Annotated in this window: 51 protein-coding genes, 1 riboswitch and 1 other annotated feature (1 of these 53 running past the window's edge); of the genes, 19 read left to right on the forward strand and 32 right to left on the reverse strand. The window is 46.7% G+C overall.

Annotated elements, in window-relative coordinates; translation table 11 throughout:
• Window positions 1–768 precede the first annotated feature (768 nt).
• Window positions 769–2,145, reverse strand: a complete 1,377-nt coding sequence (locus C170_RS21855; protein WP_036614057.1) for an NCS2 family permease — start codon at window positions 2,143–2,145, stop codon at window positions 769–771.
• A 171-nt stretch (window positions 2,146–2,316) separates the two neighbouring features.
• Window positions 2,317–2,416: riboswitch (purine riboswitch) on the reverse strand.
• A 303-nt stretch (window positions 2,417–2,719) separates the two neighbouring features.
• Between C170_RS21855 and C170_RS21860 the strand changes: the two genes are divergently transcribed.
• From C170_RS21860 to C170_RS21870, 3 genes are read left to right on the forward strand one after another with little or no spacing between them, the layout of a single operon-like run.
• Entirely contained in the window at window positions 2,720–3,574 is an 855-nt protein-coding gene (locus C170_RS21860) for a ParA family protein (RefSeq protein WP_036614058.1), read from the forward strand.
• Window positions 3,549–3,998, forward strand: coding sequence for a hypothetical protein (locus C170_RS21865; RefSeq protein ID WP_036614060.1), 450 nt, complete (start codon window positions 3,549–3,551; stop codon window positions 3,996–3,998). The genes C170_RS21860 and C170_RS21865 overlap by 26 nt, the downstream gene beginning before the upstream one ends.
• Before the next feature lie 8 nt (window positions 3,999–4,006).
• Complete coding sequence (locus C170_RS21870) at window positions 4,007–4,696, forward strand: hypothetical protein (protein ID WP_036614062.1); 690 nt, start codon at window positions 4,007–4,009, stop codon at window positions 4,694–4,696.
• Window positions 4,697–5,230: 534 nt separating this feature from the next.
• Here the strand turns inward: C170_RS21870 and guaA are convergent.
• Window positions 5,231–6,769: a glutamine-hydrolyzing GMP synthase gene (gene guaA, locus C170_RS21875; protein ID WP_036614064.1), complete on the reverse strand. Its 1,539-nt coding sequence runs from the start codon at window positions 6,767–6,769 to the stop codon at window positions 5,231–5,233.
• A gap of 221 nt (window positions 6,770–6,990) precedes the next feature.
• On the opposite strand from guaA, the gene C170_RS30880 reads away from it, so the two are divergent.
• Complete coding sequence (locus C170_RS30880; RefSeq protein WP_155985119.1) at window positions 6,991–7,137, forward strand: hypothetical protein; 147 nt, start codon at window positions 6,991–6,993, stop codon at window positions 7,135–7,137.
• A 10-nt stretch (window positions 7,138–7,147) separates the two neighbouring features.
• On the opposite strand, the gene C170_RS21885 is transcribed toward C170_RS30880, so the two are convergent.
• The 4 genes from C170_RS21885 to C170_RS21900 form a co-directional block, all read right to left on the reverse strand.
• Window positions 7,148–9,511, reverse strand: a complete 2,364-nt coding sequence (locus tag C170_RS21885) for a transglutaminase-like domain-containing protein (RefSeq protein WP_036614066.1) — start codon at window positions 9,509–9,511, stop codon at window positions 7,148–7,150.
• On the reverse strand, window positions 9,498–10,763 hold the full coding sequence (locus C170_RS21890) for a DUF58 domain-containing protein (protein WP_036614067.1): 1,266 nt from the start codon (window positions 10,761–10,763) through the stop codon (window positions 9,498–9,500). Before C170_RS21890 ends, C170_RS21885 begins: the two co-directional genes overlap by 14 nt.
• On the reverse strand, window positions 10,760–11,749 hold the full coding sequence (locus C170_RS21895; protein ID WP_036614068.1) for an AAA family ATPase: 990 nt from the start codon (window positions 11,747–11,749) through the stop codon (window positions 10,760–10,762). Before C170_RS21895 ends, C170_RS21890 begins: the two co-directional genes overlap by 4 nt.
• 102 nt (window positions 11,750–11,851) lie before the next feature.
• Complete coding sequence (locus C170_RS21900) at window positions 11,852–13,153, reverse strand: polysaccharide deacetylase (protein WP_036614069.1); 1,302 nt, start codon at window positions 13,151–13,153, stop codon at window positions 11,852–11,854.
• A gap of 240 nt (window positions 13,154–13,393) precedes the next feature.
• Between C170_RS21900 and C170_RS21905 the strand changes: the two genes are divergently transcribed.
• From C170_RS21905 to C170_RS21930, 6 genes are all read left to right on the forward strand, one after another.
• On the forward strand, window positions 13,394–14,041 hold the full coding sequence (locus tag C170_RS21905; RefSeq protein ID WP_036614070.1) for a DedA family protein: 648 nt from the start codon (window positions 13,394–13,396) through the stop codon (window positions 14,039–14,041).
• A 133-nt stretch (window positions 14,042–14,174) separates the two neighbouring features.
• Window positions 14,175–15,689: a spore germination protein gene (locus C170_RS21910; RefSeq protein ID WP_051447346.1), complete on the forward strand. Its 1,515-nt coding sequence runs from the start codon at window positions 14,175–14,177 to the stop codon at window positions 15,687–15,689.
• 20 nt (window positions 15,690–15,709) lie between these two features.
• The gene (locus C170_RS21915; protein WP_051447347.1) at window positions 15,710–16,912 is read left to right on the forward strand and encodes a Ger(x)C family spore germination protein; all 1,203 of its coding nucleotides are present in this window, start codon (window positions 15,710–15,712) and stop codon (window positions 16,910–16,912) included.
• A gap of 6 nt (window positions 16,913–16,918) precedes the next feature.
• Window positions 16,919–17,155 (forward strand): hypothetical protein, encoded by a 237-nt coding sequence (locus tag C170_RS21920; protein ID WP_017690729.1) that lies wholly within the window; start codon window positions 16,919–16,921, stop codon window positions 17,153–17,155.
• A gap of 18 nt (window positions 17,156–17,173) precedes the next feature.
• Entirely contained in the window at window positions 17,174–18,298 is a 1,125-nt protein-coding gene (locus C170_RS21925; RefSeq protein WP_036614071.1) for a GerAB/ArcD/ProY family transporter, read from the forward strand.
• 98 nt (window positions 18,299–18,396) lie between these two features.
• Complete coding sequence (locus tag C170_RS21930) at window positions 18,397–19,524, forward strand: GerAB/ArcD/ProY family transporter (RefSeq protein WP_036614072.1); 1,128 nt, start codon at window positions 18,397–18,399, stop codon at window positions 19,522–19,524.
• Window positions 19,525–19,615: 91 nt separating this feature from the next.
• Here the strand turns inward: C170_RS21930 and bcp are convergent, their stop codons facing one another.
• Genes bcp through C170_RS21950 form a run of 4 tightly spaced genes read right to left on the reverse strand, consistent with a single transcriptional unit; the run spans window position 19,616 to window position 22,759 of the window.
• The gene (gene bcp, locus C170_RS21935; RefSeq protein WP_036614074.1) at window positions 19,616–20,080 is read right to left on the reverse strand and encodes a thioredoxin-dependent thiol peroxidase; all 465 of its coding nucleotides are present in this window, start codon (window positions 20,078–20,080) and stop codon (window positions 19,616–19,618) included.
• 45 nt (window positions 20,081–20,125) lie between these two features.
• Window positions 20,126–20,911 carry an ABC transporter permease gene (locus C170_RS21940; RefSeq protein ID WP_036614076.1) on the reverse strand — a complete coding sequence of 262 codons (786 nt, stop codon included), beginning with the start codon at window positions 20,909–20,911 and terminating at the stop codon, window positions 20,126–20,128.
• Between the two features lie 5 nt (window positions 20,912–20,916).
• Window positions 20,917–21,711: an ABC transporter permease gene (locus C170_RS21945; protein ID WP_036614077.1), complete on the reverse strand. Its 795-nt coding sequence runs from the start codon at window positions 21,709–21,711 to the stop codon at window positions 20,917–20,919.
• A 1-nt stretch (window position 21,712) separates the two neighbouring features.
• Window positions 21,713–22,759 (reverse strand): ABC transporter ATP-binding protein, encoded by a 1,047-nt coding sequence (locus C170_RS21950; RefSeq protein ID WP_036614079.1) that lies wholly within the window; start codon window positions 22,757–22,759, stop codon window positions 21,713–21,715.
• Window positions 22,760–22,971: 212 nt separating this feature from the next.
• Between C170_RS21950 and C170_RS21955 the strand changes: the two genes are divergently transcribed.
• Window positions 22,972–24,015: an LCP family protein gene (locus tag C170_RS21955; protein WP_036614081.1), complete on the forward strand. Its 1,044-nt coding sequence runs from the start codon at window positions 22,972–22,974 to the stop codon at window positions 24,013–24,015.
• A gap of 131 nt (window positions 24,016–24,146) precedes the next feature.
• Window positions 24,147–25,466, forward strand: a complete 1,320-nt coding sequence (locus tag C170_RS21960) for a glutamate-1-semialdehyde 2,1-aminomutase (RefSeq protein WP_036614083.1) — start codon at window positions 24,147–24,149, stop codon at window positions 25,464–25,466.
• 138 nt (window positions 25,467–25,604) lie between these two features.
• Here C170_RS21960 and C170_RS21965 read toward each other — a convergent pair whose 3' ends face one another.
• Window positions 25,605–26,999 carry an aminotransferase-like domain-containing protein gene (locus C170_RS21965; RefSeq protein ID WP_036614084.1) on the reverse strand — a complete coding sequence of 465 codons (1,395 nt, stop codon included), beginning with the start codon at window positions 26,997–26,999 and terminating at the stop codon, window positions 25,605–25,607.
• 159 nt (window positions 27,000–27,158) lie between these two features.
• Between C170_RS21965 and C170_RS21970 the strand changes: the two genes are divergently transcribed.
• The 5 genes from C170_RS21970 to C170_RS21995 all read left to right on the forward strand — a co-directional run bounded on the left by C170_RS21970 (window position 27,159) and on the right by C170_RS21995 (window position 33,347).
• Window positions 27,159–28,094, forward strand: coding sequence for a DMT family transporter (locus C170_RS21970; RefSeq protein ID WP_036614085.1), 936 nt, complete (start codon window positions 27,159–27,161; stop codon window positions 28,092–28,094).
• Between the two features lie 27 nt (window positions 28,095–28,121).
• Window positions 28,122–28,434, forward strand: a binding site (T-box leader).
• Between the two features lie 140 nt (window positions 28,435–28,574).
• Window positions 28,575–29,567 (forward strand): tryptophan--tRNA ligase, encoded by a 993-nt coding sequence (gene trpS / locus C170_RS21980; RefSeq protein ID WP_036614087.1) that lies wholly within the window; start codon window positions 28,575–28,577, stop codon window positions 29,565–29,567.
• Between the two features lie 69 nt (window positions 29,568–29,636).
• Window positions 29,637–30,743 (forward strand): GerAB/ArcD/ProY family transporter, encoded by a 1,107-nt coding sequence (locus tag C170_RS21985; protein ID WP_036614088.1) that lies wholly within the window; start codon window positions 29,637–29,639, stop codon window positions 30,741–30,743.
• Window positions 30,724–32,193: a spore germination protein gene (locus C170_RS21990; RefSeq protein ID WP_036614089.1), complete on the forward strand. Its 1,470-nt coding sequence runs from the start codon at window positions 30,724–30,726 to the stop codon at window positions 32,191–32,193. The genes C170_RS21985 and C170_RS21990 overlap by 20 nt, the downstream gene beginning before the upstream one ends.
• The gene (locus tag C170_RS21995) at window positions 32,190–33,347 is read left to right on the forward strand and encodes a Ger(x)C family spore germination protein (protein WP_036614090.1); all 1,158 of its coding nucleotides are present in this window, start codon (window positions 32,190–32,192) and stop codon (window positions 33,345–33,347) included. Before C170_RS21990 ends, C170_RS21995 begins: the two co-directional genes overlap by 4 nt.
• 86 nt (window positions 33,348–33,433) lie before the next feature.
• Here C170_RS21995 and C170_RS22000 read toward each other — a convergent pair whose 3' ends face one another.
• From C170_RS22000 to C170_RS22065, 14 genes are all read right to left on the reverse strand, one after another.
• Window positions 33,434–33,850, reverse strand: a complete 417-nt coding sequence (locus tag C170_RS22000) for a sensory rhodopsin transducer (RefSeq protein ID WP_036614092.1) — start codon at window positions 33,848–33,850, stop codon at window positions 33,434–33,436.
• A 553-nt stretch (window positions 33,851–34,403) separates the two neighbouring features.
• The gene (locus tag C170_RS22005) at window positions 34,404–35,612 is read right to left on the reverse strand and encodes a rhamnogalacturonan acetylesterase (RefSeq protein ID WP_051447353.1); all 1,209 of its coding nucleotides are present in this window, start codon (window positions 35,610–35,612) and stop codon (window positions 34,404–34,406) included.
• Window positions 35,613–35,717: 105 nt separating this feature from the next.
• Complete coding sequence (locus C170_RS22010; protein ID WP_017690747.1) at window positions 35,718–36,557, reverse strand: carbohydrate ABC transporter permease; 840 nt, start codon at window positions 36,555–36,557, stop codon at window positions 35,718–35,720.
• Between the two features lie 2 nt (window positions 36,558–36,559).
• A complete protein-coding gene (locus C170_RS22015) occupies window positions 36,560–37,462 on the reverse strand; it encodes a carbohydrate ABC transporter permease (RefSeq protein WP_036614094.1) in 903 nt (300 codons plus the stop codon).
• A gap of 139 nt (window positions 37,463–37,601) precedes the next feature.
• Window positions 37,602–38,885 (reverse strand): ABC transporter substrate-binding protein, encoded by a 1,284-nt coding sequence (locus tag C170_RS22020; protein ID WP_036614095.1) that lies wholly within the window; start codon window positions 38,883–38,885, stop codon window positions 37,602–37,604.
• A 222-nt stretch (window positions 38,886–39,107) separates the two neighbouring features.
• Window positions 39,108–40,661, reverse strand: a complete 1,554-nt coding sequence (locus C170_RS22025; RefSeq protein ID WP_036614096.1) for a response regulator transcription factor — start codon at window positions 40,659–40,661, stop codon at window positions 39,108–39,110.
• Window positions 40,636–42,423 (reverse strand): cache domain-containing sensor histidine kinase, encoded by a 1,788-nt coding sequence (locus C170_RS22030; protein WP_036614097.1) that lies wholly within the window; start codon window positions 42,421–42,423, stop codon window positions 40,636–40,638. Before C170_RS22030 ends, C170_RS22025 begins: the two co-directional genes overlap by 26 nt.
• A gap of 250 nt (window positions 42,424–42,673) precedes the next feature.
• Window positions 42,674–43,996: a stalk domain-containing protein gene (locus C170_RS22035; protein ID WP_036614098.1), complete on the reverse strand. Its 1,323-nt coding sequence runs from the start codon at window positions 43,994–43,996 to the stop codon at window positions 42,674–42,676.
• A gap of 302 nt (window positions 43,997–44,298) precedes the next feature.
• Window positions 44,299–44,589: a hypothetical protein gene (locus tag C170_RS22040; RefSeq protein ID WP_036614100.1), complete on the reverse strand. Its 291-nt coding sequence runs from the start codon at window positions 44,587–44,589 to the stop codon at window positions 44,299–44,301.
• A gap of 166 nt (window positions 44,590–44,755) precedes the next feature.
• Window positions 44,756–45,619 (reverse strand): inositol monophosphatase family protein, encoded by an 864-nt coding sequence (locus C170_RS22045; protein ID WP_197997992.1) that lies wholly within the window; start codon window positions 45,617–45,619, stop codon window positions 44,756–44,758.
• Window positions 45,620–45,726: 107 nt separating this feature from the next.
• On the reverse strand, window positions 45,727–46,728 hold the full coding sequence (gene uvsE / locus C170_RS22050) for a UV DNA damage repair endonuclease UvsE (RefSeq protein WP_036614105.1): 1,002 nt from the start codon (window positions 46,726–46,728) through the stop codon (window positions 45,727–45,729).
• 155 nt (window positions 46,729–46,883) lie between these two features.
• Window positions 46,884–47,207, reverse strand: coding sequence for a hypothetical protein (locus C170_RS22055; protein ID WP_036614107.1), 324 nt, complete (start codon window positions 47,205–47,207; stop codon window positions 46,884–46,886).
• A gap of 30 nt (window positions 47,208–47,237) precedes the next feature.
• The gene (locus tag C170_RS22060; protein ID WP_036614110.1) at window positions 47,238–48,338 is read right to left on the reverse strand and encodes a D-alanine--D-alanine ligase; all 1,101 of its coding nucleotides are present in this window, start codon (window positions 48,336–48,338) and stop codon (window positions 47,238–47,240) included.
• A gap of 137 nt (window positions 48,339–48,475) precedes the next feature.
• Window positions 48,476–49,474, reverse strand: a complete 999-nt coding sequence (locus tag C170_RS22065) for an amidase domain-containing protein (protein ID WP_370511462.1) — start codon at window positions 49,472–49,474, stop codon at window positions 48,476–48,478.
• Between the two features lie 383 nt (window positions 49,475–49,857).
• Between C170_RS22065 and acnA the strand changes: the two genes are divergently transcribed.
• Window positions 49,858–52,572, forward strand: a complete 2,715-nt coding sequence (acnA, locus tag C170_RS22070) for an aconitate hydratase AcnA (RefSeq protein ID WP_036614112.1) — start codon at window positions 49,858–49,860, stop codon at window positions 52,570–52,572.
• A gap of 107 nt (window positions 52,573–52,679) precedes the next feature.
• Here acnA and C170_RS22075 read toward each other — a convergent pair whose 3' ends face one another.
• From C170_RS22075 to C170_RS22105, 7 genes are all read right to left on the reverse strand, one after another.
• Complete coding sequence (locus C170_RS22075; protein ID WP_036614113.1) at window positions 52,680–52,994, reverse strand: hypothetical protein; 315 nt, start codon at window positions 52,992–52,994, stop codon at window positions 52,680–52,682.
• Between the two features lie 35 nt (window positions 52,995–53,029).
• A complete protein-coding gene (locus C170_RS22080; RefSeq protein ID WP_036614115.1) occupies window positions 53,030–53,428 on the reverse strand; it encodes a hypothetical protein in 399 nt (132 codons plus the stop codon).
• Between the two features lie 215 nt (window positions 53,429–53,643).
• Window positions 53,644–53,853 (reverse strand): hypothetical protein, encoded by a 210-nt coding sequence (locus tag C170_RS22085; RefSeq protein ID WP_036614116.1) that lies wholly within the window; start codon window positions 53,851–53,853, stop codon window positions 53,644–53,646.
• A 13-nt stretch (window positions 53,854–53,866) separates the two neighbouring features.
• Window positions 53,867–54,427 carry a VanZ family protein gene (locus tag C170_RS22090; protein ID WP_036614117.1) on the reverse strand — a complete coding sequence of 187 codons (561 nt, stop codon included), beginning with the start codon at window positions 54,425–54,427 and terminating at the stop codon, window positions 53,867–53,869.
• 28 nt (window positions 54,428–54,455) lie between these two features.
• Window positions 54,456–55,319 (reverse strand): D-Ala-D-Ala carboxypeptidase VanY, encoded by an 864-nt coding sequence (locus C170_RS22095; RefSeq protein ID WP_036614118.1) that lies wholly within the window; start codon window positions 55,317–55,319, stop codon window positions 54,456–54,458.
• A 98-nt stretch (window positions 55,320–55,417) separates the two neighbouring features.
• Complete coding sequence (locus tag C170_RS22100) at window positions 55,418–56,506, reverse strand: HAMP domain-containing sensor histidine kinase (RefSeq protein WP_036614119.1); 1,089 nt, start codon at window positions 56,504–56,506, stop codon at window positions 55,418–55,420.
• The gene (locus C170_RS22105) at window positions 56,499–57,194 is read right to left on the reverse strand and encodes a response regulator transcription factor (protein WP_036614121.1); all 696 of its coding nucleotides are present in this window, start codon (window positions 57,192–57,194) and stop codon (window positions 56,499–56,501) included. The genes C170_RS22100 and C170_RS22105 overlap by 8 nt, the downstream gene beginning before the upstream one ends.
• 84 nt (window positions 57,195–57,278) lie before the next feature.
• Between C170_RS22105 and C170_RS22110 the strand changes: the two genes are divergently transcribed.
• Window positions 57,279–57,671, forward strand: the 5' portion of a protein-coding gene (locus tag C170_RS22110; RefSeq protein ID WP_036614123.1) for a helix-turn-helix transcriptional regulator. Its footprint extends 558 nt past the window's final position; only the first 393 of its 951 coding nucleotides appear in the window; it begins with the start codon at window positions 57,279–57,281; the stop codon falls past the right edge of the window.

Genomic DNA, 57,671 nt, shown 5'->3' on the forward strand with positions numbered 1-57,671 from the left:
AAAAGAGCGATAAGCTCATTTTGAATCTGACGAGATTAAAAATCTCATTTGTGCTCCAGCCGATTCAAGCCAAGGCTTTTCTCGAACTTTCGCGTTCATTCTGCAAGCAGAATGTTTACTCACTCGTTGTTCAGTTTTCAAAGATCAAACTTATTTCGTTACCGAATGTCGTTCTCTTCAGCAACTCTTATATAATATCATGTCCGAACCAACTTTGCAAGCTCTTTTTTTAAGTTTCTTTCGAAGCTTATTTCATTCGCTTGCCGCACCGTGTATCTTGTGTTTTTTTTGGCCGGAAATAGAATATACCATGTACAGTTATAGAACGCAAGTCTTTTTTCGGTAAACATTAAATTCTTATAAAATGAGTACCCTGTAGACCCTTTAACAAGTATCTCCTTATAGCCGGCTAAATGATACATCTGCGCACTAACTTTAATGATCGGAGTAATGAATTCACAAACGCAATAAGTTTTCTTATATGATCCTTAATCCAATTATACAGAAACTCATCTTGTATACAGTACAGACTCATCACGTTATAGAAACTTATTAACCGATGACTTCATTGGATAAACAACCAACAGATCATAGAACATTATACTCATTCCTTCTATATAGAAGGAAAACATTTTTGAAATTCATTTTGCTCAAGAAAAGAATACAAAAAAAAAGCGAAAGCTCCGGGTTTGAATCCCGTGGCTTCCGCTCTTTCATATATAAGGTTACATACTTAACGCAGTATTGTTCATCACAACTATTGTACGCTTACTCCCCGCCAATAAATACGTATCGGCAGACTACAATGATCGCCAAGATCCACATGAGCCAGTGAATTTTCACTTTACGCTCTGTAACCAAGTTACTGAACACCGCCAGAATCACATAGGAAACGATACCTGCGGAGATCCCGTTTGCGATTCCACCTGTGAAAGGCATCAATACAATGGTAAGGAACGCAGGGAAAGCTTGCAGGAAATCATCCCACTCAATGCTGCGCACTTGACTCATCATAAGCACACCCACGATGATCAATGCCGGAGCCGTCGCAGCGGATGGAACAACAAGCGCAAGCGGTGCGATAAACAAGGCCAAAATGAACAACAAACCTGTCGTTACCGAAGTCAGTCCTGTACGTCCACCCGCCTCAACGCCTGAAGCACTTTCAACGTATGCCGTAATGGTACTAGTACCCAGTGCAGCACCTGCGCTGACACCAACTGCATCGACGAGCATCGCTTTACCAATCGTTTTCTCGCCTTTTTTCTTATCCTTCATAATCCCCATACGTGTTGCAGTACCTACCATCGTACCAAACGTGTCGAACAATTCAACGAAGGTAAAGATGAAGATGATCTCGAACAATCCCAGACTGATGGCACCTTTCAAATCCAGTTGTCCAACTGCCAGATCACTGAAATTAGGCAACCAGCTTGCGCCTGAAAGACCACTCAGATTCGTAACTCCCATTGGAATACCAATAAGCGTTGTTGCTATGATCCCGATCAGCAGAGCGCCTTTGACGCGCATAACCATCAGTATAGCAATAAGGAGCAAACCAATCAGAGCCAGCAATGCATCGTGATGTGTTACAAAGTTGCCCAATGACAGGTTAAAACTGCTACCTGGAATCGGCTGACTCAGATCTGCGTCTGGTGCAACATTTACTGTTACAGCCACGAGATTAGCAAGTTTGAAACCGATAATGGTAATAAAGAGACCGATACCCACCGTAATGGCCATTTTGATCGACTGCGGAACTGCAACAAGCAGCATTTGCCGAATCTTTGTGACGGTCAAAATAATGAACACGATACCGGAAAGGAACACTGCTCCGAGAGCAGCCTGCCATGTAATCGCCCCATTTGAACTTAGAACGACAGTCATGAAGTACGCATTCAATCCCATACCTGGTGCAAGCGCGATCGGAATATTCACGAACAATCCCATAATAATAGTCATTAATCCGGCGCCGACGGCTGTTGCAAAGAATACTGCATTATCCGACATCCCCGCACCTGCTTGTCCCAAGAACAACGTATTTACAAAAAGAATGTAAGCCATTGTCATAAACGTAGTGAGACCCGCAACAATCTCCGTTCTAACGTTTGTTCCGTTTTCTTTTAATTTAAAGAAACGATCCATAATTACTAACTCCCCCTTAGAGATGTTGAAGCCATATTGAAAAACGACAAATGACCCTGATGAAGATTCTTCACCCAGGGTTCAGCTGACAAGGAGTGGCATGATGCCTTTACTAAGAACAAAAAAAATTCTAATGTGCGTGATGTCCCCGCAATCATGTAGAATTCATGTGCTTAGCCTTCTCCTCTTCGTAGCCAGATCATTAGGGTGATCTCGTAGAGACTCCCGGGCCAATCCCCAGGATTATACGAATAAGTATGCGCTATTTGTTTGTTTCCCATCACTATTTTAGGAGGGCAGTATGTTTTTGTCAATGAGAAAAACGAATATTAATATCCCCCTATTAGAATATCGTTCGTATTATTTAACAGATTGAACCAGTTCAGCGGTTTACAACCCAATTGAATACGCTTTTTTCACAATTACCAATCTAATTGGGTTGTTAAAAAGCTTTTCTTTTAATGGAACTTCAATTACTCCAAAGAAGTCATAAAAAATATAATATAAAGATATTATTTAAGCTTATTTTAGAATACAATTAGTACTAATAAAACTTAACAAAAGAGGTGATTAAATGGAAACAGATTGTAAAGTCATTTCATTTATGAATATGAAAGGTGGAGTAGCAAAAACAACACTAGCAGCTAATATCGCTTACACACTCAGTAAAAATTTCAATGAAAAAGTACTATTTATAGATATGGATCCCCAATTTAATGCTACACAATATCTCTTTAGCAGATTTAAAAAAAAGTATGGTGAACAAAAAGACTTTAAGACTGTTGTGAATATTTTTAGTATAAGTGAGGAAGAGCATAGTACAGTTGAGAATACTACATCAGAACCTCCGTTTGATTACAATTCATTAATCACAAATCTTAGCGAAAACCTACATATTATCCCCGGAGATTTGGAATTAATAAAATTTGACTTCAGTGATAGAGGGAATGAGTTAGAGTTAAGAAACCTTGTCACTGACGAAGCAATTAGAAACAAATATCAATATATTCTAATTGATAGTGCACCAACTTATTCTTTTTACACATTAGCAACATATATTGCAAGTGACGCCTACTTAATGCCTGTTAAACCAGATTATTTTTCTCTTTTGGGTACTAATCTTTTTGAGAAAGCTTTCACACCTAAAAAGAGGCAATATAGATTAAACAACATATGTTTAGGCATAGTTTTTACCATCGTAGAGGCTAATACAACTATTGCTACAGATGTAGAACATAAATATAGAAACAAATATCCTCAACTTTTGTTTGAAAACAAACTCTTAAAAAGGACAAGTATTCAAAACGGAGTCAAAAACCACGAAATGATGTTAGATAATACAGAAACGAGACGTAATATCACTTTAATCACTAAAGAATTCACGGAAAGGGTGAAAAAAGTTAATGGTATTGAAAAACAAGCGAGATAATTTATTAAATTTTTTTGTTAATACATATATTGATATAGCTGATTTAGAGGAGGAAAAACTACGTTTGCAATGTGAAATTATAGCTGTTTATACGCATCTTTCTTTATCCAAGGTTCTTTTCAAAAAGAATGCTGATTTGAAGACCTTTCAAGATGGATTGTTTTTCGGTATAGTGTCACCAGTTTTTGCTGATTACCTTTATCAATCTAGAACACAAGTTTTAGCTCGAGGTGTTAGAGAGATTTATAGAGTAGACATATATACTTTGAAAACACTTCAAGAACGATTAAAGGCGTATTTAAACAGACAAAAGGAAAAGGAAAATAATAATTCTCATACTAATGATACCACGGTTAAACAACATGAACTCTCTGAGGACTTTGTTGATTATTGGACAAACATAATTAACACTAAAGGAATGTGATTCGAAGAATGTCTTTCTTAGAAAATAAATCAAAAAAGGATTACAGTGAATTTAAGGAATTCATATCTGGATTCACTGTAAATACAATACCTCAAAATTCAGAACAGTATATAAGATTAATTCATAAAAACTTATTCAAAATTCACTTTTTCAAGCATTGTGCTAAAATTCAAGATATCTATTTAACAGAGACTATATCTGACATACTATCATTTGCATTTTTATCTCGAATCGGTACACATAAAGCTTCTATGGTTGTTCTTAGAAGTTCTATAGAAAATTATATGCGTTCTATAGTAAATCGATATTTGAAAAAAAATGAAATTATTCATTCTACGATGGTTTTACCACTGTTCGAAGAAACTAAAAAATATTTCCAAGCACATGATAATATAGTCAAGCACATAAATAAACTTTATAGTATATATTCTTACCTATGTTCTTACTCACACAGTGCAACAAGGGATTTTCACGAGAGTCATATAGTATTTCAGGACTTAACTAAAATTTCATTTTCTGAAATCCAGAAGGCATCGAAAGAGTGTGAAAAAACAATACAAAGTATGCTTTATATTTTGTATTATCTATATTATTTAATAGATAATAATGATTCTTCTTTTGTTCACAATCAACATCGAAATGAATTTATAGAGCTTTTACCAGATGAAATTTTAAGTTTGCTTACCCAACCTATTTAACTAAGACATCGCATTAAAGGCCGTGTGTTAAAAGCAGATGGTCTTGATGCCATGCCGAATGACATTAGCATTCATATTTTGATGATTAAATTAGATACGTTAAGGAAACATAAAAAAATTACGTTACCCCTTAAATCCCTTTCGTAATACTTCATCTTTTTCATTGTACCTCTTCAAGTTAACTCAGAAATAAACATATATTCCTCTTATTAAGTATCGATATACCTGTTTCCTACTATCTCCATGCTGACGTTCATTTTTTTAGTCGGCCACCGTCCTCCCAATTCTGAAATGCCTTATGCTAAGTTTAATAATCTTTTATCTGTACAATTGGTAAAAGTACAAGTCGATGTAATGCACTTCAAATTATTCCCTTTAATTTTGGTCATAAAAAACTCCCTTCTATTTGCGAAACAACGCAGATAAAAGAGAGTTTTTTTGCACTCTATTGTTGTAGAATTTTACGTACCATCAACACCGCCATCGCTGGAACTCCTTATGTATCAAGACGTTCAGGCGATTAACGACATTAAACTATTCCCACTCAATCGTTGCAGGTGGTTTGGAAGTTACGTCATAGACGATACGGTTTACGTTATCAACTTCGTTAACGATCCGTACGGAGATTTTCTCCAGCACATCCCAAGGAATACGTGCCCAGTCCGCAGTCATACCGTCGATGGATGTTACAGCACGGATACCTACGGTGTAGGAATACGTACGCGCATCACCCATAACGCCAACACTCTTCATGTTCGGCAGGGCTGTGAAGTACTGCCAGATTTCACGGTCGAGACCGGCTTTGGCAATCTCTTCACGCAGGATGTAGTCTGAATCACGAACAATTTTAAGTTTCTCTTCAGTAACCTCACCAAGAACACGGATCGCAAGACCCGGACCAGGGAACGGCTGACGGTGTACAATTTCGTCCGGCAAGCCACACTCGGTACCGACTTTACGTACTTCATCCTTGAACAACGTGCTCAGTGGCTCGATCAGTTTGAAGTTCATGTCCTCAGGCAGACCGCCCACGTTGTGGTGGGATTTGATGGTCTGTGCAGTCGCTGTACCACTTTCTACGATGTCCGTGTAAAGTGTACCTTGTGCCAGGAATGCAAAGTCATCGAACTGCTTGGACTCTTCGTCAAATACGTAAATAAACTCGTTACCGATGATTTTACGTTTTTGTTCTGGATCATCCACTCCAGCCAGCTTGGACATAAAGCGCTCCTGAGCATCAATTTTGACAACTTTCATGTCGAATTTGCCGACAAACGTCTCCATTACACTTTCTGCTTCGCCTTTACGCAACAGACCGTGGTCGATAAACATACATGTCAGTTGATCACCAATGGCTTTGTGAAGCAATGCAGCTACAACGGAAGAATCTACACCGCCGCTAAGCGCACACAGTACTTTACTGTCGCCAACTTTTTCACGAATGTCTTTGATCGTGTCATCGATGAATGTCTCCATCGTCCAGTTGCCTTCGCAACCACAAACTTCGAACAGGAAGTTACGAATCATGTCGTTACCGCGAACAGAGTGACGTACTTCCGGATGGAACTGAACAGCATACAATTTACGCTCATCGTCGCTCATGGCAGCGATTGGCGCACTTTCCGTGCCTGCATCCAGTTTGAAACCTGGAGGAAGTGTAACCACGTGGTCACCGTGACTCATCCATACCGTATGTTCGCCTTCAATGCCTTTTGCCAATGTAGATCCAGCGGCAAACTCAAGGTCTGCTTTACCGTACTCTCGCTTCTCGGAACGCTCTACTTTACCTTCGAGTTGCTGTGCCATAAGCTGCATTCCGTAGCAGATACCGAAGATTGGCAAGCCCAGGTCATAGACACCTGGGTCCACGTGTGGAGCATTCTCAGCGTATACGCTGGACGGACCACCTGAAAATACGATTCCTTTTGGTGCTATTTCTGCGATCTTTTCCGCCGGTGTATTATACGGCAAAAGCTCGCTGTATACGCCAAGATCCCGGATTCTTCTGGCGATTAACTGATTGTATTGACCCCCGAAGTCAAGGACAACTACAATTTCATTCTGTTTATTCATAACCGTGCCTCCCTCAATTCAATGAAACTAATTATACGCAACGACAAAACATACCGTCAAGGAAAGGCGAAACTCCTTTTTTCGACATCTCAAAACAGGATTACCAAATGCCTCTAAATATGAAATTTCGAACAGAAAAGCTTGGCAGCAAGATGCTGGTTCAAGTGTATGATCGTGGAAAGACGCCTCGTTCGCAGCGCAGCGCGAAAGGCGTCTTATGTATGGCATGCAACGTAAACCAAATGCTGCGTTTAAAAACAGTGCGCCAGCCAATGGTGATCTTCATCTGCCCACAAGTGGCCAAGCTCTATTGGAAAGCGATAGCGACTGTATGGCAGCTGCTTCGAATCTTTGGTGTAACGTTGTGACATCCTGGTGTTACAACGCCTGCAAACGCCGGGCCAAACGAAGTGCCCGGCGCAGGAAGTCCAGACTGTCCGCGCGCAGCGGACGGTCTGGCCCGTACAGCAGCCGTTCCCAGTCGGCTGCAAACCGCGCGATGTCCGCGCCGTCCGCGCCTGCGGCCAAAGCCGGTGACGCTGCATATTCACGCAGCGTCATACCCGGCGGCCGCGGGCCGTACCGGCGCGCGAGCGCGGCCCAGACCGGAGCGGCGGCGCGCAGCAGCCGCTCGCGGTCTGGAAAGCTGCTGCGTGGCCATGCCAGCAGCAGCCTGATCCGCAGTGCGGGGCGTAGCCGCCGCATGCGGGCCAGAGCAGCGGCGCCCAACAGGGCCGCTGCCACAAGGGCTGCCGCGAGCCATGGCTCCGCGGCAATGGCCCGTGCGCGGGCGAGCAACCATGCGCCCGCGTAACCCAATCCGCCGCTCATATACGGCGGAGTCTCCGCAACAGACTGCGGCCCGGCGAGCGCTGCGACACTTTCGCCCGCGCCTTGCGCCATGGTGAAGCCTGGCGTGGCCTCAAACGGCATCCAGCCTGCACCTGGAAAATATACCTCTACCCAGGAATGTGCATCTCCCTGTGAAATCACATACTGACTGGGCACATCCGGGTCAGCAACTCCGGGGCCAAAACCTTTAACCCAGCGTGCGGGGATGCCCTCTGCACGCAGCAACACAATCATAGCTGTAGAGAAATGATTGCAATACCCCTGCCGGGTGACGAATAGAAAATCATCCACAAAATCCGTTCCTCGCGGTGGCATACGGGTATCCAACGTATACTCGGCATGAGCAGCCAGATAAGTCTTGACGGCTTGCACAGCGTCATACCGGGTCTCACTGCCTTGAATGATTTCCTTGGCAAGCGTCTGCACTCTACCAGGGAGTGATGCAGGCAATTGCAGATAGTCCCTCCGAATGGCTGCCGGATCTTTCCCTTTATTCGTTTCCTCAAGCAGACGTAACTGTTCAGGTGTTGCGACAGGAACCATGACGTCTGCCGAATAATGTTTAACCATCTTATCGTTCCCTGAGCTCGCGAGCCACAATGTTGCCGAATCGCGATTAGACAGCAAAGAAAACATGTTTTCCTGATTATCCTTGTTCTTATCCTGGAATGATACATTAACCGGTATGCCCCCGGTAAAGAGTGGATTTGGTCCTTTCCACTCTCGCTGCATCGTGACAGTTTGGCGAATGCGACTCCAATAGGTTGGATTCTCCCAACCATCAGCACGCAGCATTCCGGATGGACTTGCCGTTTCGAAGCTTTGACCCGGGTCACTCCAAGTACTACCGTTATAATATGAACGGGTCTCCCCTCGCCAATACGTCACTTTTGGACTCTTTGCTATAAAAAAGATGGAGTTGCCCTGCACCAACGGTGCTCCCATAGGCGCGTCCGCTGTGCTATATCCCGTGACTGCCGTTGCAGCAGGGATACTACTGTGCTGTGTATAACCTGCCCAGCGAGCTAGGCGTTCACCCATCTGCTCCAAAGATATGCGTTCCGGTTGAGGAATGGAAGCAAACTGGCCAGGTAACGCTGAGAGAAACACCATACCTGCGGAAGCAACGATAGTTACTGCACTCCAACGGCCATAGGGGCTGCCGCGATAACTCGGAGTCGTGACTCCTCCATTGAGACGTAGTAGCTGGAGCAGAGCCTGAATAAGAAAAGTCCATAGGACAGACCTTATTACAGAAGCATACACATCCAGCCCCGCAAAGGATTCAAGCAAAAGCAAATAGAGCAGTGTTGCACTGCCAAACAGCATAACGCTTCGACGTAACAATACAAGGGATTGCACAGAAGCCATGAGCATGCTCCAGCCGCACATCATGAACAAACCTCTCGTTTCTGTACTAATCGAGTGGAATCGCCAGTTATTTATAAACGTGTCCATATCCGCTGAAAATATTCCCGGATACACGACGGCCCAACGGACAGGATCACTTCCTCCGTACATCAGACATAAAGCAGCGACTGCAATGAATAATCGGATCAGTACTCCGGTGATCCATCCTGTACGAATCAACCCCGCAAGCAACAATGCTCCCGTTAATCCCGCCATTACGGACAAGAACCGTTCACTGCCCTGCTGATCTGATGATGTAACCGGATATATCCACTCCAGAGACAGTATAAGTAAAATGGCCGAAATAAAAATTTTGTACAGGACAGGTACGCTAACATATCCCTCATCCTTTATGTCCGTCACAGAATTCTGGTTCACAGCTTTATAGACGGAATAGGCCGATTCTATTCTCGTACGGTCCGTTGACTCTAAGTCGGCCACAGTGGAATTGGGTTGCTGGTTACCATTACGCTCCCACATCCGTTACCTCCACCTTTCCCAATGAAGATAACGCAACGTCTGTAACCGCGTGGATCGGCACCCCGCTGTGACGAAGCCGCTCCAAACTTAAGCTGTCATATCCCAATCCATTCATCAATCTATCCGTTGATCCTAATTGGTCCTGGTTTGCTTCAGTCAATTGCACCTCTACACGATAACCCGACCCGATTGCAGTTATGATCCATTCGGCCAGAACCTGATCCAACTTACCTGTGAGAACCACAATTCGCGACCCGCTCGTTAGTCCATCCAGCATCTCCGTTCGAAGCGAAACAGAGCCTGATTGTGCTTTGGATATTCGTGCCCCCGCTAACTTGTCCAGTCCATGATTCTCATCATCTGCATGGAACGGCCCATGTTTCCATTGATCTTGTGCATCATAGTTCTTATCGCCGCCTTCCATCCACAAATGATAAGGAATGTCATCCCGTTCAGCGGTATGAATCCAGCGGGCAGCTGCACGAACCACTCGTTCAAAAGCAGGTGCATCCATGTTCTCCTGTTGTTTTACGTCATAACCTGACGCGCCTTCATACACAAGGATGCCGAGCGAAGCCAGATCCGTGGTATCAGGCAGAAAGGTCTGAAGTTTTCCCGTTTTGGCTGTACTTTTCCAATGAACTCGTCCCAGTGGGTCACCCTGCTGATATTCACGGAACTCAGGGCTACGGTTACCCTGGCTATTTCTTCGCTCTGACAGAGTCCCTTCGATCATCGCTGCGAATTCTACCGAATCACCCTTCCCCCAAGCTATTGCTTGAGGAACAACAATCAAGGGGGTACCTCCCGCGGTCTCTGCGGAGAGGGTATTCCAGCCAAACATATCACCCCAGTACAATCTGCCCGTATCCCATCTGTAGACTCCTCTGCGTAACCCGGAACATTCATATTGATAGGAAAATTGTCGCCGTGTTCCCGGGAAAATCAATTTGCGATGAACACCTGCAGGTGTGTTCTCACACAGAACAATCCATAACAATGGAATACGGCAATTGAATTCCAGTTCGACAAGAACCCGTACCTGCTCACCTGCCTCAATCCGGTTCGTATGTATTTTCCGATGGATGTGAATACGCCGGGGTCTGGACCAATGGAGAAGCAGACCTCCTGTGAACATCAAGAAAGCTATAACGGATAGAAACAACGCCGCTTTGCCCCCATGCCACTGATACAAGGAAGCAAAAGCCACCACCAAGACAGCACTCACAATCCGTTGTCCCAGCGCAGTCATTGCCTCCGTCCCCTTCCCTGTGATGCCATCTGTACAGGTACCGGGACCGATGACAATGCTTCTTCAATGACTTGTACTTGCCCCCAAACCTCCGCTCTGTTCTGGGCCTTCAATTGAATACGGTGGGAAAGGACAGGCACAGCTACCTCTTTCACATCATCCGGAATGACATAACTGCGCCCTTGAAGATAGGCAAATGACTGCGCCGCAGCCATCCAGGCCAGTGTTCCACGCGGACTGATGCCCAGTCTGACCGCCGGAAGGCTGCGAGAGGCTACAGCAACAGCCACCAGATACTGTTTAACGACCGGATCAACATGTACCTGTTTGACTTCACGCTGCATGGCTACGACCTCTTCAGCAAGCAGGATAGGGCGAAGTTCATCAATCGCTTCTCTACCTTGCATGCGGGTTAACAATTCCAATTCCTGTTCCGGATCGGGATACCCCAGTCCAATTCTCATGATAAATCGATCCAGCTGCGCTTCAGGCAGACGGTACGTACCTTCAAACTGTAACGGGTTCTGTGTCGCCAGCAGAAAGAACGGGCGTGGCAAGGCATAGGTTGTGCCATCAACCGTAATACGTCGTTCCTCCATTGCCTCCAGCAGGGCAGACTGAGTGCGTGGTGAAGCGCGATTTATTTCATCAGCCAGGACAACGTTGGACATGACGGGTCCGGGCCGAAACTTGAATTCAGCTGTATGTGGATGATAGATTGAAGTGCCCGTAACATCTGCCGGCATAACATCGGACGTGAATTGGATCCGGCCCATGGAGCAGTCCAGTGCAGAAGCAACGGCACGAACCAGCATCGTTTTCCCGGTACCCGGCACATCTTCCAGAAGTACATGACCTCCACTGAGCATTGCGGTAAGGACATAACGAATCTCTGTTTTTTTGCCAATAATCACACTCTCGACACGCTTCATGACCCTGTTTAACAATTCAACAGCATGTTCATGTTCCATTCGGATATAAGACATTTCTCTGATCTCCTTCCATTCATCAGCATTCCTGAACCATAGTAATCTATGATTCAGTGTTGCCCGGAAGTAGAGAGAATAGTCCTGCAAGAATGACTTTCTTCAGATCATTTTATACTTAAATATGTTGTTCATTGCCGAAATAGATCTGGAAGTGCCCGCCTTCACCGTCCACTCTGCTTCATTACTGGTTAAGGAATTCACCCTCAACCCCATCTGCTCCAGTAGCTCACGTAACGGAACCCAGATGGTTCCACCTTGACTCTGTACTGCTCCCGTTTCAATTGCCCCGGTTGTAGTCAGTGTTCCACTCACACTGTCTGCATGAATCGTTCTTTCCTTCCATACTGCTATGGCCGTCCTTGTTTCAGAGTCCCAGCGAGTGCTGCCCCCGAATTTTTTCATGAAAGTACGCAATGGCACCATGATTCGCTGCCCCTCCATGCGGAACTCGCCCGGTTGCAAGGTAGCTGCAGCCAATCCCACCTCTACCTTCAGCTTCTTGCTTGCAAGCCATAACGTCGCGTTCGCTTCTACATGCTCTGCGATCCAGGCCTTTCCTGGCGCCTTGCGGGCCTTATACTTACCATCTGGATGTACACGGAATTGAACTGGTTGATCCGTACTCTTTATGGTGTCAAAACGATATCCATGATCACGATAATAGCTGATAATACCCGGAAGTGCTTTTACCGTTTCAGCATGTGCACCACCGTCATGCATCAGGACAACGACCGAACGTGCTCCCGCAGGTACTTTGGTCGAATTGCTGAGGATCTCTTTGGCCGGAACACCTCTACGCTTGGAATCCCCACTGTCGACGTTCCAGTCCATGACGGTGTATCCACCCAGTTGGAGCAAATCAAAATAACTCTGGTCAAAATGCCCGTAAGTACCGCCTGGTGCTCGCACCAGATTCGGACGGAAACCGGTTATACGCTCCAGCACTTCCTCTGTCTGCTTGATCTGTTTCCAGAACACTTTGAAATCACTGTACAGCTGTTCATATTGATGATTAAACGTATGATTGCCCAAAGCATGTCCATCCTCCACAAGCCCCCGTATTAACTCGGGATAACGTTCTGCCTGCTCACCCAGCACAAAAAATGTAGCCAAAACCTTCTCCTTGCGCAAAATATCCAATACTTCACGGGTATGGTTACCCGGTCCATCGTCAAAACTCAGATAAACTACCTTGTCTTGAATATTCTTATCTTCCGGGATTGGATCACCTGAGCCGGAAGCAGCAGATGCATAAGCCGTGCCTGCATATACAGCAAATGCACATAACAGTATCGCAATACGCATGAGAATGACAGACCACTGTCCAGCTAAAAACATATGTATGGTTGTTGCAGAGTTTCCCCCATTTTCCTTGATTCTGAATTCCGGTCTCTGTACCATTTATGAATCGACCTCCACCGTCTCTAGTAATTTGCTGATAGACTTCAGCAGATTTGTTAGAATTATATGGAGGCTACATTGAAAAAAGACGTGATTTTGTTTAATATTTTTTCACAATTTGCTATGTAGCCTGATTGATTCTTCGCTTCAGATTAGGTAGCATAATGAACAGGCAGAACACATTAAAACACCTTGGAGAGTATTCATGCTCCCACCTCGTATTCAGGAGAGTGAAATCTATTGGAATTGCTTGAGAAGATCCAACATCTGTTTGGGTCCTACGGATACAGCGTATTGTTTTTTGGCTTGTTGCTTGAATTCATCGCACTTCCCTTTCCTGGTGAAACAACGATGGCTTACGCAGGGTTTCTCTCCTACAAGGGGCATCTGGACTTCGGAATCCTCACCATACTGGCTTTTCTGGGAACAACGATTGGCATGACCATCACTTATTTTATTGGAGCCAAAGCAGGACTGCCCTTTATAACACGATACGGAAAATGGTTTCTGATGAAGCAGGACAAGCTCGATAAAACGCAAAAGTGGTTTGCCAAGTATGGTAATGCTTTAATCTTCATCGGTTATTTCATTCCGGGAGTAAGGCATTTCACCGGGTATTTCGCGGGTATAGCCGCTGTTCCCTTTCGCAAATTCGCTCTCTACGCCTATTCAGGCGCACTGTTCTGGGTTGTATTGTTTCTGGGCATTGGCAAAATATTTGGCCCTCAGTGGAACGCCGTATTCCATCTGGCTCATCAATATGCAGCATATATCGTGGGAGGAATCGGCCTATTGCTCATCGTAGCCGTGTTCTATCGTTACCGCAAAGCATGGGCAGCAAGATCCACCGTATCCAAGCCAGCCCCTGTTCGACAAAGACAAAAGTAAATTCGGACAAAAGTCCATCTATAATAAGCAGGCAAGGAGTTGCGAATATTCGCAGCTCCTTTTTTTTGTGATAATCCGAATTCATCCAGGTCATACTAACTTGAAAATATAGGGTGTATAGGGAGGTGAAGGCATGAGTGAATCGTCGCTGGAACGCCAAGATCAGAGGCAAATCTCTCCGGATCTAAGCGAAAATATGGAATACTGCAAGCAAGTGATGGGGAACAGCAACGACTTGATGATGCGCCCTCTCCAGTGTTTACATAAATGGCCTGCAGTCATGTTGTACATTGATGGATTAGTGGATGTGCAGATCCTGAATCACTCCATTATGGAATCATTATTGCAAAAGCGTGATCTCCCTGAATTCTCTGCAGACGATGAACATCTCAGCTACCTCCAGAATGATATCTTGATCGCCAGTGATGTATTGCTGGTCGATGATATGGATGAAGTAATGAATGCACTTCTTTCGGGATCAGCTATCTTACTGCTTGAAGGATCTGTACGAGGATTGAAGATTGGTGCAGCAGGCTGGGAAGATCGATCCGTTGGAGAACCTGTCTCCCAAACCGTCGTTAGGGGGCCTATGGAAGGCTTCAACGAAAACCTGCGTACCAACACATCATTGATCCGCAAACGAATCCGTAATCCTCATCTTTGGATCGAAGAAAGAGAAATAGGTCAGGTTACCAAAACCCGAGTGGCTGTGCTCTATCTGGAACATATCGTGGATCAGGAGATTGTAAAAGAACTGCGTCGAAGACTCGATGAGATCGATATCGACAGTATCCTTGAGAGTGGATATATCGAGGAACTTGTACAAGACGAAACCAGAACTTTATTCCCCACAGTTTACAATAGTGAACGTCCAGATACGGTTTGTGCTGCTTTGCTTGAGGGTAGAGTAGCCATCATCGTGGACGGTACGCCTTTTGTGCTGCTGGTTCCCGCCTTGTTCGTGCATTTCTTCCAATCGCCGGAGGATTACTATCAACGGGCCGATATCAGCACATTGATTCGCTTGATTCGTTATCTGTCCTTTTTTATCGCTTTACTAGCTCCATCCTTCTATATTGCCATTTCCACCTTTCACCAGGAAATGCTGCCGACCAACCTGCTCATCAGTCTGGCAGCCCAGCGTGAAGGCGTTCCTTTCCCCGCCTTCATTGAAGCCATACTGATGGAACTGACCTATGAAATTTTGCGAGAAGCAGGTATACGTATTCCGAAAACGGTCGGTCAGGCCGTTTCCATTGTCGGAACACTGGTCATTGGCCAAGCCGCCGTAGATGCAGGAGTTGTCTCCGCAGCAATGGTTATTATCGTTTCCATAACGGCCATATCCAGTTATGTCATTCCAGAGAATGGACTGTCTATCTCTGTCCGAATTTTGCGATTTGTATTGATGATACTCGCGGCAGCTTTTGGATTCTACGGTATTCTAATTGTTCTGCTCATTACGGTTACACACCTGTGCAGCTTGCGTTCTTTTGGCGTACCATATATGTCCCCCTTTGCACCTCTAATTCAGAAAGATCTGAAGGATACGCTGTTTCGTGTGCCCTGGTCCCGTATGAAAACACGGCCACTCTCTACGGGTACACCGAACAAAACCAGACAAACCACAAAAAAAACGAAGCGTTAATTCGGTAAGGAGAACAACGTATGAACAAGTGCTTCCGATTAATTGTATGCATTGCATTCCTACTCCCTCTCCTTACCGGATGCTGGGATCGCCAGGAGCTGAATGAACTTGGCATTATGCTGGGTCTTGGTGTAGACAAGGATGGCGATTTGATTAAAGTGAGCGCTCAGGTCGTTGTGCCAAATGAAGTTTCCTCCAAGTCAGGGGGAGGCAATGGCACTCCTGTCACGCTGTACGAAGCGTCGGCGCCCACGCTGTTTGAAGCAATTCAAAAGCTGACCGAGACAAGCCCACGCCGTATATTCATGGCACATATCCGTGTACTGGTGTTCAGTGAAGAATATGCCCGTAAAGAGGGCATCTACGATGTTATGGAAGCATTAATGCGAGAACCTACTGTCCGGCCCGATTATTACGTCATGGTTGCTCGAAATACTACAGCTTCCAAGGTATTGGACACACTTACTCCATTAGAGAATTTACCTGCAGAGAAGTTATTTAATTCTCTGGACGTGTCTGCCAAGACCTGGTCTCCTACAACGACTGTAACCGGTGATCAGTTGATGGAATATATGCTTACTTCCGGAATACAACCCGTAATCACTGGTGTAGAGATTTTTGGCAATTCAGAGAGAAGCGGAAGCAAAGACAATATTGCGACGATTAAGTCCAAAGCTCGTCTAGTTTCAACAGGATTGAGTGTATTCAAAAAAGACAAACTGATTGGCTGGTTAACGGAAGATGAATCCAAAGGGTACAACTATATCCGCGACAATGTCGTATCTACCATAGGTCACCTGCCTTGCCGAAAAGGAGGAAATGTGACTTTTAAAACCCTTCGCACCAAGACTCAACGAAAAGCAAAGGTCATTGATGACCAACCTGTGATCCACATCAAAATTAAAAATGTATCTTCCATTGGTGCAGTAGAGTGTGGAATCAAAATTGGTTCGATGAAAACACTCAAAGAGTTGGAAAAGGACAGTGAGGAGCGATTGATAGAACTGATGGAAAAATCCGTGAATTCAGTGCGGCGAAAGTTCCATATTGACATTTTTGGATTCGGTCAGGAAGTTTATCATGCCGATCCTAAATTTTTCAAGAAAATTGAAAAGGATTGGGATCAATATTTTGAGAATCTGGATGTTAAATATGAAGCCAATGCACAGATCAAACGTGTAGGTACACTGGATGATTCATTCAAGGAGGATTTGAAGGAGTGAGACCGGATGTTAATTACAATTACTGTCATTGTCATAGGAGGCCTTGTAGGCTTGGTTGATCTTCCAGGTCTCATCCGTCGCAAGGAATGGAGGGAAACAGCAGTGTACAGCGGAATGCTCGTCATAGCCACAGGGTTCAGTGTGATTGCAGCCAACCTGTGGGATTTCCCCAGTCCGCTCTATATCATCATGTGGATCTATGAACCTGTTAATCAATTCCTGGCACATCTGACGGGAACCTAGAAAAAGGAGAGGACCATTATGCTGGAACAGGGGCGCCTTGGAACAAGACAATTGACCACGCTCATCTTTATGATGGTGGTCGGGGATATGATGCTGATCTACCCCTCGGTCATCACGTCCTATGCCAAACAAGACTCCTGGATTTGTGCTTTTATAGGCGTTCCTCTGGGGATGGCACTGATGGCCATGTTCCTGAAGCTATGTAGCATGCACCCAGAAAAAAATCTGGTGCAGATGGCACGAAGCATTCTAGGGTTCTGGCCAGGTACTTTCTTTTCCTGCCTTTACCTGTTCTTTTTCATTATTGGTGCTTCCACACATACGAGAGAAGTCGGCGATTTCATGACCACTCAAATCTTCCCGTACACTCCCATTCGCATCATCATTCTGATGTTTGTCATCGTGATCGCCTGGGGAGTGTCTCACGGATTAGAGACGATGGGGCGAAGTAGTGAACTACTAATGCCCGTCGTTATTGTATTTATTGTCGTCCTTGCAATCTGCCTGCTTCCTCAGATTGATACTAGAAATTTGAAGCCAGTAAGTGATACGGGTGTTGTCTCTATCTCACAAGGCATTCTGGTAAGCATTATATATCCGATCGGTGAAGTCATTCCCATCATGATGATACTGCCCTATGTTGCCAAGCAGGCTCATCGAACACGAGACGTAATTATTGCAGCTGGTTTAGGCAGCTTGGTATTGGCAACGCTCGTTACCATATCTCTGCTGGTCTTGGGTGCCTTTCTTACGCAACATAACATATATGCTTCTTTTGTTTTGTCCCAGAAAATTAGTATTGGGAGCTTTTTTGAACGCATTGAAGCCATTATGGCTTCTTCCTGGCTGATCTCTACGTACTTCAAAGCGATGATATACTTATACGCCTTTATTGTTGGTTGTGCGGAACTGTTCAAGCTTAAGCAGTATCAGATGCTGGTACTCCCTGCGTCCTTACTTGTGTTCGGATTAGCCAATCTGATCTCACCAAGCATTACTTTTATCGTGATCACCATTGTTCCATATTGGGTAGACTGGGATACCACACTGGGGATCATTCTGCCGGGCTGTCTTCTGCTGATACAATTGCTCAAGTCTTACAGAAAATCATCGGTTACTCCAAACAATCCCTCACAGGAATGAGTGCTTTTTTTTGAGGGAAGGAGCCTGGTGTGGATGGAAAGATGGATTTCATCCATGAATATCATCCATGCTGAATATAGAGAAGGAGAAGGGTGTCTATGTTAATTAAGGAGAAAATCACCATTAGGCAATTTGCAGTCCTTACCTTTCTCGTCATGATTGGGGACATGATTCTACTCTATCCCTCCGTGGTTACTGCTTCCGGTAAACAGGATGCATGGATCTGTTCTCTTATCGGTCAACCGATCGGCATACTTATCATGTGGGTGCTATACAAACTTCATCAGACACACCCTGATCTTTCTCTTATTGAAATCTGCCAAAAAATACTTGGCCGGTGGGCAGGGTCTGTTTTGGCAGCTGCATATCTATTTTATTTCGCCATAGGCGCTGTCATATGTATCCGTGAAGTCGGTGACTTTATGACCACACAGATCTACCTTCAGACCCCCATCCGAGTCATTCTAATTATCCTTATGTGCGCTCTGGTCTGGGGGCTTATGCATGGCCTGCATACAATAGGAGCAAGCAGTGAAATGCTGACCCCAATCGTTGTTGCATTTATGATTCTATTATTTATGGGGCTGATGCCCAAAGTAAACAGTTCAAATCTACAGCCTTACTTGAACACCCCTTGGCTTCATCTGATGCAGTCTATCATTAGAGGAGCATTCACTTCCTTTGGTGAACTCATCGTGATCACCATGGTTCTTCCTTATGTGATGTCCGGGCCTCACATCAAACGGGACATGTTACTCGCTACTTTATGCGGAGGGCTGTTGCTAACCACACTGTTGGTCATTTCACTGATGATATTTGGCCCCTTTCTGACCCAGCATGACATCTACATCTCCTATACCCTGTCCCAGAAAATTAATATCGGGAATTTTTTCGAGCGAATTGAGGCGTTCATGGCAACCGCTTGGTTAATTGCTACCTATTTCAAGAGTCTGCTGTATATGTTCTCCTTTGTCGTTGGAACAGCTCAGCTATTTCGGTTAAAGACATATAAACCTCTCATCCTGCCATCAGCGATGTTATTATTCGCGTTAGCTGTACTGATTTCTCCCAATGTCATTTTCTACACCAATACGATCATGCCCGCTTGGGTGGATTGGGATATCACGGTAAGCTTTATTATTCCGCTATTCCTACTGCTTGTGCATCGGCTTCGTTCGGGCAAGAGCAAGAACAATTCAACCAATCATAAACGATTGCCCACCTAAAAAGGCTGTGTTCACGGTAAATTCCGCGAAGCACAGCCTTTAATGATGAAACGGATAAGATGTATTTATTCACACCTGTCTAAATCATTTATTACAATGTCTTCAAAGCCTCAAGCGCAGCCTCGATATGTCCTTTGACCCGAACTTTGGACCAGTCCTTGATCAATTTCCCCTCTTCATCAATTAGAAAAGTGGAGCGAACCATACCCATGTACTCCTTGCCATACATTTTCTTCAGCTGCCATACACCGTATTGCTCGGCTACAACGTGCTCTTCATCCGATAACAAAGTGAACGGAAGTCCATATTTGGCAATAAACTTGTCATGTTGTTTCATCGGATCGGTGCTGATTCCGAGAATGACCGTGTTCATTCCTTCAAATTCAGCATGTCGATCCCGAAAATCACAAGCCTGTTGCGTACAGGACGAAGTCATATCCTTGGGGTAAAAATAAAGCAGCACCCGCTGTCCGCGGTAATCCGAAAGCTTTACCGATTCTCCCCTACTGGACGGAAGTTCAAAATCCGGTGCCAATTCGCCTACATTTAACGTCATATCAGTTCCTCCCTAATCTCCCCCATGAATTGTTATAGGGCGTTATTATGAACCTGCTCCGCGATACCGCTTCACGCCAAAATTCCACAGAAGCAATCCCATGGAGCCAAACACCAATCCCATCACAGGTGTAAGCAGCGCCATGCGATGCATCTCGGACCTCTCCAGGAACAACGCTGCGGGATAGATCCCCACAAAGGCAAACGGAATGATCCAGGTTAACAGCACCTGAATAGCACGGTTATAGATCGTTACCGGGTAGCGTCCATATCCTTGAATGTTATACATCAACGGCAGGATACCTGTTGGCGCGTCCGAATAAAAGGACAACGAAGTCAGGGTGGTATAGATGCCGGCATAGATCATGACTGAGCTGAGTGCCAAAATAATTAAGGCAGGGATATGCCACCACTCCAGCATCAGACCCATCTCTGCTCCGCTGAAGATCATGATGATCAAGCCGATAAACGATCCCACGAGTGCAGGCGGGTCCACATTTTCAAGCAATATCTGGAACAGGTTATGTGCTGGACGTGTCAGGATCCGATCCATCTCACCTTTGACGATGTACCGCTCACTGAATCCCCACAGATTGATAAAACAACTGAAGATGCCATAGGGCACCATAAAATATCCATAAACAAAGAGCACTTCACTCTCACTCCAGCCGCCCAGGTTATCCGTATGGCGAAAGACCACAAAGATAAAGATCAGGTTGGTTGCCTGGAACAGCAGATCCGATAGGATCTCCACCCAGAAATCAGCACGGTACGTGAGTCGTGTTTTCATGTAATTTTTCAAATATTCCCAGATCAGACCCATATAGTACATATCTGTTATCCCCCTTGCACGAACAGACGCTTGCGCGCCTTACGCCAGATCAATACCATCGGAAGCAGCAGTACGGCAAACCAGAACACCTGAATACCGAGTACACTCCAGATGGCGGTACCTTCCACTCTTCCAGTGAACACAGAACCGGGCAGATACGTAATGGCCTGAAAAGGCAATACTTTCATCACCGCAGACATCCAGCCTGGATACAGGCTGATCGGGATGATTAGACCGGAGAACAAATCAACCACGACGCGTTTCATACGCATCATGCCTTCATTGTTTTCCACAAAGAATGCCGCCAGTCCCGTTATCACATTAATCTGGGAATTAATGAGGAAACTGAAGAACAGCATGACGAGAAAGCCAATCCACGCCGATGGCGCCGTAGGCAATTCAACCGGGAACAGCAGAATGGCAATGAGCATCCCCGGAATCATGAGCAGCAGGAAGCGGAAAATACCTTCGCCAAGACCCTGCATCATTTTGACCATAACGTAATTGATCGGCCTGATGAATTGAATCGCAATGGAGCCATCCCGTATATCTGCGGCAATCTCCCGGTCCAGGTTGTTAAAGTAAAAGGCACGTGCCATCCAGGATACAGCAATGTAAGTGGTCATCTGCGCTGCCGTGAAGCCGCCGAGTTCACCACTGCTACCGTAAATAGCTTGCCAGGTAAAGTAATACACGCCGATATTCAGCGTATATATCAAAATGCCGGAGTAATAATTCACCCGGTATGCCAGCATCGTTAGAAAACGGATGCGCATAAAATCAATAAATGCACTATTCATCTCAGGATACACCCACCGCTTCTTTCCCTGCTCCCACAATCTCGGGACGCTCGGCGGAACCGGATTGGTAAATACTGCGCACAATCTCATCCGTGTTAATCTCGATAATCTGAATATCGGTAATATCAGCTTGTCCAACGACACGTCCGAGTACATCCGAAACGTTCAGTTCCAGCGGAATCCATACGGATGCGGACAATTCATTCTCAACCGTCCAACGTACAGGCAACGCAGCAGTCCATTCCTGCATCTGACTGATGTTGTGAGCTGAACCAAACTTGAAGCGGATCTCCCGCTCCTTACCCCACTGGGACTTGAGATGATCCAGACCTCCATCATAAATGATGTTGCCTGCATCAAGCATGATCACCCGGGAACACAGTGCCTCAATGTCCTGCAAATCATGGGTTGTGAGCAGAATGGTCGTTCCATGCTCCTTGTTCATGTCTTTCAAGAAATCCCGAATTTCCGACTTCACCACAATATCCAAACCAATAGTTGGCTCGTCCAGGAAAACAATACTCGGATTATGCAACAAGGCTGCCACTAACTCGCAGCGCATACGCTGACCAAGACTGAGCTTCCGTACGGGACGGCTTAACAGATCCTGAAGCTGCAACCGCTCAACCAGTTCATCCAACCGTTTACGGAAATCGACCTCTCCGACACGATATACTTTGCGCAATAAATGGAAGGATTCGATAACGCCAATATCCCACCACAATTGACTGCGCTGACCAAAAACAACACCGATATTCTGTACAAACTTCTCCCGTTCCTGATACGGAACATATCCACCAACCGATATTTGCCCTGAAGTAGGCACCAAAATGCCGGTCAACATCTTGATCGTTGTTGATTTACCGGCACCGTTCTCCCCAATATATCCGCATATTTCACCCTGCGGAATCTGAAACGAAATATCATTTACAGCCAATACCTCTTGGTATTGACGTGCAAACAGGTCCTGAAACGCGCCCTTCAGCCCACCTCGGCTTTTCTGGACGCTAAACGACTTGCGCAAATCTTTGACATCAATCGCCAGCATGATTATACCTCACTTGGATTTTGTTGAAATTGCTTGTAGCCCAAAAAGAAATTATAATGGTATCAGTCAAAATTCAGCAAGCTTTAAAATAGTCTGGAGCCGCGTCCTGCCCTTATGTTGGGAAAAGACGTGTTCGGAAAGCTCCGACTAGTTCTTACTTGAATACTCGAACTCGTTTTTTTATTTCATCTCAAATACAAAGGAGAGCTAGCATGACCAGAAAGACGAAGAGAACCATATGGATTTCTCTTGCCGCCTTCGTGTTAATTATTGGAGGAGCATCGGCATATTATTTCGGTTCTATTCTCAATCAGTTGGACGGTTTGGCAAAGGACGGCGACGATTCACCATTTGCAGGCATCGAAAATGTGGAGAAAGTAAATACGCCTGACCCACCAAAATGGGAAGGCTCAGAAACGGTAAATATTCTCGTTATGGGTGTCGATGCACGTGGATTGAAAAAAGGTGAAGTTCCTCGCTCCGACAGCATGATGGTTGTATCGCTCGACCCACTGACCAAAAAAATCAATCTGTTCTCCATTCTGCGCGACACTTACGTCAATATTGACGGATATGGCAAGGAGCGGATCAACACCGCTATCACCCATGGCCCTAATGCAGCGATGCAAGCTGCCGGCGACCTGCTCGGCATTCCTGTACAGTATTATGTGTATACGGATTTCCAGGGATTCATCAAATTGGTGGATGCCGTTGGCGGTGTTGATTTTGATGTGGAGAAAGACATGCACTATACAAGTAAAGCAGACAATAACGAATACGATATCGATCTCAAAAAAGGATATCAGCATCTGGATGGCGAGACAGCGCTCATGTACGTTCGTTTCCGTCATGATGCGATGTCGGATTTCGCTCGGTCCGAACGTCAGCGTGAGTTGCTGAAAGCTGTAACAGCGAAAATGCAGTCAACAACTACCATTGCCAAACTGCCTGCCATTCTGGAACAGGTTAATCCTTACGTAGATACAAATCTAACACTCTCCGACATGTGGAAGCTGGGTGGACTTGGATACCAGAGCAGCATGAACGGCAGTGAGCAGATTCCGCCAATGAACCTACTGAAAGAAGAACGTACAGCAGGCGGTGCGCAAGTATTGACGGTTACCAATGAAGAGAAATTGAAGCAGCATATTCAGGATATTATTCACCCGCCTGCTACAACGGATGATAGTACAACCAGCACCGAAGATAAAACAGCCAGTGGTGACGATCAGAAGTCAGAGCAACCGGCTCAGTAATCTACACATGCAGAGGGCAGCCATTACGCTGCCCTCTCGTTGTGCCCGGCTATACTATTATGAGAAAATCATCATATCTTTCTATGGTTTGTACCTTTATCATATTTTGAATTACGAAAGGAAGTTATCTTATGAATACATCACGTTCCCGTTCCGAACTTCTATACGCAGAAGCACTTGAGCATATTGTAGGAGGTGTAAACAGCCCTTCACGCTCGTTCAAAGCCGTTGGTGGTGGTGCACCTGTATTTATGAAAAAAGCTCAAGGGGCCCACTTCTGGGATGTCGATGACAACCGTTATATTGATTATCTGGCCGCTTACGGTCCAATTGTTACAGGACATGCCCACCCGCATATTACGCAGGCCATTACGGAAGCAGCGGCAAATGGCGTGCTATACGGTACCCCGACTGAACTTGAGATCAAGCTCGCCAAAATGCTGAAGGAAGCCATTCCTTCCATGGATAAAGTGCGTTTTGTAAACTCCGGTACAGAGGCGGTCATGACTACGATTCGGGTCGCTCGTGCCTACACCAAACGCAACAAGATCGTAAAATTCGCCGGATGTTACCATGGTCACTCCGATCTGGTGCTTGTAGCTGCCGGTTCAGGCCCGTCCACGCTCGGAATTCCTGACAGTGCGGGAGTTCCAGCCAGTATTGCACAAGAAGTCATTACTGTGCCTTACAATGATCTGGAAGCCCTGAAGGATGCTTTGGAGCGCTGGGGTGATGATGTCGCCGCGGTCATGGTTGAACCAATCGTTGGTAACTTCGGTATGGTTATGCCGGAGCCTGGCTTCCTGGAAGGTCTCTGTGCCATGACACGTGCTAACGGCTCACTGGTTATCTATGACGAGGTCATTACGGCTTTCCGTTTCCATTACGGTTCTACTCAGACGTATGCCGGACTCGATAACCATGCGGAGATTGAACCGGATCTGACGGCTCTTGGTAAAATTATTGGTGGCGGCCTGCCAATCGGTGCTTACGGTGGACGCAAACATGTTATGGAGCAGGTCGCTCCACTCGGCCCGGCTTATCAGGCGGGAACGATGGCTGGTAACCCTGCATCCATCTCGGCTGGTATCGCATGTCTGGAGGTCCTGCAAGGCGCGGGTGTATATGAAGAGATGGAACGTCTTGCTATCGAACTGACGGCAGGTCTGCAAGCTTCTGCTGACCGTCACGGGATTGCACTGACAATCAACCGGATTCGTGGTGCATTCTCCACCCATTTCTGTAATCATCCCGTTACGAACTACGATCATGCTCAAGACACGGACGGAGAGCTGTTCGCTTCCTTCTTCCGTCACATGCTGGACCGTGGCATTAACCTGGCTCCATCCAAATATGAGGCCTGGTTCCTGACCACGGCTCATACAGACGAGGATGTTCAGGCTACATTGGAAGCCGCAGAAGATTCCTTCAAAGCGATGGCTCAGGAATAAATTAGATTATTTCCATTCACAAGGTAGCGTACAAGCTGCATCGTTGATAGATAGCAACTCAAGGAAAAGGCGTCCAACAAGTGATCAACTTGTGTGGACGCCTTTTGTTATTTACGGACAACACTCCGATTCTTCACGTTATTTCTGCCTGATCTGAAGTTTCAAAATTTCCTCCCGGATCTTCTGTATCCCTTCTTCGATTCGCTGCTTCGGCACATTGGAGATGTTCAAGCGCAGCATCTGATCCTGATGCACCTGATATGTTCCCTCCGGATAATACCGTTCTGTCGTATCTACGATGACACCACGCTTTTGAAGCCGGGACACCAGAACACGAAGCGGCATGTCACCCGCCAAAGGCAACACTGTGTGCTCCCCTCCTGTTCGAGGAGCTTCCATAAAGGGAGCAAAGTCTGGATATGTGTCCAGTTGCTCATGCACCGTGTTCATCCGGGCAGCATAGCGGTTACGAATCACTTTCCTGTGATGAGCAAACATTCCGCTGTGGACATAGATCTCCAAAGCAGCTTGAGACAGAACGGAAGTGTCGATATCGAGCATTTTTTTGTAAGCCCCAAAAGATTGAATTAGTGGTGAGGGCAGAACAGCTACACCAATGCGCAAGCCTGGAAACAAAATTTTGGAGTAACTCTTCAGATAGATGACCCGGCCTTCGGTATCATAGGACCATAGCGGGTCCTGTTTCGTATTGTCCTCCAGATCAGCCAGATAATCGTCCTCCACCAGATAGACATCGTACCGCTGTGCAAGCCGGATTAGTCTCTTCTTGTCAGCAACAGTCATCGATGTGCCAATCGGATTGTGAAAGCGCGGCATGACATAGAAAAACTTGATATCTTCCTCAGCAAACTGACGTTCAAGCGATGCCCAGTCCAGACCATCCAGGGCACGCCTCACACCGGCAATCGGCACATTCAATCCACTCAGTAGCGAGGGCATATTGTGATAGGTAGGTAGTTCAAGCAGTACTTTTCTCTTTCCATTGGGAAAAGGCATCAATGCAAGTACAGCTAGGGCCTGTTGCACACCTGACGTGATAAAGAACTGCTCTGTTCTCGCAAACACCTGATAATCCGCAAACTGCTTCTGCAACAGCAGAATAAGCGAAGGTAATCCCTGATCCGTGCCATACATAAATAACTCTGCTTGCTTCTTCTCCATCGCCTGATCCACACAATGACGAAAGTCTGCATAAGGGAACACCCTTGGATCGGGTGCAGCTGAAGCAAATTCCAACGCTCCCTGCCAGTCCATGTCCTGAGCACCTGTCCCGTTCTGTACGGCATAATAACCGGATTGAGGTATGGCATACACCAAATGCCGCTGTTCCAGCCACTCATATGCACGAATAGCCGTGCTTACACTGCATTGATATTGTTCTGCTACTACTCGAACGGCCGGAAGACGGATACCCTTATCTGCCCACTGGTGACGATCCTGCTGTTGCATCTGTTCCTGAATCCACTGCTTTAATGCTTCGGCAATCACTTCGTATTTTCTCAATGCACCCATCCCTCTCCCACAACTGTACCGATACAGTTTAACCTTTTATCTATTGTAGCACGATGCACCTGGCAGTATATTGAATAAGGCCAGCACATGCCTCGAACCTGACATAATTCAGGATAATGAAAGATAAAACGCTATGACTACTGTATTGGAGGAGCATTCATGAACACAACACACACTCGGGGATACGCTTATATCGCAGCTATATTGTACGCAGCTATTATAGGTCTATCTTTTTTATTTGTTAAAATGACAGTCTCTGTTGCACATCCAATTGATGTGCTTGCCCACCGATTCGCGTTGTCGCTGATCGTTGTCAGCATTCCTGTCATTTTTGGCTGGATCAAAATCCGACTGAGCCTTCGTGATCTGTGGCGAATTATTCCACTGGGGCTTTTATCTCCCGTCTTATTTTTTGCCTTTCAAGCCTTTGGACTTGTCTCTTCCAACTCATCGGAAGCCGGTATTATTCAGGCTATGGCCCCTGTATTCACACTCGTTCTCGCTTCAGTTTTCCTGAAGGAACGTACATCCACGATGCAGAAGCTATTCCTGCTTCTATCTGTTGCTGGAGTGGTCTTTATTTTCATGATGCAAGGAAGCGGCGTATCTATGAGTAACCTGAAGGGCATTGCATTATTGCTACTATCCACGGTCTGTTTTGCAGGTTATGGTGTGCTTGCGAGACCACTGACCCAGAAGTATAAACCGATGGAATTAACCTGGGTCACATTAATGGTTGGCTGTATTGTATTTAATGCCGCTTCCCTGATCCGGCATGCGTCCAGCGGTTCCATGATGGACTACATCAAACCGCTTGGAGATACATCCTATCTGGGTGCACTCGCTTATCTAGCAATTCTCTCCACCATGATCTCCACCCTGCTTGCGAGCTATGCCCTTACTCATCTGGAGGCTTCGCAAATGAGTGTATTCAGCAATCTGTCCACGCTCATCTCCATCGTAGGAGGTGCATGGATATTGCATGAACCAGTGGGTAGCCATCACTATATTGGTGCATTGTTAATTATCGCCGGTGTGCTTGGCACCAATATGAGCGGTCGAAAACATAAGCTGGTCAGTGGAATCAAAGCATGATATAATTCTGGAAATTGTAAACATTTGTTATCCACGATGATGAAGAGAAGTACGTATGTCAGGATGCTACAGAGAGCCGGCGGCTGGTGGGAGTCGGTGCATCGGATATGTGGAAATGGGCTTCTGAGTTCCGAGTTGAACAAAGTCTGTATCCCTTCCTAGGAATACAACTTTCAGTAGGCGAGGCGGCATGTCCAGCCGTTATCCATGGACAGGATATCGATAGGCATGGAAGCTCATAAACGGGCTCCTGGTAGATGCCTCATCCGTATCCCTCAAGTGGGCCGCAACAGAGCGGCCAATGAAGGTGGCACCGCGAGGCACAAGCTTCGTCCTTTATTCTGTTCCCAACCGGGGAATGGGATAAAAGACGAAGCTTTTTTGATTTTTTTGCAGGCTGAAAGGAGGTGATGGTCGTGGAAGACGGCTGGTGGCGACAGCTCAACGTTGAAAAATTACAAAACCAAAGGAGAATAAACCATGAACAAAAACAAGGATATTATTTTGACAGGAGATCGGACTACCGGACAACTTCATCTCGGCCATTACGTAGGCAGCCTGCGCAGTCGGGTGCAATTGCAGGAAGAGTACAAAACCTATATTTTACTGGCAGATGTTCAGGCACTCACCACCCACTATGATCAACCTGGTCTGATTGCAGATAGTGTTCATCAAGTTACGCTTGATTACCTCGCCGTAGGCATTGATCCGAACAAAGCTACCCTGTTCATTCAATCCATGATTCCGGAAATTGCGGAATTGACTGTGATCTTCTCCATGTTTGTTACCGTCAATACACTCCGGCATAATCCGACCATCAAGAGCGAAGCACGTGATCGTGGATATACCGACCTGTACTACGGATTTCTAGGATATCCGGTCAGTCAGGCTGCTGATATTGCATTCTGTAAAGCCACCCTTGTTCCGGCAGGAGAAGATCAGATTCCTCACATTGAGACAGCACGAAAATTGGTTCGCCGGTTCAACGAGTTATACGCTCGCATTCTCCCCGAACCCCGCATTTTGACCGGAGAGCGGCTTGGAGGACTGGATGGCGTTGGTAAGATGAGCAAAAGCATGGGGAATGCCATCTCATTAAATGCAAGTCCTGAAGATGTAAAAGCCAAGTTGACCAAGGCCAAGACTGATCCTGCCCGCATCCATCGTTCTGATCCAGGACACCCGGATATCTGCCCTGTTTTTGCCTATCATCAGCTTTTCCGCAAGGAGAACGCAGACGAAATACATGCCAGTTGCAGTCAGGGCCGGATTGGATGTAAAGATTGTAAACAGATCGCAGGTGAAGCCATCAATGATCTGCTTGCTCCTTTTCGCGAACGACGGAGTTATTATGAACAACGTGATGATCAGGTGAAAGAGATTCTTATCGAGGGTACCCGTGAGGCCAGGAAAGCGGCCCGGGAAACGATGTTAGAGGTAAGAGAAGCCATGGGTATTCGTTATTTCGACTGACGGTATGAAGCGCTCCAATCACGTTAACACTGCTGAGGACAGTCTATTGGGAAAAGGAGACCCCTCAGCATGAAACGAACACAGCCTTCTTTTTTACAAGCTATGATGTTGATCATGTTGTCCGTTGGCTTGATCAGCCATGTTCTGATTATTCCTGCCCTTTTGGCTGCGGCCAAAAGGGATTCTTGGATTTCCGTCCTGCTATCAGCCGGGCCATTTTTGATATTTGCGCTAATGCTCGCTTATGTCTCTCGTTTCCTCCAGCATCAAACTCTGCATGAATGGTTAACATCCCGTCTCGGCAAGCCCATTGGCATGTTATTTCGAGTTGGGAACAGTCTCTTTTTTCTGAGCGCAATCTATTTCACCCTGCACGAAACCACGACTTGGGCCAAAACAAATTACCTGACAGAAACGCCAATATTGGTAACTAGTATTGCTTTGATGACTCTCTGTGCCTATGGGGCATATAAAGGCATCCGCTCACTGGCATTTACGGCAGGATTGATCCTTCCACTGGTGGTACTCCTGGGCTTCTATGTTGCAATTGTGAACACTCAATACAAGGATTACAGCCGTCTCCTGCCTGCGTTAGAACATGGCTGGCATCCGGTGCTGAATGGCATGATTTACAGTCTTGCAGGCATGTTTGAACTGCTGTTCATCTGGTATATCCAGCCTCATCTCTCCAAACGTATACGTGTATGGCAGTATCTGATGCTTGCACTCATTCTTGTGGGACTGACTGTCGGCCCACTCATCGGGGCGATTGTGGAATTCGATCCTTTTGAGGCTGCCAAAATGCGATATCCCGCCTTTGAAGAATGGCGAATTGCCTCCTTGGGCAAATATATCGCCCAAACCGACTTTTTCTCCATCTATCAATGGCTCGCCGGATCGTTTACCCGAATTAGTCTCGCCATGTATATTGTAGTAGAAATATGGAATATTAAGAACGCCACCAGAAGGCTCATCAGTTGTATCTCTTTAGGCGTTTTCTTTATTCTTGTCATGTTGTACCCTCTGGATGATATGACCTTCGAAAAACTTCTGGTCGAATACATATTCCCGTTCAATCTCGTGTATCTGAGCGGACTTGCGATTATAGCAACGACGGTTGCCTTTATCCATTCACGCCATCAGAGGAGGAAACATCATGGAGCATCAAGCGATTGACACCACGTCCCATGAGACACTGCTTGCCTCTTTGAAAGAGCAGTTCAATCCATGTGCAGATGTCGTTATTCAGACCTTTCCTGTCAAAAATGAAACGGATCAACCTGTTATTCTGCTCTATTGTGACGGCCTGGTTGATGGCAAACAGCTCAACCAGTTTATTATCCCGCGTCTTGAGCAACATTCTCTCATTATTGAGGAATCACATCCTAAAGAACTGGGATTAACATTAAATCCGTTGGATGACCTCACAGATACGAATAAGCTTAATATGTTGATTTTTAGCGGACAACTGCTGATCATTTTCGGCAACGGTATTCAGTCCTGCAGTCTGGATATCGCTGACATACCGGGGCGCAGTCCAGATGAATCAGCCATTGAAACATCAGTTAAAGGCCCGCGCGATGGATTCACCGAAGAACTCACTACCAACGTGGCCCTTATACGCAAACGAATGAAAACATCTTCGATGTGTTATGAGAAATATGTCAAAGGCGGTCGTACCCAGACAGCCATTGGACTTCTATATGTAAAAGATATTATCAACCCAGACATTCTGAAAGAAGCTCGGCACAATCTGGATCAGATTGAGATTGACGGCATCCTGGGTACCTCAATCATGGAGCGAGCTGTCATGGGAGGGATTCGGAGTATCTTTCCACTCACAGATAATACCGAACGTCCTGATTTTGTCGTTGATTCCCTGTTAAATGGACGTTTTGCCGTTCTCATTGAAGGTTCTCCTGTAGCGGTCATCGCACCAACTACACTTTTCAATCAATTGAAGTCTCCGGAGGACGAAAGTACACCCTTTTTCATCGTTACTTTTGAACGGATATTACGTATTTCAGGACTGCTGATCGCCTGTTTCTTCCCAGGATTTTATATTGGCCTGACCAGCTTCAATGTGGAACAGATTCCCCTGCCTCTTCTGGCAACGATTGCTGGGACTCGAATGGGCCTGCCCATGCCCGTGACGCTGGAAGCGTTCCTGATGATCTTTATGTTTGAGCTATTTAACGAAGCTGGGCGTAGGTTGCCACGTGCATTGGGGCAGACGGTCAGCGTTGTCGGCGGGCTTATTATTGGAGATGCTGCCATTCGCGCCGGGATTACGTCCCCTACGATTATTGTCACGGTAGCGATCTCGGTCATCTCTAGCTATATTCTCGTGAATACTGTGTTAAGCGGGGCTACTGCCCATGTTCGGATCGGGATGTTACTCATCTCTTCCATTCTTGGATTATTCGGTTTTATGATCGGACTATTAGCCTTGTTGGTGCACCTCGTATCGTTGGAGTGTTATGGCGTATCCTATCTGTCACCTGTATCTCCCTACATTCCCGGAGACTTCACTCAGGCCGTATCCATGCCACCTTCCATGAAAAGAACCAAGCGCCCAGAAGCACTTCATACACAGGATTCTACCCGCCGGAGGAAACGTCCGTGAAACGATGGGTATCCATAAGTGGCCTTCTTATAAGCTGCTTGATCCTGCTAACGGGGTGCTGGGATTCCAAAGAGGTGCAAAGTATAAACTTCATTACGGCGATAGGAATTGACTATGTAGACAACCAGTATATTGCGTATGCCCAACTGATTGACTTCTCCAGTATTGCAAAACAGGAAACACCAACTTCCCGGGAGACAAGGGATATCTGGACTGGACGGGGCGAGGGTACAACACTGAACATGGCTATTAACGACTTGTATGAAACGTCACAGCAGCTAACGCTCTGGACTCATGTTAAAGCTATTGTTTTATCCAAAAGAGTCTTGGATGGTCGACTGGAGGATATCTTTAATACACTTCTTCATTCAGGCCAATTGAGATATACACCCTGGATCTACGCTACAGAGCATAACATTCCGGATGTACTCTCTCCCTCTGCATTGTTGAACCAATCCGCCCAGACCATTGAATTATTTGAGCCCATGAGACTATACAAACAGCATTCTGGTTACGAACCTATCCGGCTCCACCAGCTTCTCGATGGATTACGGGAACCCGCTTCTGTCGTTCTTTTACCCTCGGTGTCAACGAGGAACGAGACCTGGTTCAACGGCGATAAAACGCCTCCCCTTGTTAGAATGGATGGATTTTATGTGATATCCAAAGGCACAAGTCAGGGTAGAGTTGCAGGAGCAGACGCAGATGGTACACGATACGTAAATTATGAGCGGGTACATCAGTACCCACTATATGTATATGGGAATGGTGGAAAAACTCCTGATTTAACCTTGTTGCTTCATCATCCCAAGACAAAAATCAAGGCGAAGAAGCAAGGTGATGGCATCACATTTGATCTGGTTACCACGGTCAAAAGCGCCATCACCGAAGATCATGGGGCTCCTCGGTCTCCAGATGCCATGGAACAAGAAGCCGAGAAACAGATCGAATCCCAAATCCGAGATACGTTCGAAAAAACCAAGTCACGCATGATTGATTCCTATGGTCTTGTGGAACACTTATATCGCCACAACCTTCCCTTATGGAAACAGGAAGTCTACAACCGGGCGGACCCACTCCAACGTTTTAAGCTTGGAAAAGTGGAGGTTCACGTGGATATCCTGAATGCGAGCACGTATAAATACAGTGAATAAATGAAGAAATAGAAGCCCCGTACCTGCATTGAATGCAAGGTTACGGGGCTTCTTACCATCTCCAACTATGCTGTCGATTGGGGAAGTTATCCTAATGGATACGCCATGACACTCATCAAAGCCAATTCAGGCTGGGTCGTGTCCAAACGACTGTACTGGACGATAACAGGGATATTGCTCGAAACCGTAATCGCATAAGGCACGCCCGGTGGAATAGACTGCTCCCCGGATCGTAGCGATGCAGTGCGAATATGCTTCGTCCTTCTCGCTGGCACTTCAGCGACCATACCTTCGAGTGGTTCTCTGTCTTCAAAGTAAATCGTGATATGCAGCTCCGCATCCGTGGCACTGGTGTTCAGTACACAGATGCTCTCATGACTCTCCAATGTGCCCCGGCTCTCCGGGGGAATGTAACCATCCGGAATGACCCAGTAGGTGTGACCTGTAGCTGCTGAAACATTCTTACTTGCAGATGTGCCTGATTCTGTCTGGTCAGGTGTCATTGATATACCTCCTCCTTTTTTTGCGAGTGCAATATTAAGTTAAAAATCTGCGGGCTCGCGGGCCAGCCGCTTTGGCGGGCGGATCGGGCTGTGGACCGCTGTTGGCTCGGGATTTCTATTCACTCCCCCTCAGCAGGGGAAATCCCGCTCCAAAGGCGGACGCTTCGCTCCCTCTACCCGATTCCGCCCTCCTCCGCTGCTACGCTCGCCTATTTTTAAAAGGTTATTGCCTTCGCTATTCGCTGGGCAACTTTTGCTGGCTCGTTACTTCGTTTAACTCGCTACAGCTTTTAAACCCTGAATAGCTCGCGGGGCAGTCGCTTCGGCGGGCGGATCGGGCTACAGGCCGCTGTTGGCTCGGGATTTCTATTCAATTCCCCCTCAGCAGGGGAAATCCCGCTCCAAAGGCGGACGCTTCGCTCCCTCTACCCGATTCCGCCCTTCTTCGCTGCTACGCTCGCCTGTTTTTAAAAGGTTATTGCCTTCGCTATTCGCTGGGCAACTTTGCTGGCTCGCTATTTAATTAACTCGCTTAATTATTAAGGGCATGAACCTACCGCAGATACATCTGCAACGGTTGCAATTGCAACTCGCGGATGGCTTCTGCTACCTGCTGGGCAAGGCGACGGGCGCCTCGTTCCTGAAAATGCGTGTTATCCTCCACGCCTGATGGGAAGTTCACATACTCGCCTGGCAGTACCCACATAAAGTCTTCCTTAGTGCCTTCAACACCCGCTTGCTCGAACAGAAGACGGCTGCGCTCAGCCAGATCGATCAGCGGAACATCTTCCTCTTCCGCCAGCTCACGCACGGCGATGATATAATCGCCGTGCGTATCGGTCAATGTGTCATCATCCGCAAAATAGCGACGATGCACCGGGGTTATGAGCACTGGACGAGCCTTGACTTCGCGTGCAGCATCGATATACTTTTTCAAATATTCCTTATATGTTGTGAATGGGTCCGTCCCACGTTCAGGGTCAGGCTTCTCATCGTTATGTCCAAATTGAATAAACAGAAAATCTTCGGGCTTGATTCGCTCCAGAATGGCGCTTAATCTGCCTTCATTAATAAAGCTGCGGGAACTGCGGCCTGACTGGGCATGATTATCCACTGCCACATCATGTTTGAACTGTGCCGGCAATAACTGGCCCCAACCGCAATACGGATATCCACTTTCCGGCTGATCTGTTACGGTTGAATCCCCGGCAAGAAATACGGTCATGGTCTGATTCGCAAGAGTAATCTCCAATGCATTGATTCTCGGTGCAGGACCGGAGAATGACAGACGAAGTCTGCCGCCGCGAACAACAACCGAGAATCTAACCTCTGCGTATTGTCCGGGAAGTGTGCGAATGGTTGGCAGTACAAGTCTGCCTTCACCAGCTTTCACGCGGGTCACTGTCTCAGCCAATTCATCCCCTGCAACAAGTAATACTTGGTAGGTTCCGTCGGGAACATCCACGATAAACGAGGCTTTGAGCGGAATACAGAAGCCTGAACGCAATCGGGCAGACATGGTTGTCTGCCCCGGATTGTTATGATGTTGTTTCGTGGGATCCGACACATCGTCATCACTAATGCGTTGTTTCTCATACACCAGAGATCCTGCCTCGAATCCGTATCCTCCGCGTTCCTCATATGCGGTTGTTGCAGTTACTTTCAGATAATCCCCTGTCTCATCTGCTCTTCCCGAGTCCGGTCCAAAGTTAAACTTCCAGCTGGTCACGGACACTGCCTGGCCCTCTGCCGCTGCCTCCATGGCAACGGCCTGACTACCCTGAGCTTTATTCAAAAGCGATAACCTCCTTGGTTAACTTTCGTAAACGTTCATTCGGGCGAAGATACGAAGATACAGTAATCTGGCTTATCCTTTCAATCCGCTGGTGCTCATCCCTTGAACAATTTGTTTCTGGAAGATGAAGAACACAGCTACAACCGGAACCAGACTGACGATGGACATGGCGAACATTGCACCCCAGTTGGAAGCAGATTCGCTATCGAGGAACATTTTCAGCGCCATCGACACGGTGTATTTATCAGGCGAGTTCAGGTACAATACCGGACCGAGCAGATCCTCCCATCTCCAGTAGAAGGAGAAAATGGCTGCAGTCGCCAGAGAAGACTTGATCAGCGGCATAATAATCTGGATATACAGTCTGAATTTGTTACATCCATCGATGGTTGCAGCCTCATCCAGCTCCTTCGGAATCGTTCGAATGAACTGTACCATCAGGAAGATGAAAAACGGCATTCCGAAGAATGTAGGTACAACGATTGGCAAGATAGTATTCAGCCAGCCGAGCTTCGTGAAAATGATGTACTGAGGAACCAATACCACGTCATGTGGCAACATCAGTGTTAACATCATCAAGGAAAACCAGAACGTGCGTCCCTTGAAATTCAGTCTGGCAAAACCAAAAGCGATCAGCGATGACGATATCACAGCACCGATGGTAGATATCACTACGATTACAAGTGAGTTCGTGATGTAATCCATGAACGGTCTTCCCGCTGTGCCTTTCCAGCCATCTACATAGTTGCTCCAGATCCACTCCGCAGGAAACAGGGTATCCGCTGTGACGAATATCGTACGGCTTTCCTTGAATGAACTGAAGAGCATCCAAAGTACGGGATACAACATTAGGAGGGCAAGAGCTGCAACGAACAGGTGATAAATGGGCCATTTCACATTTCTCCAAACCATCGTTACTTCCCTCCTTCAGATTCGTAGAACACCCAGTACTTGGATGTTAAGAATACTGCTACTGTAAGTCCACCAATCATAAGAAGCATGATCCAGGCCATGGCCGAAGCATAACCCATGTTGTTAAACATAAACGCCTGACGGAACAGATACAGGGAGTACAGCATCGTACCGTCCATTGGACCACCTTCGCCTTTGGAGATAATATAGGCAGGTACAAACGTCATGAATGCTCCAATCGTCTGCATAATCATATTGAACAGGACGATCGGGCTAAGCAGTGGCAAGGTGATGCTGAAAAATTTCCGTATAGGGTTCGCGCCATCCACACCTGCTGCCTCGTACATCTCAGTAGGGATATTTTTGAGACCAGCCAGGAAGATCAGCATGGACGAACCAAACTGCCACACAGACAGTGAGATGAGCATAACCAGGGACGCATTCGGGTCACCAAACCAGCTTATAGGCCCGATCCCGATTGCCGTTAGAGCACTGTTGATAACACCCTCATTACTGAAGAGGTTACGCCACATAATGGATACGGCCACACTACCACCGATTATGGATGGCAGGTAATACAGCGTCCGGTACGTTCCAATCATACGAGAGCCAGTGTTTAGGACCATCGCTACGAAGAGGGCAAAGATCAACCTTAACGGTACCCCAATGAATACATACAGAAACGTCACTTTGACCGAGTTCCAATATTTCGGGTCATCAAAAAACATTTTGGTGTAGTTATCAAGCCCAATCCACCGCGGAGAAGTGAATAAGTTATAACTCGTGAACGACATATATAAGGACACAAACATGGGGATGAGTGTGAAGCCCAGGAAACCAATAATAAACGGGCTTATGAACGCATATCCAGTTAAGTTTCTACGTAACGACGAATACTGCCTCAATGGAACGAACCTCCTTCATGGATCAGCTTGCTCCCTCATCCTGGCTTCGGTCATCTGGACGGGGAAAGGCCCTCGCATTTACGAGTAGCCCCATTCCCGACCATCCCTGAAGTGGGACGAGCAAGCCATCATTCAACTGTTATTTATTGTTCGCAAGTACAGATTCGGCGTTCTTGCGGAATGTCTCTGCTGCTTGTTCAGGTGTAATTTTGCCAAAGTTCAACTCTTCAACCACATCTGCTAGGGAAGAGATTACTTCAGGTGAACCAACTGGTGGCGGAGAACTCATTGGTGAAGCCTTAGGCTCCATGGCTGCTACGAATTCAAAGACTTGTTTTGTTGCGTCACTCAGCTCAGGTGCGATAGCTTCTTTGATTGCTCCTGAGATTGGCACACCGCGCTCACCTTTGATCAGTTTGTTGGCTTCCACGTCATTCACCCAGAAATCAATGAATTTAGCTGCTTCTTCCTTCACTTTGGAGTTGGACGTCACACCCCAATACATACTTGGCTGCATATATAGTCCTTTTTCCATATCTGGTCCTGGCATTGGAGCGATTTCGAGTGGACGGTTCGCTACCTGTTGCAAGGCTACGAACTGGTTGGACCATTGCCATACGCCAATTCCTTTTTCCTTCACGAGATCTGATTCCTCAATAATGCCTTTGGTTTGGTTGGCTACATCCGGCGTAGGTGCTGCACCTTGCTCGATCATGCGGCGCATGAGTCCGAAGAACTCCACAAACAATTGATCATCATCATAGCCAAGACCTGTTCCTTCCGCATTGTAAAGTGACAATCCTTTGGTACGCAGGAAGTAGTGGAAGAAAATATCCGGAGCTATCCCTCCATCCAAATACAGACCTTTATCTGCGGTTTGTTTACCCAGTGCTTCATACGATTCCCAAGTCATGTTGTCAGGGATTGCATCCACGCCTGCTTTTTTAAGCAATGCCGGATCATATTGGAAGCCCAGAACGTTAACACCGGCAGGTACACCGTATTGTTTACCGTTAATTACACCTGTGCTGATAACATTCTCGGACACATCGTCCACTTTGATCTGGTTGCCAAGATAAGGCGCTAGATCCTCAAGCTGACCATTCTGTGCATATTGGCTGATGTAGGAAATATCCATCTGAACGATGTCAGGCAACTGATTTGCCGCTGCTTGTGGTGCGAGCTTTTTCCAGTAGTCATCAAATGAAGCATATTCCACGTCGATTTTGACATTCGGGTTTTTCGATTTGTACAGGTCGATGACCTTCTGTGTATATTCATGCCTTGCATCCGAGCCCCACCAAGCGATCCGCAGGGTAACTGAGTCATCTCCAGATGCTCCTTCAGTTCCTCCACCTGAGCTACATGCCGCTGTAAACACGAGCAAAGCAGCCATCATCAGGAATATTGCCTTTTTCACCATGCCAATCTCCCCTTTTATGTTGATATGGTTGTATGAAAGAGTTATCCTTTTTTATTTCTGATAACGCTTTCACAAACTTGTTAATGTCATTTTCGCAAATGTACGACCATAGTTGAATACACAAAACCGTCTTGTTGGTTCAAAAAACAGAGGAGGACAACAGTCCCCTCTCGGCACTGTTCGTCCTCCCCAGACATGAATCACATGATTGGTAGCCCATTGTTATATGCCGATCCTGCGGAATTCCGTAGGTGTCATCCCGGTCCACTTTTTGAACACCTGACTGAAATATTGTGAATTCCCGCCGAATCCGAACAATTCAGCAAGCTCAAATACTTTCACATCCCCGCCTCTGCGAATATGGTCACATGCGCGTTCAATTCGCAGGCGATTCACGTAATTGGAGAAATTCTCTCCTGTGACTTTTTTGAAAATCTTGCCCAAATAATCGGGATTCATATAGAGCATCTGATGGGCGACTCCGTTGAGAGAAAGATCCGCCTCTCCAAAATGACGATCCACGATATCCATCATCTTCTCCACGGCAGAAGACTGGCGACTGATATGGTTTTTGTAATACCCTGAAGTTAATCGGGCTGTACTGCTTGCAACAAAAGACTTCAAACCAGATAACGTATCGATATGCGGCAGTTCTGCCATACGCTGGGTGAATTCCGTTGCCTCCTCAGGTGGACAGACATGCACCATCGCCGAGTAGAGCTGCACTACATAAGAGCGAGTCACCTCGATTTCCAGCTGCTGACGTGATAATAGATCAAACAGACGCTCCACCTCTACCGCTGTTTCCTCGGTATTGCCCGATTTGATCAACTGACACAGTTGCTCGGCATCCTGTTCTACATGCAATCCGTCGCATTCTCCGGCCAGTACCAGATCATTCTTCGTAATCAGCTTGCCTTCACCGATAAAGAAGCGATGGTTCAGATACTGCAACGCCTCACGAAACAACCGCCGCGACTGAATCATTCGATCTGCTTCACTCAGCGCAGCGGTCACTTCCAATTTATATAGTCTGGTGAATGCAGCCCTAACCTCTTCAATACTTTCTTTCAGTCCGGCCGGATCAGCTGAATCCGCGAGCAGAATGAGGAGTTTGCCTTCAATGGTTGTGCTTAACAGGACATGTGGGAGCAGGTCACTGGCAATGTTTTTGATCGCAAATAAGTGGCTGTAATCATGTTCATCTACAATTCGGAACAGCAGTAACCGAACTGCGTTCTCTTCAAGCTCCAGATCAAACAGCTCCTGATAATACTCCAGATCAACCGGCCCATAGGTGCGGTTGGTCATGAACTCCAGCAGAAATTGCTCCTTCACATGTGGAAGGACACGCTGCAATCGCTGTTTCATCTCACCTGCAACATGCTCCTTCACCTGGGCATCCTGATGTTCCTGCAACAGTTCAGTTAATGCATCATGGATCTGATTCTCGTTGCAGGGTTTGAGCAAATAATGCTTCACACCATATTGCATCGCTCTGCGAGCATATTCGAACTCCTTGTAGCCGGATAACATAATAAAACGTACTCCCGGGTATGCTTCAGATGCCTTCTCTATGAGTCCGAGACCATCCAGACCTGGCATGGAAATATCCGTAATAATAATATCGGGTCGCGACTGCCCAATTTTGTCCAATGCTTCAATCCCGTTCCTCGCCGTATCCACCAATTCCGTTCCTGCCGCGGCCCAATCGACCACTTGGGAAATCCCCTCCAGAATGACACGTTCATCATCTACGAGCATCACTTTGTACATCGTCATCGTCCTCTCTGATCCAAGGTATGCTGATCGATACTACAGTTCCTGATCCGGGCTTGCTGCTCATCACCATTCCACCTTCATCACCGAAGGTCAGTCTGATTCGTTCCTGGATGTTAGATAACCCAATGCCCTGTCCTCTTGTCTGAATACGTCCTTCGTGTAGTTGTTTCAGGAATTCCGGTGTCATCCCCGGACCGTCGTCCTCAACTTCAATAATCACCTTATCTCCCTCTGCTCTCGCCCGGATTCGAATCCGGCAGGGGTCAATGCTTGGTTCGAGTGCATAATGTATCGCGTTCTCCACCAACGGCTGTAATGTTAACTTCGGTATCCGCGCCGTTCCTACCTCTGGGGCAATTTCCATGTCGAAATCCAGTCTTTCCTCAAAACGTGTGCGCTGAATTGTCACGTAACTGCGGACAATGTCCAGCTCCCTTTCCAGCGTAATCCACTTCTCGGACATGTTCACAGAGCTACGCAACAGAAATCCGAGAGCCTCAACCATTTCCGAGATCTGTCGTTGCTTCTGTACTTTAGCCAGCCAGTTAATGGATTCCAGCGTGTTGTATAGAAAATGTGGATTAATCTGCGCCTGAAGCGCTTTCAACTCGGTCTCACGAATCACCAGTTGCTTGGCATAATTCTCATCAATCAATTCACGTATTCGTTGAAGCATCATCTTGAATGTGCGATGCAGCAGCCCAACCTCATTCTGTGGAGATATCGGAACATTGCCAAGGGCTGCCTCCTCCAGCTTATCCAGATCACCTTTTTCGATATTACGCATCTTTTTGATCAACTGCGCAATCGGATGGGTAATACTGCGAGAGAATCTCGCTCCAATGATAAGCGCCGCCAGAAAGATCATGATGAAGATCACCGTAACCAACTGTTTGACAAACTGGATCTTTTTAAACATCTGGTCAAACGGGGTTGTGTACAGATAGGTCCAATCCGTATAGGAAGAATGAGCACGAGCTACAAAGTGTCTCCCCTGCTCCAACATGGTAATTCCATAGGGCTGGGTACGCTTCAGTTCAGACTCAATCTCGGCTTCACTGACCGACGATTCTGTTGGATAGATCACTTCTTTTCCATCCGTAATCAGTAATTGGGAGTCCTCAGCCGGTTCTTGCATCTGGTCCTGTACAATTCGGTCCAGCCGGACGCGGATGATCAGTGTGCCGAGGTCCTCCAATGTAAATGCTCCGCCAATAAAGGATTTCACCTGTCGAACCGACAAGAGTCGGGACTGTTTATCCCCACTGGTATGCCATGCATTGGAGCCCGAGTATTGCTGTCCCAGTGCAACCAGTTCCTTTTGCTTCGACTCCGAAATTCCCTCCCGATTGCCTGCGGCCATAACGTTATTATCATTATCGATAAATAGCATGGAATAGACGTATTTTTCAGAACCGGCATATGCGACTAACCTGTTGGTAATTTTTTTACGCAATCCATTTTTCTCGTAACCCGTTTCGGCCTTTTTCAGTTGGAGCAGATATTGCTGAAGCGGCTCGTCCGACATCACCTTGAAGGAGAGATTGGAAATTTCACGAAGTTGATTCTCAATACCTACCGAAGACATATTGAGGACCTGCGAGGATTTCTCATAGATCTGGCGGTCATAGATGCTGAACACATATCGGAGTACGGACGCATAAAACGTAAAGCTGATCAACATCAAAAGTCCGATGAGAAGAATCGTTTTGTGATGAATCGGTAGTGTTGTGAAAGCGTTCTTAATTTTGTTCATCCTAAGCGCTCCTTTGGCTTGCGAGGGGTGCCTGTCATACTATGCATTAGTGGTTTTATTGTAAGTTATTTTCATATTTACACATCCATTGGTCATCTGACAAGATATATTTATGCAACATTTTAGGTCATTAGAGAAGGTATACATCTGTGTCAGCAACTCAAAAAGAACACAAAACAGCCAGAATACCTTGAACAGATCAAGGTATTCTGGCTGTTGAATAACATCATGTTAAAGTATGAAATACAATTTACGGATTAACAAAAACAGTTTTCAGCTTCGCTACATACTGCACATCAAAGCCAAGACCTTCAGCCACCATGGCAAGTGGTACATATGTTTTGGACTCTTTGCCTACCTTATTCAGGAATGCAGGTGTATCCACAGTAACCGATGCTCCATTTACCTTCACAGCATTGGCACCAATCTTCACCGCAACTTTCCGGTCTCCATATGTAATGGTTGCGGTTGAAGTTTTGTTATCCCACACCGTAGTAGCACCGACCGCATTCACGATGTCTTGAATCGCCACAAAGTTTTTGCCGTTACGGATAATCGGTTTGTACGGAGTATTTAATGTTTTGCCACTCACAATAATGTTCATCGGCTCACCTGTCGCGGGTGTAGTCAGCTTCGTGTAGTCGCCCCAGATCGTTTTGGCAAATACTTCGGCAATGGCCGCATATCCAAATTGGTTCGGGTGGAAATCACGATCTTTGATCATATGTGTCATCGTGCCTTCACCACCAACAAACTCCTTGGCCACGTGTGCGACTTTGACATCGGTACCCTGAGCAGTGAATTGTGCTGCAATGCCATCAATGGTCTGTGTGAAGCCTTGGGACGCCTCCATAAGTTTGGCATAGAGTGCCTTGCCTGCTACTTCTGGCATCGGTTGATACTGATCAGCGATGACAATTGTAGCTGTCGGATTAATTTCATGGATATCATTAATCGTTGCACTTACATTGGCTGTATATGTTGCGAGTAATTCTTTTACCTTGGCTTGCAGTTCCTGATCACTCAGTTTGTCTGCTGTACCGAGAAGCTCAGATACATCATTTCCCCCAATGGTAATTGCAACCAGATTGGCCTGTGCTACACTCTCACGGATTGCAGCAGTATTGGCTCCGATCTGTCCCGCTCTTGGATCAGGAAGACTTGGTTGAATGGCTTCAGAAGTCAGCGTTTTGCCATCCTTAATTGCAGTAGTAAAGTTTTTCAGGCCAGTGGTTTTCAATCCGGCAATCCCGTAGTTGTCCACCTGTGTACGTCCATGCAGCAAACCTTGCTCATGCAAACGTTCTACATAACCATAAGGCAATTCTTTTGTGTTGGGCTCATAACCTACCGTTATGGAATCTCCCAATGTGACGATGCGGAACTCCTTAGTTACGGCTACTGCATCTTTCTTCGCTGTCAGCGAAGTCTCGTTTGTACCCGCTGGCAATACACCGGTTTTGGTGTCAGCCGCGTGTGCAGGCAATGCAGATGATGTAAAGAGCAGCATTCCTGCCAACATGCTTACCGTTAAACCGGCAGCTGTATTTTCCCATATACGTTTACGCTTCATTCAGGTAACACTCCTTCTCGCAAATCTATAATTACACTAAATGTACGTGTTCAAAAAGGTCGGTTTTCAGTACCGAGAAGATGGGATGAAGCTAGGCATCCTTCGTAATCAAAAGCGGACTTTTTGAACAACCTCACTAATATATAGTACATTGGTCATTCCAATGACATCGGTTCGTGTTACTCTATTCTATCATTTTAAAGTAGGCGTTGTCCTCTCCACTGAGAGCACACATGAAATAACAGACTCCCTGAAGGGGAGTCTGTTACTGGTTAAGCTCAGCTATGACGTTCAGTGATTAGTTAAGATTGCGGCTTATTTGAGTCTTCAGCAATCAAATGACCCTTGTCGCTCTCCGGTTTGTTCCCGGTAGCTCGCTCCAGATATCGATCATAACGATCATCCACTTCACGTGCCATCTTCCGGTACTTTAACGTTTCCTCAACAATTGGATCACGTTCTGTCTGGATTCGCACTTCATATTTTGGAGGAATCAGCTGGCGTTCACGCTGATTGGTGTCGCCGGACTCTTCCATGTCCCCTTCCGTCAGCATATCACTGAGCCGTTGTTCCAGTTCTTTGGATTCATCCATTGTTTTCGCTCCTTTAATTAAAGTCATACATGCGTTAATTATTACTATTGTACTTTCACTTCGTGTACAGAACCATCTTCCGATCGCTGTTATCCCCAGATTTCTTTGATTCCCTTTTCCAAGGTAGAAATCCGGTGATAAAGGCGAGTAGATGAGTTGAATAAACTCACTCCAGACCGGTTGCTTTCGCTTCCTTCAGCACATCCGTCAGTGCATCATGGATTTTGCCATTGCTGGCAACGACATGATTCACAGACAGTTGGTAAGGCGTTCCGATGGTATCGGTCACCTTGCCACCAGATTCTTCAACCAGCAGCGCACCTGCGGCAATATCCCACGGTTTCAATCCAACTTCGGTGTAGGCGCTGAGACGTCCTGCGGCAACATATGCCAGATGGAGGGCGGCAGATCCACCTGCACGCAAGTTACGAACTTGCGGAGCAAGCGCCTGTACAGCGGCCATATTCAGTGGCAACGCAAAGGTTGTGTCTGCCGGGAATCCAACCGCAATCAGGCTCTGAGCCAGTTCTTGTTCACCAGATACAAGCATCCGGTTTCCGTGAACATATGCTCCTTTCCCTTTTTCAGCAACAAACATTTCATCACGGGAAGGGTCGTAGATCACGCCGACAATGACTTCACCATTGTGAGCCAATGCAATGGACACCGAATAAAACGGGAATCCGTGTACAAAATTCGTCGTTCCGTCCACAGGATCAACAATCCACAAGAACTCTTCTTCCTCGGCCTCTTTCAGTGCTTTTGCCGAAGCTTCCGGTCCCGGTTCGACGCCCTCTTCACCCAGAATGGCATGGTGGGGAAAATGCGTAAGAATCAGGCGGCGGATCATCTGCTCCGCTCCTTTATCCACTTCGGTCACCAGATCTTGGGGTGAATATTTGGTGCCAAGTTCAGCTACCGTCCCAAGACGGCTTTTGATCCATTCGCCAGCTTTGGAAGCTGCATTAATGGCAACGGCAGTATAGCTTTTGCTTGTCACGACATAAGGTGTCTTTTCCTTCTCATTCAAAGCGTTCACTCTACTTTCTATATCAATCTACGAAAAGTTGAAATACTTGTTAAAAGTATACGCCCCACAGGTCGTAAAGTTTCTCGTTGCCCAGGCCCCTTTTGGCACTACGGATGAATGATGACGGTAGACTCGTCCACCCACTCCACACCCTCTTCGTGATAGAATGCCAGCTTCTGCATCAGTTGCACAAGAGCCTCATCCTTGCGTTTGGCCTCAATCATCACGTCAAGTCTTGGGGTGTCTGCTGCGATATGACGCAAGAAATCGAGCACAGGCTCTACCTCCACACCATCGGCATGACCTCGCAGATCCTTCTCACTTTTTGGACTGGAGACATGGATTTTGGGTGGCAATGGCTGATCAGCCGGTGAATCTGCCTGGGCAAGCGGTGACTGCCAGGTCTTTAGAATATCAGGCCACAGATCCCATGCCTGTTCTCCTTCGTTGTTCACCCAATGGTGATGGATATCAAGTACCATGGGCAATCCCAAGCGCTGGCACACGGCAAGTGTCTCAGGCGCATTGAACGTTTTGTCATCATTTTCGAGTGTGAGCCGCTCCTGAATGTCCCGATCCAGCTTCAAAAAGTTTTCTTCAAAACGAAGCGCCGCCGAAGGCTTGTCCCCGTATGCACCACCAATATGTATATTGTTCTTGGCAGTGGCATTCAGCCCCATGGCATCCAGCATCCGAACATGATGACGAAGGTCGCGAATCGAGTTGCGCAGAACTTGCTCGCGGGGGGTACTAAGTACGGTAAAATGATCCGGATGAAAGGACACACGCATATGATTTTCCTTCACAAAATCACCAATGGCCGCAAAGTCCTGCTTCAGCGCCGGGAACGGGTCCCAGTCATTCAGGTCCTCGTGTGTTGCCAGTGGAATCAATTTGGAAGAGAAGCGATATACATGAATATGGCTACCCTTGTTGTGCCTGAGCAAACGTAATGTATTGTGCAGGTTCTCGGCTGCAATCCGTTCGAGCTTGCGGATCGCCGCTTCCCTGTCATCGATTTTGTTAAAACTCGACATGGTCATGGTCCGGGAAGGCGAGGCGTTCTCTATAAGCACGGACATTGCCACGTAACCAAAGCGTACGAGCATGAATCTCTTCCTCTCTATTAGGGCGGAGAACCCGCACGGCATATTTAACCGTCAGGATGTACCGTCACTGTATATAACCAAGTTTTACCCTAAAAGAGTGACCATAATCGTATTCTGGCAAATCCGTCCTTCCGACCCGCACTTACAGTCAACAACTATTCCTGTGCTTGCTCTCCAAAGAACATCTCATCCGCAAGGGCAGTCTGAATGCGTGATTCTTCCTCAGTCAATTTGCGGATGAGTTGCATCTCCACCTCGGTTACCTCTTGCCCCTGGAAGTTGATCTCCGCAATGGAAACCACGATCTTGACGATGGCTACAGCCACGTTATCCGGTGTGTATGCAATCACTTTCTGGCCGGTAGGAAATACCCGGAAGCCCTGTTTGACCATTTTGCCGCGTCCGTATTCAAGCAGTTCGAACAGCTCCTGCTCATTCTTGAACTTGCATACGGAATTGAATTCAGTCTGAAATCCCATGCATATCCCTCCTGATCTTGTGGTCGCAGGCTACGCCTGTACGCCGTTCTCGTAATTCAGTGCCTGCTTGCGGTTGTAACGCTCCAGTGCCAGCTCAATCATGCGATCCAGCAGTTCGGCATACGATACACCTGTCTCACGCCAAAGAAGTGGATACATGCTGTATGGTGTGAAACCAGGCATGGTGTTGACTTCATTAATAAGCAAGGCGCCGTCATTTTTCCGAATGAAGAAGTCCGCACGTGAAATACCGTTACCTTCAATCGCACGGAACGCCTGCAAAGCTGCCTCGCGAATGCGATCTGCGGCCTCTGGGTCCAGTGGAGCTGGAATCAGCATCTGTGATTGACCATCAATATACTTGGCTGCATAGTCATAATACTCACCGGAGGATACGATCTCACCTGGAACGGAAGCCATGGGCTCGTCATTGCCGAGGACGCTGACTTCAACCTCGCGTGCTTCAACGAACTCCTCAATGACAACCTTCGTGTCATACCGAAGTGCAAACTCGACAGCTGTCTTCAACTCATCGCGGTTACGTGCTTTGGAGATACCTACACTGGAGCCCAGATTCGCCGGTTTGATAAAACAAGGATACCCGAGCTGATCTTCGACCTGTACGATCATTTCGTGCTCTGTCTGCTTCCATTGTGTCGCGTTAAAATACGTAAAGGCACATTGGTCAATGCCAGCCTGTGCAAACAGCTTTTTCATGACCACTTTGTCCATGCCGCCAGCCGAAGCCAGTACACCTGCACCTACATATGGCATATCCGCCATCTCAAACATGCCCTGAATGGTGCCATCCTCTCCAAACGTACCATGCAGCAGAGGGAACATCACGTCCAGCGCTTCTGCTCCGCCATACAAACGGCCAAACAGTGCGTTCAGCGCATCCTGCGTTCCGCCTGCCGATTGCTCCAGCTTCAAGTCTTCAATCTGCGCGAACGGCGCATGCATGACAGGTCCTTTTTTCCACGTCCCCTGCTTGGAGATATAAAAAGGAACCAGTTCATACTTTTCATAATCAAATGCGTTTGTTACAGCAAACGCCGTTTGCAGCGACACCTCATGCTCGCCCGATTTTCCGCCGTACACGACGCCTACTTTTAATTTATCCATACTCATGTGTACCCTCCGATTATCTGTGCCTGATGCTGTCATGTTTGCATGCTCAGCACCCTTGTTATTCTGCTTGCATTATCTGGTCTTATTTTACACGGAACTGGATGTCTGCGTCACCGCATCCCGAAAATCTTTCGTCATCAAAACTCATCTGCAATATGAAAAAGCCGGTATACCGTCCGCTCCGTCCAAGCGTAAGAATCCCGGTAATCCCAAAATCGGTGACGGCTGCTAACCGTATGTGCGTTAACAAGCGGCATACCGCCCGCATCAAACGCGGTCACAACGGTGCTGTGCTGAAATCGTCCATCTCCATCCCAATCGTAGAGAATAACATCGCCGAGCATCAGCTGCTCAGGACGCTCCACTTCTGTCGCGGTCAGACCCCAGCTGCTGCCTGACAAATAACGCTCCAGACTGTTGGAGACTGCCCAACTGTAACTCCACATTTCGGAGCCGTTCACATACCCTTTATACCACCAGCCGGCTTCTCTTCTACCAGTATAGTGGATGGGTGCGCCCCCTGCAAAGAGACATTGGGACACGTAATTGGTACAATCCACATCAAATTCCTCAAATGCCGGATTTCCCGCATTCCACCACCGATCTGCATAGGCAACCGCCAGATCTCTGCGATATGACTGTTGCCGTGAGCTTCTTCCTTGACCCAACACTTCCCGATTCAGCAGCGGCCGATTCATCGCCTGTACAAAATCAGCTTGTTGAAACGGACGTCCTTCCCCAGCAGGGCGACGCTCCGGCACTTCTCGCTCGACCCGTCCAATGATCCATCCACCACTCTGCCGCAGAAAGGTTAACCGCTCCCGCTCAATCCGGTCCTCCCGGTGGGTGATCCCGCTCTTCTCGTAGAACAGTCTGCTGTACAATTGTACATCCACCACCGCTTCTTCCTGGCCATCCATAAGCGTGCGCACAAGCTTGGCGCTGGTCTCGCTGCGAAGAGGCACGGCGCGCCGCTTACGATACCATTCGTCCAGCCTTGCCATACGCTCTCCCCGTTCCACCACGAAGTCAGGATCGGTAACGATCCGTTCGCTGGTCTGTGGACGGTAGTCGATCTCACAGCGATTGTACTGGTTCACGTAAGTATATAAGGCACTCTTCCATTCCCGTTCCAAGCCTATGTCCCCCTTTGGCATGAGTTCTGTCCGGAATATTTCATTGCGTATATAAACTCCTACTATTCATATGAAAGGGTCTTCGGTTGTATGTACACGGCTCAGGAGGGAGATCCGAAATTCGGCAAATACAGGTACACAAGATATCTTATTCCTGCTCGCTTCACGAAAACGCCTTCATCGGTCCAAAAGCTTGCTTGATCAGGCAAAAAGACCTTTACGTACGGAAGTGAAAACGGTATACTTAAAACTAAAGTTATGATTATGAAATTACGTTTCATCTGATGAAACTAACGAACAAGAACACGGAACGATGAAGGCCTGTTCTTCACCTAAATGAACGTTTTCTTCATCTCACCGACACATCCCAAGGAGGTACATGTATGTCAGCAAAGAATCATTTCTCCGCCGCTCGCAGTCTTGAGGTTGGAGGCAAGTCTTACCGCTACTACAGTCTCGATGCTCTTCAGGAAAACGGCCACGGCGATCTTTCCAGGCTTCCTTTCTCCATTAAAGTGTTGCTTGAAGCAGCAATTCGTCAATTCGACGGACGTGCCATCACCGAAGAACACGTAAAACAACTGACCGGCTGGGCAGATGGCCGTGACAATAACAAGGAAATTCCATTCATCCCTGCACGTATCGTTCTGCAGGATTTCACCGGTGTACCGGTTGTCGTTGACCTCGCTGCAATGCGTGATACTGTGAAAAAAGCAGGTGGCGATCCAAAACAGATCAACCCGCTCGTACCCGTCGATCTCGTTATCGACCACTCCGTTATGGTTGATGCTTTTGGTACCAACGATGCACTTGATTACAATATCAAAGTTGAGTTTGAGCGTAATGAAGAGCGTTACCGCTTCTTGCGTTGGGCGCAAACGGCATTCAACAACTTCCGTGCAGTTCCACCATCCACAGGGATCGTTCACCAGGTTAACCTTGAGTATCTGGCTTCCGTGGCAGCAACCAAAACCGTGGACGGCGAAACCGTTGTATTCCCGGATTCCCTCGTAGGTACAGACTCCCACACCACCATGATCAACGGACTTGGTGTTGTTGGTTGGGGTGTTGGTGGTATTGAGGCTGAAGCAGGTATGCTGGGCCAACCGCTTTATTTTGTAACACCGGACGTTATCGGTTTCAAACTGACAGGCAGCCTGAGTGAAGGCGCAACAGCAACGGATCTGGCACTGACCGTTACCCAATTGCTTCGTAAAAAAGGCGTTGTTGGTAAATTCGTAGAATTCTACGGACCAGGTCTTGCCAACATCGGTCTGGCTGACCGTGCAACAGTAGCCAACATGGCACCAGAATATGGCGCAACGATCGGTTTCTTCCCTGTTGATAGTGAAACGTTGAACTATTTGCGTAACACTGGCCGTCCTGACGAGCAGGTAGAATTGGTTGAAGCTTATTACAAAGCTCAAGGCATGTTCCGTACTTCAAGCACCGTTGATCCTGAATTCACAGATGTGATTGAACTGGATCTCGGCTCTGTTGTACCAAGTCTTGCAGGACCAAAACGTCCACAAGATCGCATCGAGCTGACACAAATGAAAGAAAGCTTCAACAGCATCATTCGCACACCTGTAGATAAAGGCGGCTACGGTCTGAGCGATGAGAAAATCGAACAATCCGTACCTGTGAAGCATCCGGACGGTTCCAACAGTGAACTGAAGGCAGGGGCTGTTGTGATCGCGGCGATCACAAGTTGTACGAACACTTCGAATCCAAGTGTTATGGTTGGAGCGGGACTACTGGCGAAAAAAGCAGTTGAACGCGGCCTGACCAAACCAGGATATGTGAAAAGCAGTCTGACACCAGGTTCCCTTGTGGTTACCGAGTACCTGGAAAAAGCAGGTCTGATCACGTATCTCGACAAACTCGGATTCAACGTTGCGGGCTACGGTTGTGCAACATGTATCGGTAACTCCGGCCCACTGCCGGACGAAGTGAGCGAAGCTATTGCTGAGAACGATATGACCGTAGCGGCTGTATTGTCCGGTAACCGTAACTTCGAAGGCCGTGTACACGCACAGGTTAAAGCCAACTACCTGGCATCACCACCACTCGTTGTGGCATATGCACTTGCGGGTACCGTAAATATTGACTTTGAAACCGATCCAATCGGTTATGATACGAACAATGAGCCTGTATTCCTGAAAGACCTCTGGCCTACCTCCGAGGAAATCAAGGATACCATCGCTAGTTCCCTGAACGCTCAGATGTTCCGCAACAAGTACGAGAATGTATTTACAGCCAATGAGCGTTGGAATTCAATTTCTGTACCGGAAGGTGAACTGTACGAGTGGGATCCGAACTCCACGTACATTCAGAATCCTCCGTTCTTCCAGGAGCTTGGCGACAAGTTGAACGATATCGCAGATATCCGTTCTGCACGCGTTATGGCATTGCTTGCGGATTCCGTAACAACGGATCACATCTCGCCAGCAGGTAATATTGCACCATCCAGCCCGGCTGGACTGTACCTGAAAGAACATGGCGTAGAGCGCAAAGACTTCAACTCCTACGGTTCACGCCGTGGTAACCATGAAGTCATGATGCGTGGTACGTTTGCCAACATTCGTATTCGTAACCAGGTGGCTCCTGGTACAGAAGGCGGTATCACGAAGTACCTGCCAACGGACGAGGAAATGTCCATCTACGATGCTTCCATGAAGTATCAGGATGAAGGACAGAACCTGATCGTTATCGCAGGTAAAGAGTATGGTACAGGAAGCTCCCGTGACTGGGCGGCAAAAGGAACATTCTTGCTCGGCGTCAAAGCCGTTATCGCAGAAAGCTTCGAGCGGATTCACCGTAGTAACCTGGTCGGCATGGGCGTAATGCCATTGCAATTCCAGGAAGGTCACGGCTGGTCCAGCCTTGGTCTGAACGGACGTGAAACGTATGACATTACTGGCCTCAGCAATGATGTGAAGCCAGGACAAGAGTTGAAAGTAACCGTAACTCGTGAAGACGGTACACAGTTCGAATTCCCTGTCATCGCTCGTCTGGACAGCATGGTTGACGTGGATTACTACCATAACGGCGGTATCCTGCAAACCGTATTGCGTCAAATGATGAAAAAAGCTTAATGATATAAATCATTAATGTGATGAAGTTATACAAAAGCTCCCTGCCACGTGCAATCAGCACGTGGCGGGGAGCTTTTTTGGCTTTGCTTTTTATAATAGGGATATGTTTAAAAATCAATCTTCAAGCCAACTTCCGAATCATCAGGTGGCTCAGCTATACGATATATACCTCTGCAGTTTAATTTCTCTACGTTAATCCAGTCTACAAACTCATCTCCGCCATAACTACGTCCAAAAATAGCATATTCCAACTTACCCTCATAATTAATGGACTCCATGTATTCTGTGAATGGATGTTTTCCCTCTATACTCTGCAAAAAATCTGAAAATTCAATTCTCCACTCTTCCATCTTCTCTGCATATTGATCGGGGACATAATAGTAGAATCCATCTGGCGTATAATACGAAATTTTCATTATCATCTTGCAGACCTCCTATCAGTATGTCGGGTGACGGTCTAGAGTTTTAAGATCTCTATACCTTCTTTTAGAAATGATGAGACAAGCGTATGATATTCAATTCCATATGCTAATTCCTCTTTGGTTTTATGTATAAGATAATAGGAATATTTCTGCATCAACTCATGCTCGTTTAACTCAATGGGAAGGTTAATAATCTCAACGTCTTCCGAATTAAAATGATAACGATACCCTCTTTCTGACCTTCCTACGTTCATCACTGTTTGGATGACCATTAATTCATCACGTGTGACATTATTTATTAAAGCCGATCTTCTCTGTTCCATACCAAGTATGATCTCTTCAGCCTGTTGATCAATCTTAGCTTCAGCAATTTCAGTTTCAATTTGCATAATGGCTTTCATTGTTCCTGCTAGTTGTATAGCTAATGAATACAATGTATGTCCTCCTTTTTTTTGTAAGAAATAGGTACTAACGCATCATCTCTACTCTACCTCATTTACGATGTTACTCGCAAAGTTCACTGATCCTCTCCTGAATTTGAGACCTTATGAAACACTAAAAAACTCCTCGTAAAGTGCACTCTGCACGTTACGGGGAGCTGTGGTTTCAGTATGTGTGTGTCCTCCGTTGCTTCAAGGCCAACTTCCTTCTAATGCCCAATGTGATGTGAGGCTTGATCTAACAGTTGAATCGTGCCCATGATCAGAAACAAACACGACAGAGCAATTAACGAGCCTCCAACCCATCTAGACATGATCACTCGCTCCGCAATCTGTTTTTCCGAAGCATCCGTTACCTTGTGTGGATACACGAGAAATATTAGCCCTGCGCTAATGAACAGTACAGCCATTATAATCAAGTTCTTCTCCTCCTTACACGTGACTTTCCTTAGAATTTAACTTTTTCGTCGTCACGTGGGATTCTCCTCCCACCAACACCTTTTTCAGACCCATAGCCATAGTGAAAACAATATATCCAATCAAGCCGCCGAGTGTATTAAGCATCAAATCATCCACATCAAATATGCCCATACCAGTCACTAACTGTGTCACTTCATAGCCCAGACTGAGCAGCAGAGACAGCAAGATTACCTTTACTCCAGAGAATAACTTGTTGCCCGTCAACACAGGGATGAAGATGCCCAGAGGGATAAAGGCCAGTATATTGCCTACCAGATGGATTGCGGTGCCAGGACGATGTAACGACAGACTGTTCCAGTCTCGTGATATTTCCTGAAATGGTGTCAGGTTGACGGTTCGGTTATGGACCAGATCCGGTTGTTGCAAGAACGCCATCAGTCGATCCTTCACGATGCCAAAATCGACCGGGCTTCCTTTAAACAGGATCAGCTTCGTAAGTAGATATACATAGATAATGAAAACGGCAATCCAAAGGATGTAATGTTTGCTTTTCTTCTGGTTGTTGTGCTTCATGTTGTTTCGCCTCCTTTGTGTTGCCCTGTTATTTCTTTACGGTGACGATGACGCCATCCATGTTATCACCCGATATTTCAGTTTGGCCTTGCTCAGGTATGTAAACAGTTGTATCTCGGGTGGCCCGATAATAGCGGATATGATACTGCTCTTCCTCTACTTCCACAGTAATGTTCTCTTTCTCTTTAAGCATATCGAGATACTCTTCCAGCACCAGATTATTCTTATACATGACAGCGCTGTGCGGCAGCCCTACATATCGAAAGTGCCATGGTTCATACTGAATACCGGTGATGCGCACTTTATCCTTTGGGTAACGTAAAATAAATCCGTATTTCCATGCATTCTTTTCCAGCCAGGCACCCTCTGGTGCTTCATTCATCGCAGCCAAGCTCGAGCCGATATCCAGTGATAAACCAAGATTGTGCTCACTGTGTCCCGCAGGAAGCGCATAATCTGAACCCTTTTCCCGATATAACTCGTCCTGCTTTTCAAAGTCCCTGTACCCACTGCTGACGAGAAAATATCGGACTCCCTCTTCGCCTGCTGCTTCAACCATCCTCTGAAACTCCTGCGCCACCTGTCGTGATAACATGATTTTCTGATCCAGTATCCCATATCCACGAAGCAGATCATCCTCATGTGCCACATATACAATATCGGATTTAACTCCTTCCGGGTAAACGGGGTATTGCTTATCAATTAGTAACAAGTTGCCCTTATGTACCTGATCCTGAATGTTTCCGGTGACGGATACGGTATAACCTGCGGGATTTTCACGCGTATTCTGAATCTCGATGGGCAACTCATCCTTCTGCTGAATCCATCCCGGTGATTGCGTAACAATATATCCGATCAAAATAATACTTATCAAAAAGCCCCACTTTTTCATGCTTGTTCCTCCTTTTACCTCATACATCAAGGATAGACAACACAAGTTAAAGAAAAAGCAGGGCAATTTTAAAGTTTTTCTTAAATTTGACGTCAATCTTATTGGAAGACGGGTAAACGAACTTCGAATAACGTCCGTACCACGTCGCTCTGGGCCGAGATTGTACCGTCATGCTGCTCCACAATATTGCGAGCGATAAACAGGCCGAGGCCTGTCCCACCCTCCTGAGGGGTCCTGGCACGATCTCCGGTGTAATACATATCGAAGATATGTGGCAATTCCTCCGGACGAATATGTCCACCATAGTTAATCACCTGAATGATGACCTGTTCTGCATCCCGATATCCATTAATATCTACGTACATGCCATCCTTGCCATGCCGTGCAGCGTTAATTAGCAGATTCTCGAACACACGAGCCAGCAGCTCGCCATCACCGGAGACCGTAAGGTCAGTGTCTATTTTTAGTCGGGCGACTAGTTGGTTCTTTTCAAATACAGGATAGAGTTCTTCGTTCATCTGCTTCAGCAGTTCGCTAAGATCCAGCTGTGTCTTGTTTATAGGCAACATGCCATAATTCATACGGGTAATTTCGAACAAATCATCAATCAGCTTCTCCAGGCGCTGTGATTTGGTGAATGCAATCGACGTAAAGTGCCGTACCTGCTCCTCCGTTAACTGATCATCCTTCATGAGCAGATCCAAATATCCAAGCACAGACGTCAGCGGTGTTCGCAGGTCATGCGCCAGATTGACAACAAGCTGGTCCTTACTATTTTCAGCAAAATCCCCTCGTTCTACCGCTTCCCTTAGCTTCTCACTTGCCAAATTCACATCCTCCGCAATCGTACCTAACTCGTCCTTCGAGGAGATCTGCACACGATGCTGAAAGTCACCGTTGGCCAAATGCCTGATCCCTGTAGAAATGTCCTTGAAATACGTCGCGTAGGGTTTGGTAAACCAGAAGAAAAATAGAATGGCAAGTGGGATAAATAAGATCAGGAAGAAATAGATATCCCCGATACTTCTCATAAAATGACGATATTCAGCGAGCTGATCTTCTGCACGGACACCCGAATAATAGGCTTGCATAAGCTTATAAATCCCATAGGTAATTGCACCAGAGGCAAGCATGCTTAACCCTAGCAACATAATCATGGTTGTACGAAAACTTCTTCGTTTAGTCATTAAACGTGTACCCCACACCCCAGATGGTTTTGATAAACTTGTTCTTGTTCACATCTTCCCCCAGCTTTTTGCGCAGGGTCCGAATGTGGACCATCACGGTATTCCCACTCTCGTAATAGGCTTCTCCCCAGACCTGTTCAAAAATGTTTTCTGCACTGAACACCTGCTTGGGGTGGCTCGCGAGCAGATACAAAATGTCAAACTCCTTCGGTGTTAGTTCCACTGGTTTGCCGTAGAGTGTAACGCGATGTTGATCTGGCGTGATAATGAGCCCACCCTTCTCCAGAATGGACCTCTGAACAGGTGCAGACTGGCTGAATTGCAGAGAACGACGCAACTGGGAGTTAACCCGGGCAACAAGCTCCATCGGATTGAACGGTTTGGTCATATAATCGTCCGCGCCCATCACAAGTCCCGTAATTTTGTCCATATCTGACGTTTTGGCACTTAGGAAAATGATCGGTAAATGATGCTGTTCCCGAATTTTACGGGTCACCTCATACCCGTCCATGCCAGGCATCATAATGTCCAGAATCGCCAAATCTATCGCTTGGGTCTGAACAGCTTGAACCGCCGCCTTCCCATCAAAGGCCTTGATGGTGTGATATCCTTCTTTTTGTAAATGTAAAGCAACCAGATCAGCGATCTCAACTTCATCGTCTGCGATCAGAATCGTAATTCGCTTCATTGCTTATTCCACTCCTATGTGTGATGCTCAACAATATAACATATTTGAATCCAACAGATAAACCAATGAAAGGAATCCATACATATGAAACTGGAGCGTTTATTAGCCATCGTGGTGCTGCTAATCAATCGTGGACGGGTACAAGCCAAAGACTTGGCAGATATGTTCGAAGTATCGATCCGGACCATCTATCGGGACATTGATACATTGGGTCAAGCAGGTATCCCTGTAGTGACGTATCAGGGGGCAAGCGGCGGGATTGGTCTAGCAGAGGGTTACCGTCTGGATCGAAACGTATTAACAGACAAGGACCTCGCTTCCATCGTCACTGCACTACGCAGTGTATCCACTTCCCATGCTAATGCGGCGCGTGAGCTTCTGGTCGAAAAACTCAGCAGTATCGTCCCTGAATCCAAAAATGACGATTTTCAGGCTAATACCAATCGATTCATCGTGGATTATTCAACCTGGACGCAT

The organism is Paenibacillus sp. FSL H7-689 (assembly GCF_000517905.1).
Taxonomy (GTDB): Bacteria; Bacillota; Bacilli; order Paenibacillales; family Paenibacillaceae; genus Paenibacillus; species Paenibacillus amylolyticus.

Coding starts and splice junctions, on each gene's coding strand:
- C170_RS21855 (WP_036614057.1), bottom strand. CDS start 2,145: ATGGATCGTTTCTTTAAATTAAAAGAAAACGGAACAAACGTTAGAACG.
- C170_RS21860 (WP_036614058.1), top strand. CDS start 2,720: ATGGAAACAGATTGTAAAGTCATTTCATTTATGAATATGAAAGGTGGA.
- C170_RS21865 (WP_036614060.1), top strand. CDS start 3,549: ATGGTATTGAAAAACAAGCGAGATAATTTATTAAATTTTTTTGTTAAT.
- C170_RS21870 (WP_036614062.1), top strand. CDS start 4,007: ATGTCTTTCTTAGAAAATAAATCAAAAAAGGATTACAGTGAATTTAAG.
- guaA (WP_036614064.1), bottom strand. CDS start 6,769: ATGAATAAACAGAATGAAATTGTAGTTGTCCTTGACTTCGGGGGTCAA.
- C170_RS30880 (WP_155985119.1), top strand. CDS start 6,991: ATGGCATGCAACGTAAACCAAATGCTGCGTTTAAAAACAGTGCGCCAG.
- C170_RS21885 (WP_036614066.1), bottom strand. CDS start 9,511: ATGTGGGAGCGTAATGGTAACCAGCAACCCAATTCCACTGTGGCCGAC.
- C170_RS21890 (WP_036614067.1), bottom strand. CDS start 10,763: ATGACTGCGCTGGGACAACGGATTGTGAGTGCTGTCTTGGTGGTGGCT.
- C170_RS21895 (WP_036614068.1), bottom strand. CDS start 11,749: ATGTCTTATATCCGAATGGAACATGAACATGCTGTTGAATTGTTAAAC.
- C170_RS21900 (WP_036614069.1), bottom strand. CDS start 13,153: ATGGTACAGAGACCGGAATTCAGAATCAAGGAAAATGGGGGAAACTCT.
- C170_RS21910 (WP_051447346.1), top strand. CDS start 14,175: ATGAGTGAATCGTCGCTGGAACGCCAAGATCAGAGGCAAATCTCTCCG.
- C170_RS21915 (WP_051447347.1), top strand. CDS start 15,710: ATGAACAAGTGCTTCCGATTAATTGTATGCATTGCATTCCTACTCCCT.
- C170_RS21920 (WP_017690729.1), top strand. CDS start 16,919: ATGTTAATTACAATTACTGTCATTGTCATAGGAGGCCTTGTAGGCTTG.
- C170_RS21925 (WP_036614071.1), top strand. CDS start 17,174: ATGCTGGAACAGGGGCGCCTTGGAACAAGACAATTGACCACGCTCATC.
- C170_RS21930 (WP_036614072.1), top strand. CDS start 18,397: ATGTTAATTAAGGAGAAAATCACCATTAGGCAATTTGCAGTCCTTACC.
- bcp (WP_036614074.1), bottom strand. CDS start 20,080: ATGACGTTAAATGTAGGCGAATTGGCACCGGATTTTGAACTTCCGTCC.
- C170_RS21940 (WP_036614076.1), bottom strand. CDS start 20,911: ATGTACTATATGGGTCTGATCTGGGAATATTTGAAAAATTACATGAAA.
- C170_RS21945 (WP_036614077.1), bottom strand. CDS start 21,711: ATGAATAGTGCATTTATTGATTTTATGCGCATCCGTTTTCTAACGATG.
- C170_RS21950 (WP_036614079.1), bottom strand. CDS start 22,759: ATGCTGGCGATTGATGTCAAAGATTTGCGCAAGTCGTTTAGCGTCCAG.
- C170_RS21955 (WP_036614081.1), top strand. CDS start 22,972: ATGACCAGAAAGACGAAGAGAACCATATGGATTTCTCTTGCCGCCTTC.
- C170_RS21960 (WP_036614083.1), top strand. CDS start 24,147: ATGAATACATCACGTTCCCGTTCCGAACTTCTATACGCAGAAGCACTT.
- C170_RS21965 (WP_036614084.1), bottom strand. CDS start 26,999: ATGGGTGCATTGAGAAAATACGAAGTGATTGCCGAAGCATTAAAGCAG.
- C170_RS21970 (WP_036614085.1), top strand. CDS start 27,159: ATGAACACAACACACACTCGGGGATACGCTTATATCGCAGCTATATTG.
- trpS (WP_036614087.1), top strand. CDS start 28,575: ATGAACAAAAACAAGGATATTATTTTGACAGGAGATCGGACTACCGGA.
- C170_RS21985 (WP_036614088.1), top strand. CDS start 29,637: ATGAAACGAACACAGCCTTCTTTTTTACAAGCTATGATGTTGATCATG.
- C170_RS21990 (WP_036614089.1), top strand. CDS start 30,724: ATGGAGCATCAAGCGATTGACACCACGTCCCATGAGACACTGCTTGCC.
- C170_RS22000 (WP_036614092.1), bottom strand. CDS start 33,850: ATGACACCTGACCAGACAGAATCAGGCACATCTGCAAGTAAGAATGTT.
- C170_RS22005 (WP_051447353.1), bottom strand. CDS start 35,612: ATGGAGGCAGCGGCAGAGGGCCAGGCAGTGTCCGTGACCAGCTGGAAG.
- C170_RS22010 (WP_017690747.1), bottom strand. CDS start 36,557: ATGGTTTGGAGAAATGTGAAATGGCCCATTTATCACCTGTTCGTTGCA.
- C170_RS22020 (WP_036614095.1), bottom strand. CDS start 38,885: ATGGTGAAAAAGGCAATATTCCTGATGATGGCTGCTTTGCTCGTGTTT.
- C170_RS22025 (WP_036614096.1), bottom strand. CDS start 40,661: ATGTACAAAGTGATGCTCGTAGATGATGAACGTGTCATTCTGGAGGGG.
- C170_RS22030 (WP_036614097.1), bottom strand. CDS start 42,423: ATGAACAAAATTAAGAACGCTTTCACAACACTACCGATTCATCACAAA.
- C170_RS22035 (WP_036614098.1), bottom strand. CDS start 43,996: ATGAAGCGTAAACGTATATGGGAAAATACAGCTGCCGGTTTAACGGTA.
- C170_RS22040 (WP_036614100.1), bottom strand. CDS start 44,589: ATGGATGAATCCAAAGAACTGGAACAACGGCTCAGTGATATGCTGACG.
- uvsE (WP_036614105.1), bottom strand. CDS start 46,728: ATGCTCGTACGCTTTGGTTACGTGGCAATGTCCGTGCTTATAGAGAAC.
- C170_RS22055 (WP_036614107.1), bottom strand. CDS start 47,207: ATGGGATTTCAGACTGAATTCAATTCCGTATGCAAGTTCAAGAATGAG.
- C170_RS22060 (WP_036614110.1), bottom strand. CDS start 48,338: ATGAGTATGGATAAATTAAAAGTAGGCGTCGTGTACGGCGGAAAATCG.
- acnA (WP_036614112.1), top strand. CDS start 49,858: ATGTCAGCAAAGAATCATTTCTCCGCCGCTCGCAGTCTTGAGGTTGGA.
- C170_RS22075 (WP_036614113.1), bottom strand. CDS start 52,994: ATGATAATGAAAATTTCGTATTATACGCCAGATGGATTCTACTATTAT.
- C170_RS22090 (WP_036614117.1), bottom strand. CDS start 54,427: ATGAAGCACAACAACCAGAAGAAAAGCAAACATTACATCCTTTGGATT.
- C170_RS22095 (WP_036614118.1), bottom strand. CDS start 55,319: ATGAAAAAGTGGGGCTTTTTGATAAGTATTATTTTGATCGGATATATT.
- C170_RS22100 (WP_036614119.1), bottom strand. CDS start 56,506: ATGACTAAACGAAGAAGTTTTCGTACAACCATGATTATGTTGCTAGGG.
- C170_RS22105 (WP_036614121.1), bottom strand. CDS start 57,194: ATGAAGCGAATTACGATTCTGATCGCAGACGATGAAGTTGAGATCGCT.